At 67.5% G+C, this 54,816-nt stretch carries 55 protein-coding genes (2 of these 55 running past the window's edge); 25 read left to right on the top strand and 30 right to left on the bottom strand.

Annotation, left to right across the window (positions count from 1 at the left end):
* A protein-coding gene (locus tag AC4BAR_RS12215; protein ID WP_490628142.1) for an LPS-assembly protein LptD crosses the window boundary here: on the bottom strand, positions 1–352 show its 5' portion. Its footprint begins 2,039 nt before the window's first position; the window shows 352 of its 2,391 coding nt (coding positions 1–352); the start codon lies at positions 350–352; its stop codon lies off the left edge, out of view.
* A gap of 75 nt (positions 353–427) precedes the next feature.
* Here AC4BAR_RS12215 and AC4BAR_RS12210 point away from each other — a divergent pair, with 75 nt between their 5' ends.
* Positions 428–1,579 carry an aminoglycoside phosphotransferase family protein gene (locus tag AC4BAR_RS12210; protein ID WP_490628141.1) on the top strand — a complete coding sequence of 384 codons (1,152 nt, stop codon included), beginning with the start codon at positions 428–430 and terminating at the stop codon, positions 1,577–1,579.
* Positions 1,580–1,586: 7 nt separating this feature from the next.
* Positions 1,587–2,300 carry a 16S rRNA (uracil(1498)-N(3))-methyltransferase gene (locus AC4BAR_RS12205; protein WP_490628140.1) on the top strand — a complete coding sequence of 238 codons (714 nt, stop codon included), beginning with the start codon at positions 1,587–1,589 and terminating at the stop codon, positions 2,298–2,300.
* 21 nt (positions 2,301–2,321) lie between these two features.
* Here AC4BAR_RS12205 and AC4BAR_RS12200 read toward each other — a convergent pair whose 3' ends face one another.
* Both AC4BAR_RS12200 and AC4BAR_RS12195 read right to left on the bottom strand, forming a co-directional pair.
* Positions 2,322–3,167, bottom strand: coding sequence for an alpha/beta hydrolase (locus tag AC4BAR_RS12200; RefSeq protein WP_490628139.1), 846 nt, complete (start codon positions 3,165–3,167; stop codon positions 2,322–2,324).
* Between the two features lie 80 nt (positions 3,168–3,247).
* The gene (locus AC4BAR_RS12195) at positions 3,248–4,723 is read right to left on the bottom strand and encodes a M20 family metallopeptidase (protein WP_490628138.1); all 1,476 of its coding nucleotides are present in this window, start codon (positions 4,721–4,723) and stop codon (positions 3,248–3,250) included.
* A gap of 119 nt (positions 4,724–4,842) precedes the next feature.
* Here AC4BAR_RS12195 and AC4BAR_RS12190 point away from each other — a divergent pair, with 119 nt between their 5' ends.
* The gene (locus AC4BAR_RS12190; RefSeq protein ID WP_490628137.1) at positions 4,843–5,358 is read left to right on the top strand and encodes a DUF2269 family protein; all 516 of its coding nucleotides are present in this window, start codon (positions 4,843–4,845) and stop codon (positions 5,356–5,358) included.
* Positions 5,359–5,375: 17 nt separating this feature from the next.
* On the opposite strand, the gene AC4BAR_RS12185 is transcribed toward AC4BAR_RS12190, so the two are convergent.
* Positions 5,376–6,638: an EAL and HDOD domain-containing protein gene (locus AC4BAR_RS12185; RefSeq protein WP_490628136.1), complete on the bottom strand. Its 1,263-nt coding sequence runs from the start codon at positions 6,636–6,638 to the stop codon at positions 5,376–5,378.
* 208 nt (positions 6,639–6,846) lie between these two features.
* On the opposite strand from AC4BAR_RS12185, the gene AC4BAR_RS12180 reads away from it, so the two are divergent.
* Positions 6,847–7,794: a glycosyltransferase family 2 protein gene (locus tag AC4BAR_RS12180; protein WP_490628135.1), complete on the top strand. Its 948-nt coding sequence runs from the start codon at positions 6,847–6,849 to the stop codon at positions 7,792–7,794.
* On the top strand, positions 7,791–8,165 hold the full coding sequence (locus AC4BAR_RS12175) for a GtrA family protein (RefSeq protein ID WP_490628134.1): 375 nt from the start codon (positions 7,791–7,793) through the stop codon (positions 8,163–8,165). Before AC4BAR_RS12180 ends, AC4BAR_RS12175 begins: the two co-directional genes overlap by 4 nt.
* Here AC4BAR_RS12175 and AC4BAR_RS12170 read toward each other — a convergent pair.
* From AC4BAR_RS12170 to AC4BAR_RS12125, 10 genes are all read right to left on the bottom strand, one after another.
* Positions 8,082–9,665, bottom strand: a complete 1,584-nt coding sequence (locus AC4BAR_RS12170; protein ID WP_490628133.1) for an ArnT family glycosyltransferase — start codon at positions 9,663–9,665, stop codon at positions 8,082–8,084. The genes AC4BAR_RS12175 and AC4BAR_RS12170 overlap by 84 nt on opposite strands.
* A complete protein-coding gene (locus AC4BAR_RS12165; RefSeq protein ID WP_490628132.1) occupies positions 9,665–10,522 on the bottom strand; it encodes a ChbG/HpnK family deacetylase in 858 nt (285 codons plus the stop codon). The genes AC4BAR_RS12170 and AC4BAR_RS12165 overlap by 1 nt, the downstream gene beginning before the upstream one ends.
* A 76-nt stretch (positions 10,523–10,598) precedes the next feature.
* Positions 10,599–11,393, bottom strand: coding sequence for an alpha/beta hydrolase (locus AC4BAR_RS12160; protein WP_490628131.1), 795 nt, complete (start codon positions 11,391–11,393; stop codon positions 10,599–10,601).
* Positions 11,390–12,601, bottom strand: a complete 1,212-nt coding sequence (locus AC4BAR_RS12155) for an HPP family protein (protein WP_490628130.1) — start codon at positions 12,599–12,601, stop codon at positions 11,390–11,392. Before AC4BAR_RS12155 ends, AC4BAR_RS12160 begins: the two co-directional genes overlap by 4 nt.
* A gap of 33 nt (positions 12,602–12,634) precedes the next feature.
* Complete coding sequence (locus tag AC4BAR_RS12150) at positions 12,635–13,642, bottom strand: AraC family transcriptional regulator (RefSeq protein ID WP_490628129.1); 1,008 nt, start codon at positions 13,640–13,642, stop codon at positions 12,635–12,637.
* Between the two features lie 187 nt (positions 13,643–13,829).
* On the bottom strand, positions 13,830–15,290 hold the full coding sequence (locus tag AC4BAR_RS12145; protein WP_490628128.1) for a lipase family protein: 1,461 nt from the start codon (positions 15,288–15,290) through the stop codon (positions 13,830–13,832).
* A 231-nt stretch (positions 15,291–15,521) separates the two neighbouring features.
* Complete coding sequence (locus AC4BAR_RS12140; RefSeq protein WP_490628127.1) at positions 15,522–16,115, bottom strand: IMPACT family protein; 594 nt, start codon at positions 16,113–16,115, stop codon at positions 15,522–15,524.
* A gap of 55 nt (positions 16,116–16,170) precedes the next feature.
* On the bottom strand, positions 16,171–17,007 hold the full coding sequence (otnI, locus tag AC4BAR_RS12135; protein ID WP_490628126.1) for a 2-oxo-tetronate isomerase: 837 nt from the start codon (positions 17,005–17,007) through the stop codon (positions 16,171–16,173).
* Positions 17,008–17,065: 58 nt separating this feature from the next.
* Positions 17,066–18,445 (bottom strand): chromate efflux transporter, encoded by a 1,380-nt coding sequence (chrA, locus tag AC4BAR_RS12130; RefSeq protein WP_490628125.1) that lies wholly within the window; start codon positions 18,443–18,445, stop codon positions 17,066–17,068.
* 122 nt (positions 18,446–18,567) lie between these two features.
* A complete protein-coding gene (locus AC4BAR_RS12125; protein ID WP_490628124.1) occupies positions 18,568–19,656 on the bottom strand; it encodes a DMT family transporter in 1,089 nt (362 codons plus the stop codon).
* A 186-nt stretch (positions 19,657–19,842) separates the two neighbouring features.
* Between AC4BAR_RS12125 and AC4BAR_RS12120 the strand changes: the two genes are divergently transcribed.
* Positions 19,843–21,567 carry a sensor domain-containing diguanylate cyclase gene (locus AC4BAR_RS12120; protein WP_490628123.1) on the top strand — a complete coding sequence of 575 codons (1,725 nt, stop codon included), beginning with the start codon at positions 19,843–19,845 and terminating at the stop codon, positions 21,565–21,567.
* 22 nt (positions 21,568–21,589) lie between these two features.
* Here AC4BAR_RS12120 and metW read toward each other — a convergent pair whose 3' ends face one another.
* The 4 genes from metW to AC4BAR_RS12100 all read right to left on the bottom strand — a co-directional run bounded on the left by metW (position 21,590) and on the right by AC4BAR_RS12100 (position 24,791).
* Positions 21,590–22,174, bottom strand: a complete 585-nt coding sequence (gene metW / locus AC4BAR_RS12115) for a methionine biosynthesis protein MetW (RefSeq protein ID WP_490628122.1) — start codon at positions 22,172–22,174, stop codon at positions 21,590–21,592.
* Positions 22,171–23,307, bottom strand: coding sequence for a homoserine O-succinyltransferase MetX (gene metX / locus AC4BAR_RS12110; protein ID WP_490628121.1), 1,137 nt, complete (start codon positions 23,305–23,307; stop codon positions 22,171–22,173). The genes metW and metX overlap by 4 nt, the downstream gene beginning before the upstream one ends.
* A gap of 153 nt (positions 23,308–23,460) precedes the next feature.
* A complete protein-coding gene (locus AC4BAR_RS12105) occupies positions 23,461–24,039 on the bottom strand; it encodes a TMEM165/GDT1 family protein (RefSeq protein WP_490628120.1) in 579 nt (192 codons plus the stop codon).
* A gap of 113 nt (positions 24,040–24,152) precedes the next feature.
* Positions 24,153–24,791 (bottom strand): response regulator, encoded by a 639-nt coding sequence (locus AC4BAR_RS12100; RefSeq protein ID WP_490628119.1) that lies wholly within the window; start codon positions 24,789–24,791, stop codon positions 24,153–24,155.
* Positions 24,792–25,151: 360 nt separating this feature from the next.
* Between AC4BAR_RS12100 and AC4BAR_RS12095 the strand changes: the two genes are divergently transcribed.
* Together AC4BAR_RS12095 and AC4BAR_RS12090 are read left to right on the top strand one after the other, a co-directional pair.
* Complete coding sequence (locus AC4BAR_RS12095; protein ID WP_490628118.1) at positions 25,152–25,613, top strand: helix-turn-helix domain-containing protein; 462 nt, start codon at positions 25,152–25,154, stop codon at positions 25,611–25,613.
* A gap of 192 nt (positions 25,614–25,805) precedes the next feature.
* Positions 25,806–27,008, top strand: a complete 1,203-nt coding sequence (locus AC4BAR_RS12090) for an ammonium transporter (RefSeq protein ID WP_490628117.1) — start codon at positions 25,806–25,808, stop codon at positions 27,006–27,008.
* A 16-nt stretch (positions 27,009–27,024) separates the two neighbouring features.
* On the opposite strand, the gene argC is transcribed toward AC4BAR_RS12090, so the two are convergent.
* Entirely contained in the window at positions 27,025–27,957 is a 933-nt protein-coding gene (argC, locus tag AC4BAR_RS12085; RefSeq protein ID WP_490628116.1) for an N-acetyl-gamma-glutamyl-phosphate reductase, read from the bottom strand.
* 77 nt (positions 27,958–28,034) lie between these two features.
* Here argC and sucC point away from each other — a divergent pair, with 77 nt between their 5' ends.
* From sucC to AC4BAR_RS12030, 11 genes are all read left to right on the top strand, one after another.
* Entirely contained in the window at positions 28,035–29,318 is a 1,284-nt protein-coding gene (gene sucC / locus AC4BAR_RS12080) for an ADP-forming succinate--CoA ligase subunit beta (protein WP_490628320.1), read from the top strand.
* A 4-nt stretch (positions 29,319–29,322) separates the two neighbouring features.
* Positions 29,323–30,216: a succinate--CoA ligase subunit alpha gene (gene sucD, locus AC4BAR_RS12075; protein WP_490628115.1), complete on the top strand. Its 894-nt coding sequence runs from the start codon at positions 29,323–29,325 to the stop codon at positions 30,214–30,216.
* Positions 30,217–30,320: 104 nt separating this feature from the next.
* Complete coding sequence (locus tag AC4BAR_RS12070) at positions 30,321–31,025, top strand: TerC family protein (RefSeq protein ID WP_490628114.1); 705 nt, start codon at positions 30,321–30,323, stop codon at positions 31,023–31,025.
* Positions 31,025–31,801 (top strand): Stp1/IreP family PP2C-type Ser/Thr phosphatase, encoded by a 777-nt coding sequence (locus AC4BAR_RS12065; protein ID WP_490628113.1) that lies wholly within the window; start codon positions 31,025–31,027, stop codon positions 31,799–31,801. The genes AC4BAR_RS12070 and AC4BAR_RS12065 overlap by 1 nt, the downstream gene beginning before the upstream one ends.
* Positions 31,802–31,864: 63 nt before the next feature.
* Positions 31,865–32,431 (top strand): FHA domain-containing protein, encoded by a 567-nt coding sequence (locus AC4BAR_RS12060; RefSeq protein ID WP_490628112.1) that lies wholly within the window; start codon positions 31,865–31,867, stop codon positions 32,429–32,431.
* 16 nt (positions 32,432–32,447) lie between these two features.
* Positions 32,448–34,697: a CHASE2 domain-containing protein gene (locus tag AC4BAR_RS12055; RefSeq protein WP_490628111.1), complete on the top strand. Its 2,250-nt coding sequence runs from the start codon at positions 32,448–32,450 to the stop codon at positions 34,695–34,697.
* Positions 34,698–34,707: 10 nt separating this feature from the next.
* A complete protein-coding gene (locus AC4BAR_RS12050; RefSeq protein WP_490628110.1) occupies positions 34,708–35,499 on the top strand; it encodes a 3',5'-cyclic-nucleotide phosphodiesterase in 792 nt (263 codons plus the stop codon).
* An 8-nt stretch (positions 35,500–35,507) separates the two neighbouring features.
* A complete protein-coding gene (locus AC4BAR_RS12045; protein WP_490628109.1) occupies positions 35,508–37,910 on the top strand; it encodes a GspE/PulE family protein in 2,403 nt (800 codons plus the stop codon).
* A gap of 196 nt (positions 37,911–38,106) precedes the next feature.
* A complete protein-coding gene (locus AC4BAR_RS12040) occupies positions 38,107–38,586 on the top strand; it encodes a pilin (protein ID WP_490628108.1) in 480 nt (159 codons plus the stop codon).
* 96 nt (positions 38,587–38,682) lie between these two features.
* Entirely contained in the window at positions 38,683–40,371 is a 1,689-nt protein-coding gene (locus AC4BAR_RS12035; RefSeq protein ID WP_490628107.1) for a PglL family O-oligosaccharyltransferase, read from the top strand.
* Positions 40,372–40,406: 35 nt separating this feature from the next.
* The gene (locus tag AC4BAR_RS12030) at positions 40,407–42,047 is read left to right on the top strand and encodes a PglL family O-oligosaccharyltransferase (protein WP_490628106.1); all 1,641 of its coding nucleotides are present in this window, start codon (positions 40,407–40,409) and stop codon (positions 42,045–42,047) included.
* Between the two features lie 14 nt (positions 42,048–42,061).
* On the opposite strand, the gene moaC is transcribed toward AC4BAR_RS12030, so the two are convergent.
* The gene (gene moaC, locus AC4BAR_RS12025) at positions 42,062–42,538 is read right to left on the bottom strand and encodes a cyclic pyranopterin monophosphate synthase MoaC (RefSeq protein ID WP_490628105.1); all 477 of its coding nucleotides are present in this window, start codon (positions 42,536–42,538) and stop codon (positions 42,062–42,064) included.
* A gap of 64 nt (positions 42,539–42,602) precedes the next feature.
* Between moaC and tfpZ the strand changes: the two genes are divergently transcribed.
* Both tfpZ and AC4BAR_RS12015 read left to right on the top strand, forming a co-directional pair.
* On the top strand, positions 42,603–43,361 hold the full coding sequence (gene tfpZ, locus AC4BAR_RS12020) for a TfpX/TfpZ family type IV pilin accessory protein (protein ID WP_490628104.1): 759 nt from the start codon (positions 42,603–42,605) through the stop codon (positions 43,359–43,361).
* Entirely contained in the window at positions 43,358–44,989 is a 1,632-nt protein-coding gene (locus AC4BAR_RS12015; RefSeq protein WP_490628103.1) for a M48 family metalloprotease, read from the top strand. The genes tfpZ and AC4BAR_RS12015 overlap by 4 nt, the downstream gene beginning before the upstream one ends.
* On the opposite strand, the gene AC4BAR_RS12010 is transcribed toward AC4BAR_RS12015, so the two are convergent.
* Positions 44,960–45,310 (bottom strand): phage holin family protein, encoded by a 351-nt coding sequence (locus AC4BAR_RS12010; protein WP_490628102.1) that lies wholly within the window; start codon positions 45,308–45,310, stop codon positions 44,960–44,962. The two genes, AC4BAR_RS12015 and AC4BAR_RS12010, sit on opposite strands and share 30 nt — an antisense overlap.
* Before the next feature lie 109 nt (positions 45,311–45,419).
* On the opposite strand from AC4BAR_RS12010, the gene AC4BAR_RS12005 reads away from it, so the two are divergent.
* The gene (locus AC4BAR_RS12005) at positions 45,420–45,839 is read left to right on the top strand and encodes a DUF3717 domain-containing protein (RefSeq protein WP_490628101.1); all 420 of its coding nucleotides are present in this window, start codon (positions 45,420–45,422) and stop codon (positions 45,837–45,839) included.
* Complete coding sequence (locus tag AC4BAR_RS12000; RefSeq protein WP_490628100.1) at positions 45,836–46,135, top strand: putative signal transducing protein; 300 nt, start codon at positions 45,836–45,838, stop codon at positions 46,133–46,135. The genes AC4BAR_RS12005 and AC4BAR_RS12000 overlap by 4 nt, the downstream gene beginning before the upstream one ends.
* 16 nt (positions 46,136–46,151) lie before the next feature.
* On the opposite strand, the gene AC4BAR_RS11995 is transcribed toward AC4BAR_RS12000, so the two are convergent.
* Positions 46,152–46,712 (bottom strand): YaeQ family protein, encoded by a 561-nt coding sequence (locus tag AC4BAR_RS11995; RefSeq protein WP_490628099.1) that lies wholly within the window; start codon positions 46,710–46,712, stop codon positions 46,152–46,154.
* A 167-nt stretch (positions 46,713–46,879) separates the two neighbouring features.
* Entirely contained in the window at positions 46,880–48,259 is a 1,380-nt protein-coding gene (gene purB, locus AC4BAR_RS11990; protein ID WP_490628098.1) for an adenylosuccinate lyase, read from the bottom strand.
* Between the two features lie 112 nt (positions 48,260–48,371).
* Between purB and AC4BAR_RS11985 the strand changes: the two genes are divergently transcribed.
* A complete protein-coding gene (locus AC4BAR_RS11985; protein ID WP_490628097.1) occupies positions 48,372–48,986 on the top strand; it encodes a glutathione S-transferase family protein in 615 nt (204 codons plus the stop codon).
* 9 nt (positions 48,987–48,995) lie between these two features.
* On the opposite strand, the gene AC4BAR_RS11980 is transcribed toward AC4BAR_RS11985, so the two are convergent.
* Positions 48,996–49,757: a TerC family protein gene (locus AC4BAR_RS11980; protein ID WP_490628096.1), complete on the bottom strand. Its 762-nt coding sequence runs from the start codon at positions 49,755–49,757 to the stop codon at positions 48,996–48,998.
* A gap of 105 nt (positions 49,758–49,862) precedes the next feature.
* Positions 49,863–50,381, bottom strand: coding sequence for an Rrf2 family transcriptional regulator (locus tag AC4BAR_RS11975; protein ID WP_490628095.1), 519 nt, complete (start codon positions 50,379–50,381; stop codon positions 49,863–49,865).
* Between the two features lie 186 nt (positions 50,382–50,567).
* On the opposite strand from AC4BAR_RS11975, the gene nhaR reads away from it, so the two are divergent.
* On the top strand, positions 50,568–51,473 hold the full coding sequence (gene nhaR / locus AC4BAR_RS11970) for a transcriptional activator NhaR (RefSeq protein WP_490628094.1): 906 nt from the start codon (positions 50,568–50,570) through the stop codon (positions 51,471–51,473).
* 24 nt (positions 51,474–51,497) lie between these two features.
* Here the strand turns inward: nhaR and AC4BAR_RS11965 are convergent, their stop codons facing one another.
* From AC4BAR_RS11965 to AC4BAR_RS11945, 5 genes are all read right to left on the bottom strand, one after another.
* Entirely contained in the window at positions 51,498–51,941 is a 444-nt protein-coding gene (locus tag AC4BAR_RS11965) for a nuclear transport factor 2 family protein (RefSeq protein ID WP_490628093.1), read from the bottom strand.
* A gap of 4 nt (positions 51,942–51,945) precedes the next feature.
* A complete protein-coding gene (locus tag AC4BAR_RS11960) occupies positions 51,946–52,728 on the bottom strand; it encodes an SDR family NAD(P)-dependent oxidoreductase (protein WP_490628092.1) in 783 nt (260 codons plus the stop codon).
* Positions 52,729–52,778: 50 nt separating this feature from the next.
* Positions 52,779–53,315, bottom strand: a complete 537-nt coding sequence (locus tag AC4BAR_RS11955) for a DUF3833 domain-containing protein (protein WP_490628091.1) — start codon at positions 53,313–53,315, stop codon at positions 52,779–52,781.
* Entirely contained in the window at positions 53,312–54,592 is a 1,281-nt protein-coding gene (locus tag AC4BAR_RS11950; protein WP_490628319.1) for an MFS transporter, read from the bottom strand. The genes AC4BAR_RS11955 and AC4BAR_RS11950 overlap by 4 nt, the downstream gene beginning before the upstream one ends.
* Before the next feature lie 65 nt (positions 54,593–54,657).
* Positions 54,658–54,816: the 3' end of a chalcone isomerase family protein gene (locus AC4BAR_RS11945; RefSeq protein WP_490628090.1), read on the bottom strand. The gene runs 303 nt beyond the window's last position; 159 of the gene's 462 nt are visible here — the last part of the coding sequence; its start codon lies off the right edge, out of view; the stop codon is at positions 54,658–54,660.

Raw genomic sequence — 54,816 nt, 5'->3', positions numbered from 1 at the left:
CGCGGTTGACGTAGACCTGGCCCTGGCCCTTGGCCAGGTCGTCCGGCTGCGAGTACTCAATGCGGTCGGCGCGGATCACCGTGTCGCCGCGCCGCAGCTCGGCGTTGCCGTCGATCACCGTCTCCAGATCGGTGCGGCCCTGCACCTTGTCGCCCGACATGAAGGTGGGCTGCTGCTGGCGGATGTTGGCCGGCAACTGCTCCTGCAGCATGCCCGAACGTTTGAGGCGCAGTGGCGCGTCGTCGCTCTGGGCCATCGCCATCTGTGCCGCCACCATCACCACCGCAGCGGCCACGGGCTTGAGCACCAGGCGCGTGGCACGCGGCGGAATGACAGTGAAAGGGAGTCGCATCAGCGGTCAGCGGCAGGGGGGCACCAGGGCATCGGAGGCCAGCCGGGAGGGCCGGGTTTGTAGAATGGATTATCCATGAGTCACACCCCCTCCATCGCCTGGCCTGACGCCCAGCGCGCGACCGCTTTTTCCCAGTGGCTGACCACCGTCTGCGGCCCCCACGGCCTGGACCCGGCCAGTGTGCGCCCGGCCTCGGCCGACGCCAGCTTCCGGCGCTATTTCAGAATTGATGGTGCAGCAGGCAGCCGCATCATCATGGACGCCCCGCCGGCCCAGGAGAACAGTGCGCCCTTTGTCCAGGTGGCCGGTCTGATGGCCGCCGCCGGCCTGCGCGTGCCGGAGGTGCTGGCCTGGGACCAGGCGCATGGCTTTCTGCTGTTGACCGACCTCGGCCTGCAGACCCTGCTGGACGTGATCCAGCCCGAGCGGCCCGAGGCCAACCTGGGCCTGTACCTGGACGCGGTGGACGCCCTGGTGGCCTGGCAACTGGCCTCGAAGCCCGGCGTGCTGCCGCCCTATGACGAGGCCTTGCTGCGCCGCGAGCTGCAGCTGTTTCCCGAGTGGTATGTGGGCCGTCACCGCGGCCTCACATTGAACGACAAACAGCAGACCACGCTGACCGATGCCTTCAACCGCATCGTGGCGCACAACCTGTCTGTGTCCTCGGTGTACGTGCACCGCGACTTCATGCCGCGCAACCTGATGGCCCCCACGCTCCCCACTGCGTGTGCTTCGCTGCCCCCCGAGGGGACCGCCTTGCTTGGGGCGGCCCGGCGCGGCGGCGTGGCCCCCATGCAGGGCCATGGGGTTTCCTCATTGGGCGTGCTCGATTTCCAGGACGCGGTCTATGGCCCCATCACCTACGACATCGCCAGCCTGATGCGCGACGCCTTTCTCAGCTGGGAAGAGGAGTTTGTGCTGGAAGTCACCGTGCGCTACTGGCAAAAAGCGGTCAAGGCTGGCCTGCCGGTCGATCCCGACTTTGGCGAGTTCTACCGCGCGGTGGAATGGATGGGCCTGCAGCGCCACCTCAAGGTGGCCGGCATCTTTGCCCGCCTCACATTGCGCGACGGCAAGCCCAAGTACCTGGCCGACACGCCACGCTTCATCCACTACATCCGCTCCACCGCCAACCGCTACCGCGAGCTCGGGCCTTTCCTGCAGCTGATCGACCAGATCGAGGGCATTGTGGTGCCCACCGGCTACGCGTTCGGCCGGGTCGGCTGAGCTCCCCATGCCCCGCATCCACATTGAGTCTCCGCTGCAGGTCGGCGCGGCACTCGACCTGCCCGCGGCCGCCGCCCGCCATGTGCAGGTGCTGCGGCTGCAGCCCGGCGAGGCGGTGACTTTGTTCAATGGGGCGGGCGGCGAGTGGTTAGCCCGCATCGACCGCATGGGCCGCAGCGAGGTGGCGGTGACGGTGTTGTCGCACGATGCGGTGGAGCGCGAAGCCGCGCGCGCCGTGCACCTGGTGCTGGCCATGCCGGCCAATGACCGCATGGACTGGCTGGTGGAAAAAGCCACCGAGCTGGGGGTGGCCAGCATCCAGCCGGTGGTGTCTGAGCGCAGCGTGCTGCGGCTGAGCGGGGAGCGGGCGGAGAAGAAGCGCGCCCACTGGCAGGCGGTGGCGGTGGCGGCCTGTGAACAATGTGGCCGCAACCGGGTGCCGACGGTGCACCCGGTGCTGGCGTTGGCCGAGGCCCTGCGGGGGCTGGCGCCCGACCCCCTGGCCGCGCGCTGGCTCTTGTCGTTGCAGGCGGGCACCCGTCCCTTGCCGGTGGGTGAAGCGCCGCCAACGGTGCGTTTTCTGTCCGGTCCTGAAGGGGGCCTGAGCCCGGCCGAAGAGGCCGCGGCGCAGGTGGCAGGGTTTGTCCCGGTGACCCTGGGCAACCGGGTGCTGCGTGCCGAGACCGCGCCGCTGGCCGCGCTGGCCGCATTGAGTTTGTGAAGCCCCGCGGCCGCGCGGCCGTCAGAACCGGGCGTCCAGCCAGGTCTTGAGTTCTTCCAGCACCAGCTCGTTCTCGGAGTCGTTGAAGACCTCGTGGTAGTGGTGCTCGAAGCAGCGGGCGGTGACCACCTCGGCCGGTGCGGCGGCGGCGAAGGCGCGGCTGCCTTCCGGTTTGACCAACTGGTCCTGGCCGGCATAGAGCAGCAGCGTGGGCACGGTCCACTGAGGCGCGCAGGACAGCACGTCGGGGCCGGCGTCGGCAATGAATTTGGCCAGTGCGATGCCGATGCGGTTGTGCACCCGGCGGTCGCCTTTGTAGGCGGCCACCACCCGCTGGTCGCGCGAGATGGCGGCGGTGTTGATGCCGTTGGCGATGCGCAGGCCCGGTGCCACCAGGTGCAGGATGCCCAGCATGCGTTTTTGCATGTCGGTCAGGCCGGCGTCCAGCGCCGGCGACGACAGCACCAGCCCGTCGACCGGGCGGATTTGCTGGTTGACGAAATCGGCAGCCACCAGGCCACCCATGCTGTGGCCCAGCAGCAGCACCGGCGGCATGGGCCGGCGGCGCAGGCTGTACTGCAGCCGGGTGTTGTCGTAGACATCGGCCAGGTCGTCCAGCAGCCGGTCGGGCGAGGGCAGGCCGCCACGCCGGCCGTCAGACTCGCCATGGCCCACCTGGTCGTAGCCGCGCACCGCAAAGCCCCGCACATTGAACCAATGGGCGAGGTGGTTGTAACGGCCCATGTGCTCGCCCAGGCCATGCACCAGCAGCACCACCGCGCGCGTGCCCCCGACGGCGTGGGGCCAGTCGTAAATGGCGATGTTGTCGCCATCGACAGCGGTCAGCGGGGAAAGCACGGCAGACATGCCGCCAAGCATAGGGGGGGTGGTCATGGACGGGCAACTAGCCAAACGGCTGATTCAGTGCATGAATACACACTTTTTGACTAATTCGGCATCTGCGCAATGGTTTGTGCCACGGCGGCGGTGAGTCTTTTGGCGTAATCGAGGTGCAGAAACTCGTTGGGGCCATGGGCGTTGCTCTTGGGCCCGAGCACGCCGCAGACCATCATCTGCGCCTGCGGGAAACCCCGGCTGAGCATGTTCATCAGCGGGATGGTGCCACCCTGGCCGATGGTGCCACAGGGCGCGCCGAACTGGGCCCGCGAGGCCGCGTCCAGCGCCTGGGCGAACCAGGGCGCGGTGGCCGGTGCGTTCCAGCCGGTGGCGCCGCCCTCGCCCTCGAAGGTGACGCGGGCCTGGTAGGGCGCGTTGTCTTCCAGCAAGGCCTTGAGCTGCTGCACCGCCTGGGCGGCGTCCACCAGCGGCGGCAGGCGCAGCGACAGCTTGAAGGCGGTGTAGGGCCGCAGCACGTTGCCGGCGTCGCGCAGCGCCGGCAGGCCTTCGGCGCCGGTCACGCTCAGCGTGGGCCGCCAGGTGCGGTTGAGCAGCGCTTCCACCGGGTCGGTGGTCATGGGCAGGGTGAAAGCGGTAGACCCGCCGCAGTCGTGGTGGGCCCAGGGAAAGCGCTGGTGCAGGGCCTCGCCCAGGATGGCGGCGGTGGCCTGGGCCTGGGCCAGCCGCTCGGCGGGAATCTCGCAGTGGAAGGCGGCGGGCAGCAGGCGGCCGGTGGCGCTGTCTTCCAGCCTGTCCAGCACCTGGCGCATGATGCGAAAGCTCGACGGCACCACGCCCGAAGCATCGCCCGAATGCACGCCCTCGGTCAGCACCTCCACCTTCAGCACGCCGCTGGCCATGCCGCGCAGCGAGGTGGTGAGCCAGAGCTGGTCGTAGTTGCCGGCGCCCGAGTCCAGACAGACCACCAGGCCCACCCGGCCCAGCCGCGGACGCAGTGCGTCCACGTAAGGCAGCAGGTCGTAGGAGCCGCTTTCTTCGCAGGTCTCGATCAGGCCGACGATGCGCGGATGCGGTGTGTTTTGGGCCTTCAGCGCCTGGATGGCGGCGATGGCCGAGTAGACCGCGTAGCCGTCGTCGGCGCTGCCGCGGCCGTAGAGTTTGCCGTCGTCCAGCTTGGGCGTCCACGGCCCCAGGTCGTTGCGCCAGCCGTTGAACTCGGGCTGTTTGTCGAGGTGGCCGTAGAACAGCACGGTCTCGGTGCTGCCCTCGCGGGTGGCGGGCAGCTCGAAAAACAGCACCGGCGTGCGGCCGGGCAGGCGCACCAGCTCCAGCGTCAGGCCGGGCACTTTTTGCGCCTCCACCCAGCTGGCCGCTTGGCGCACCACGGTGTCGATGAAGCCGTGCGCCGCCCAATCGGGGTCGAAGCCCGGCGACTTGGCGGGCACGGCGATGTAGTTGGTCAGCTGGCGCACGATGTCGTTGTCGTACTGGTGGCCAATCTGGTCCAGCAGCCGCGCCGGGTCGAGTGCGTGGGCGGGCAGTTCGCGGTGCAGGGGGGCGTTCATGGCGGTCTCCGGTGGGCGTGCTGATCTGACTTTAACTTTGTCAAGCGTTTCGCGCTGTCCCCGGTTGTCAAACCCGGGGATTCGCCACACACTTTGGGCTCCTTATCAGAGCCGCTGCGATGAACACCCAGGCCGCCACTGCCGCGCCGCCCCCCACGCTGTGGCGGCCCCTGTTGAAGTTTCTGCACCAGCTGGGCGTGATCGGCTTCATGGGGGCACTGGCGGCGCAGCTGGCCATGGCGGCCGCCAGCGGCGCGCTGCAGGGCGAGGCCTTGCTCGCCGTGCGGCAGGCGGTGGCCGAGGCGGCGGGCTGGGTGCTGGTGCCGGCGCTGTTGCTGGCCATTGTCAGCGGGCTGCTGCTGATGGCGGTGCACGCGCCGTTTCTGGCGGCGCGCTGGGTCTGGGTCAAGGCCTTGCTGGGGGCGGTGGTGGGCGCGCTGGTGGTGTGGGGCACGCAGGCGGCGGTGAAACAGGCGCTGGCCGGCGCCGCTGCGGCGCCAGGCAGCCCCGAGGCGGCTTGGCTGGCGCAGGCCTTGCGCACCGAGTGGCTGGCAGGCTGGGTGGTGCTGGGCCTGTCGGTGCTGGCGGTGGCGCTGGGCGTGTGGCGACCGCGGCTGGCGCAGCGCGCCGACTGACCGGCTGCTGCGGGCACTCAGCCCATCAGCGAATCGGCCCAGGCCAGGGCCTGCAAATGGGCCCAGTTGATCTGGTGGTTGGACAGCTGCAAGGCCTCGGCGGCGGTGGCAAAGCCCTCGTCCTCGCCGCGTTCGCAGGCGATCGTCAGGTCCAGGAAGGGAGCGAACTTGCCGGTGCGGTGCAGCAGCGCCTCGGTGACCTGCTCCGGCAGCGGCAGCTGCTGCAGCGCCTGGGCCATGGGCACACCCAGCATCACGTCGAGCAGCGAGAACACGCCGACGATGAAGGCGTTGTCGCAGTCTTCCGGCGCCAGCATCTCGGCGGCCAGCAATTCGGTGAGCCGGCCGCGCACGATGGCGGTGTTGCCGATGGCCGGCGGCGCGGCGCTGTCGCGCGAGGCGGTCAGCAGCAGCGCGGCCCAGCGCAGCAGGTTTTTCTGGCCCAGGATCATGGTGGCGTGGCGGAACGAGGTCACCTCGCAGCGCAGGCCGAAACCCGAGGAGTTGATGAAGCGCAGCAGGTTGAACGACAGCGTCATGTCGCGCTTGAGCAGCTCCTCGATCTCATCGAGCTCGGCGTCCTTGCGCAGCAGGTTGATCAGCTGGATGATGGTCATCTGGGCCGGGCGGATCACCCGCGCCTGGATCACCACCGGCTGGCTCAGCCATTCGCCCTGGAACAGCTGCACACCCAGGCCCGCCAGCTGGGCATGCTGCGCCACCGTGTTGACATGGGTGGCCATCAGCTGCACATGGGGGGTCTGCCCGGCCTTGTTCACCAGCGCCGGCAACAGCGCGTCGGGAATGCTGCTCAGGTCGAGCTTGATGTAGGTGGCCAGCGCCAGCCAGCTGGCGAAGGGCGTGGTCAGCACCACCCGTGGAAACGCCAGCTTGAAACCCTTTTTCTTCAGGTGCACCAGCCGCGGCAGCCGTTCGGCAATCTGGTCCGGCGTGGCCACCGTCGGCGGCACGACCGACAGCACCACGCCGTCGGGCTGGATCAGGTCCAGCTGGTCGCTGTGCAGCGTGTCGTCGCTGCAGTGCAGGAACACCGTCTTGCGGCCCACCAGGCCCTCGCGCCCCTCGTGCGACAGGATGGTCAGCAGCGTGGCGTCGTCGCCGGGCGCGGGCCCGCCGCCCAGGGCCCGGCTGAACAACTCGTAGCCGAAGATCTCACGCCGCTTGTCCACCACGGCCTGGCGGCCCACCAGGGCGGTGTGCTGTGACGGGGCGGCGGCCAGGGGCGATTCCTGGGGCGGGGTGGCGAGGGCGGTGGACATGGCGGACGATCCTGGGGAGTACCCCGCAATTTTCCCCACTCGGCCCGCCGTCGCGGCGCGGAATTGGCTGGCAAAGGGGGGCTTGTTCGGGGCCTTGGCAGCCTCAAGGGCCTGGCTGTTTGGCGCTGACGCACTTTTCCTGCGGGCCCGGGCGTCCGGAACACCCAGGCTTTGGCATCATCGGGGGGTGAACGCTCATGCCAATCCTTTGCCATCCGTCAGCTGCGTGATGCCGGCCTACAACGAGGCCACCAACCTCCCTTTGGTGGTGCCCTCTGTGCTGAAAGCCCTGGCCGCGCTTTCGCCCTCGGTCGAACTCATCATCGTCAACGACGGCAGCCGTGACACCACCGACGCCGTGGCCCGCCAGCTCTGCGCCGCCCACCCCGGGCTGGTCTACCTGCAGCTGTCGCGCAATTTCGGCAAGGAGGCGGCGCTGACCGCCGGCATCGACGCCGCCGGCGGCGACGTGGTGGTGCTGATGGACGCCGACGGCCAGCACCCGGTGGACCTGCTGCCCGAGATGCTGGCGCGCTGGCGCGCCGGGGCCGACGTGGTCTACGCGGTACGTCGGACCCGCGACGACCAGTCGGCGCTGCAGGCCGGGCTCAGTGACCTGTTCTACCGCATCGTCAACTGGCGCAACCGGGTCAAGATCCCGGCCCATGCGGGCGACTTCCGGCTGATGGACCGCAAGGTGGTCGAGGCCTTGAAGGCCTTGCCCGAACGCAATCGCTTCATGAAGGGCCTGTACGCCTGGGTGGGTTTTGTCAGCACCGCCATTGACTACGAGCCGCTGGCCCGCCACGACGGCCAGTCCAAGTTCGGCATGCGCGGCGCGATGTCGCTGGCGCTGACCGGCATCGTGTCGTTTTCCACCGCGCCGCTGCGCCTGCTGGCCTACATCGGCCTCCTGATGGCCACCTTGTCGCTGGGCTACGGTGCCTGGGTGGTGGTCGAGTATTTTGTGTTTGGCGTCCGGGTGCCAGGTTTTGCCACGCTGGCTGCCGGCATGATGTTTCTGAGTGGTGTGCAACTGCTGTCCATCGGCGTGCTGGCCGAGTATGTCGGCCGCATCTACGACGAGGTCAAGCGCCGACCCACCTACGTGCTGCGCGAGCGCACCGGCGGCGGCCTGCCGCCACCACGGCCGTGAGCCTGCTGCGCAGCGGCCTGTGGTTCGGCGCGGTGGGTGCGGCCGCCAGCCTGACCCATGTGGCGGTGTTTGCGCTGGCCCTGCCCTGGGTCTGGCCCGAGGCCGCCAATGCGCTGGGTTTTGCGGTGGCGTTTGCGGTGAGCTATGTCGGCCACCGCAAACTCACCTTCCGTGCGGCCGACGTGGGTGTGGGCCAGAGCCTGCCCCGTTTCGCCGCCACCGCGCTGGCCGGTTTTGGCTGCAACGAGCTGGTGTTCAGCGCGTTGCTGCGGCTGGCCCATTGGCCGTCAGGGTTGGCGCTGCTGGCCGGCCTTCTGACCGCAGCGGGCCAGACCTATCTGCTGAGCCGTTTCTGGGCCTTCCGCCGCTGACGGCCGGGCGCGGTACAAGGTCCAGGCCCGGCCCGCCAGCGCCTGGGTCCAGCCGGCCTCCGCTTCAGGCGGCGTGCCGTTCGGCGCCACCAGCCAGTGGCCGGCGACCTGGCTGGCCGTGGCCAGCGCGTCGGGGGTCAACAGCACCGGTGGTTGTTGCAGGTCGGGCTCGAAATCCTCGCCCTCGAACAGCTCGCGCCGCCAGTTGTCACCGGTTTTGGCGCGCAGTGCTGGCCAGTCCTGCACCACCACCAGCGGTTGCTTCAGTTGCAGCAGGAAAGACAGGTCGTAGGGGTAGGCGCTGCCCACCGCGTACACCCGGTCACCCTGGGCCATGGCGCAGGCCAGCAGCGCGGCCACGTCGTCGGTCAGCTGGTGGCGGCTGCTGCGGTCGGCCAGTGTGTTGCCCACCACCGCCAACCCCACGGTGAGCAGCGCCAGGCCGGCAAAGACCGCACCGCTTCCGCGCCGACGCGCCATCAGGCGCTGCCAGCCCAGACTGGCCAGCAAAGCCACCGGCGGCACCACCGGCAGGATGTAACCCACCAGCTTGGAGTGGGGCACCGAGAAAAACAGGCCAATGGCGCCGATCCAGCACCAGCACAGCGACACCAGCCGGGGGTCGGTCCCGGGGTCTTGAGGGGCGCTGCCACGGAGGGTGGCCGCTGGCGCCCACAGCACCCAGGGGAACAGCAGGCCGCCCAGCGCCACCAGGTAAAAGTACCAGGGCTGCACGTTGTTGAAGGTTTTGCCTGTGTAGCGACTGAACTGCTGGGTGCCGAACAGGTAGTCGAACAACCCGGGGTAGCGCAGCTGGGCCAGCACAAACCAGGGCAGCGCGATCAGCGCAAACACCGCCAGGCCACTGAGCCAGGGCAGCTGCAGCACCTTGCGGAACTGCCGGGTCCACAGCAGCCAGACAAACAGCACCAGGCCGGGCAGCACCACACCGATCAGGCCCTTGGTCAACAGGCCCAGGGCGCAGGCGGCAAAGCCCCAGCGGGCCATTGAGGCGTCGGGCCGGTCACCGTGCAGAAAGGCCAGCGCAAAACACCAGATGGCCACGCCAATCCAGCAGGCCACCAGCATGTCGTGATTGACGTACTGGCCGCCCAGAAGAAAACCCAGGCTGCAGGCCAGCATCAATGCCGCCCGCTGGGCCACGACCTCGCTGGCCAGGCGCCGCGCGGCGCCGTACAACGCCAGCAGCATCCCCAGCGCCGCGGCCGCCGGCACCAGCCGGGCTGCCCAGGCGCTGACACCGAACACCGCCATGCTGGCCGACTGCAGCCAGTGCAGCAGCGGCGGCTTGTGGAAGAAGGGCAGGCCATTCAGGCGCGGCACCAGCCAGTCGCCCGACTGCAGCATCCAGCGGCTGATTTCAGCGTAGCGGCCCTCGTCGGGCACCGACAGCGCGCGCAGTGAGGACAGTGCGAGCAGCAGCACGGTGAGCGCCGCCAGAAGCGCCCAAAAGCGGCGCGGGTTCAGCGGGAGGTTCATCAGGCCCCAGCGGCCTTGCAGGGCGGCGCAAAACAGCTGCGACCTGGCGCCAGGGCCACGCCGGTGGCGGCCAGCTGGCCAGCGAAGTCGTCGCTGCACAAAAATTCGAATTCGTGGCCGCGAGCGATGGCGATCTCGTCCGCGTCTTCGCCCGCTGCCACGGGGCCGCTGGCCGGGTGGCACATCAGCACGGTGGCGGCTGGTGCCTGGGCCAACCAGCCCTGCATGCGCCGCGCGTAGGCCGCGCGGTCGCCGTCGAAGTTGTAGACCCCGCTGAGCCATTGGGCATGGGGCAGGCCAGCTGCTTCGGCCCTGCGCGCCAGCGCGCCGGCGCCCAATGCCGCAATCCCCCGGCTTTTGAGCGACCGCTGCGTGGGTGGGGTGCACGAGACGCGCAGCCAGGGTGGACGGCCAGGGTAGCGCCGGGCCAGGGTCTCGATCAGCGCTTCGCGCAGGCCGGCGAACTGCTGCACATGCTGGTGGCCGTCAACAAAGTCGGGGGGGGCCTGCCAGTGGGCCTCAAAGGCATCGAGCTGGCGGACCACGATCTCGCGGGCCTTGGCCTGCGGCACGCCGCCCAGCAGGGCCTGGCGCATCAAAGCGCCCAGTGGCTTTCCGTGGCCAGCGGAGATGGCAAACGGGCTGGTCATGTCCAGATGCAGGCCCACTTCTGCACCATGGCGGCCTTCGCGCAGTCGCCGGGCGTCGTCGGCCCAGCGTGGCGACAACACCATGGCGCTGGTGGCGCTGAGCCGGCCCCGTGCCAGCAAAGCCAGGATGCCCTGCGTGACCCCGGCGCGCAGCGCATAGTCGTCGGCGCAGAGCACCAACGGCTTGGTGGGCGAAGGAGCGGGCATGGTGTGGACGGTCTGGATCGGCACAAAAAGTGCCGAATGCTAAAACCGCCAAATGAAGCGGGAATGAAGACCCCGCCTAGGGTGCCAGCACCCAGGCCGCGATCTGCGCCACCACCTCGGCCTCCAGGCCGTTGAAGCCATGGTGGGCCCAGGCCTCGCAGGGGTCGCCCCGGCTGGTGCCACCACGAAAAGCCAGCAGCTGAGGTCGCGGCGTCTGGCCCAGCTGGGCCATCAGCGCCGGGGTGTCGCTGAAGGCGCAGTGGCCGCAGCCGTCCTGTTCGTGGTGCACCACCAGCACCGGGATGCGCAGCCGCGCCAGCGGCAACGCTGGCACCGGCCGGCTTTGGCGGTCGCTCAGCAGGGTGGCGGTGAGCACCAGGCCATCGGGGCCGTCCGGGCCGGTCAGCTCGGTGGCCACATAGGCGGCCGACTGGGTGCCGCGGCTGGTGCCTACCAGCCACACCGGCAGCGGCGCCTGCTGGCGGGCCCAGGCGATCACCGCCTTCAGGTCGGCCACATGGGCGGGTGTCTGGCGAAAGCCGTTGAGGTAGGGGGGGCTTTGCCGGTCGCCGGGGGCGTCCACCACCACCGTGGTCAGGCCCTGGTCGGCGAACAGCTGGCGCGAACGCACCAGGAAGTTGCCCGCCCCCCAGCCGAAGCGGCCATCGGCGGACGTCTGCAGGCCGCCATGGCCACCGGCCAGCAACACCACCGTGGCCAGCGGCCGGGCCGGCGTCATCACCACCAGCCGGGTGCTGACGCCGGGCCGGGTGGGCAGGTCCACCACCTGCATGGCGGTGTCGGCCTGTGCCAGCCAGGCCGTGGCCCACAGCCCGACGGCCCCCAGGGTGCGCCACAGGCGGCGGCTCATGGTGTGGTTTCCGCTGGCGCGGTGGTGGGCGGGGTGGGGGCCCAGCGGCCGTCGGTCAGCACCTCGGTGAGGGCTTCGATCAGATCCGCCTGGGCCACCATGCCCTGGTAGACACCGCGGGCGTCGACCACCGGCAGGTGGCGGTGGCCGCTGCGGGCGAACAGGTCCACCAGGTCCAGTGCGTGGGCATCGGCCAAGGCGCAGACCGGCTTGGCCTGCATCACCTGGCCCACCACCTCGGGCCGCTCGCTGTGGCTGCGGCCGGAGGCCCGCAGGTGCTGGCGCAGCCGGTCGGCCAGGCCTTCGTGCACGTCGAGATTGGCCAGCCGCAGGAAGTCGGCGCGGGTCACGATGCCCTCGACCCGCTGGAAGCGGTTGACCACCGCCAGCGCCTTCACGCCGCCCGGCCGCAGCAGCGCCCAGGCCTCGGCCAGCGGGGTGCTGAAGGCCACCGTGGGCTGGTCGCGGCGGGCCACCGCGGCCACGCTGCGCTGGCCCAGGCGGCGCCGGTGGGCCTGCAGCTCGGCCTCGCGCAGCAGGCCTTCCAGTTCGTCGCGTGCGATGTCGATCAGGCCGTTGTGGCGTCGCAGCACCGCGTCCAGGTCACCGCTGGTGAAGCCGGGGCGATCGGCCTCGGCCGGCGTGGGTGCAGGCGCGCGTTGTCGGTGCGGGTAAGCCCGGCGGGTGGCGGTGTTGTAGAGCACGCCAAAGGCCACCAGCAGCAGGGCATTGACCAGCATCGGCGCCAGCACAAAGCTGTAGCCCAGCTTGGCCACGGCCGGCCCGGCCAGCACCGGGTAGAGGGCGCTGGCGCCGCCCGGCGGGTGCAGGCAGCGCAGTGCAAACATCACCGCGATGGCGCCGGCCACCGCGCAGGCACAGGCGCTGGCCATGTGGGGGATGTTCTGGGCGCAGGCCACACCCACCAATGCCGACAAGGTGTTGCCACCCACCACCGCCCAGGGCTGGGCCAGCGGGCTGGTCGGCACCCCGAACACCAGCACCGCCGACGCGCCCATGGGTGCCACCAGCCAGGGCGACAGGCCGGGCATCAGCGCATGGCTGAGCCCGGCGGTGATGGCAATGCCCAGCAAGGCGCCCACCACCACCCGCAGCTGCTCGTGCAGGTTGGCGGTGGTGGCAGCGGGGCGCCACGGGGCCCAGGCCTTGGCCAGTCCCGTGCGCCAGGCAGAGGGCCTGGAAGTCATAAGGGCATTATCCCGGGGCGGCCGGGTCGGGGTTCAGCCGCGCAGGCGGCGCAGGCTTTGCGAGGGCAACTCGCCGAAACGCTGGGCGTAGGCCTTGGCAAAAATGCCCTGGTTCACATAACCCCAGCCGCTGACGATGGACGACACGGTGGCGCCTTGGGGTGCGGCCATCAGTTCGGCGCGAATGCCTTGCAGCCGCAGCTCACGCAGGTGGCCGATGGGGGATTGATCGCGGAAGGCGCGGAAAGCCTGGGTCAGGGCTCGCACGCTGACCCCCACCGCCGTAGCCACCTCGGTCAACGTGGGCGCGTCGCGGGCATGCTGGCGCAGGTATTCCTCGGCCTGCTTCACAAAGCGCGGCGCCAGCGTGCCGGAGCGGCGGAAGGCGGCATCGCCGTACTGCTGGCTCCACTGGGTCAGCAAACTCATGCCCAGCATCTCTTCCAGGTGTTTGCCCATCGGGCCGCGCTCGATCTGCTCGGGCATCTCGGCCACGCAGCGGGCGCAGTACTCCAGCAAGGCCAGCCAGCTGGAGCCGGGGCCACCGAACTTGAATTTCTGCTGCCACATGGCCTCGGGCGCTGGCAGGCCGTGCCAGCGTTCGTACAGGTCGGCCAGCAGCTGGTGGGAGAAACTCAGGTTGAGCTGGATGTGGTCTTTGTCGGCCGCCAGCGAGTAGCCGGTGCGGCTGTTGTCGACCAGAAAGCTCTCGCCTGCGCCGGTGTTGGCCAGGTCGCAGTGGCGGACGTTGCCGCGCAGCGTGGTGAGGGCGATGCCGCGGCCTGGATCGGGCGCGAAGTCGTCGAGGTAGACCGGCACCCCGTAACGGAAGCGGCTGAGCGTGAAACCACCGATGTCGCAGGTGTAGTGGAAGGAGTCGGGCCGGCGCACCCTGCCCTGGGGCGTGACGCGAAACGGCATGTAAACCGCGTCCGTGCTGGCCATCACCTCGTCCCAGTCGTGGGACTTCAGGATCAGGTGGCGGTCGGTGGGCGCGCCGGTGCCGTCCAGCAGCAGCGCGTGGCGCAACGATGACAGCATCAAGCTCTCCTCCACCGGATCAAAAATCCCGTTCAGCTTAGCCGCCGGGGGCCACCCGACCCCAGCGGAAAAACCCTCTGGCCAGGGCGGGCTGCGCCTCGGGCCAGAGGGGGTTCTGCGGGCCCGCGGTTGCGGGGGATGGGATGAACACTGAACCGGGGATGCCGGGCCGCAGAAACCAAACCGTTCAATTCAAGTTGGCGTTGCAGTTGCTGAGCGGGGCCTTGCCGGCAAAACGGTCGGCAAGGAACTGCACGCCACCGGGCGCGCCCAGGAAGATGCCCCCCACATGCTCGTAGGGCCCGGAGCGGAACTCGACCGACACCCCCTTGGCACACCAGGCGTCGCGCAACCGGGTGCCGAACTGGTAGGGCACCACGTTGTCGAGGTTGCCGTGGTACAGGTAGACCGGCACCTTGGGTGCCTTGGTGCCCAGCAGCGAACGCGACAGGCGCTCGCGCACCGCCGGCAGCTGGGCAAAGTCGGGCGAGGTCACGTCGGCCGAGCGCAGGCCGGGGTAGGTCAGCAGCTCCTGGTAAATGCACTGGGTGCGGGCCGCCTCGAACAGCTTTTCAGAGCCCGGCTTCACGTGGGCCTTGAGGTTGAGTTCGGGGTAGGCGTTGTCGATGCCCAGCATGATGGCCAACAGCACGCCGCCGTTGATGGCGCCGCCCTGGTTGAAGAAATCGGTCAGGGCCACCATGTCCGTCACCACGCCGCCGGCCACCACGCCTTTCATGTTCAGCTCGGGCGCGTAGGTGGGCTGCAGCTCGGCCACCCAGGCCGCGGCCTGGCCGCCCTGCGAGTAGCCGGTGAGGCCGACCATGCTGTCCTTGCTGGCGCCAGTGCCCGGCAGGTTCAGCGCGGCGCGGATCATGTCCAGGCCGGCATGGGCTTCGGGCCTGCCGACCAGGTAGCTCTCGGGCACCTTGGTGCCACCGCCGACATAGTCGGTGACGGCCACCACATAGCCACGCAGCAGCAGCTGGTGGTATTCGGCCACCGAGTAGTCCACCATGAAGGGCGTGAGCGTCGTGGCGTTGAAGCCCTGGGAGGGTGCGCAGTGGTCGCCCATGCCCCGGGTGCCCGGCGTGATGCCAACCACCGGGCGCGAGCCGTATTTGGGGCCACCTACCGGGAAGCCCAGGTTGGCACCGGCCAGCTCACCGACCACGGGCAGCGTGGGCAAAGGGCCTTGCACACTGCCCACCGGCGCGTTGACCGTGCCGCTCAGGTCCAGCTTGGGCACCAGCACGGTGCCGGTCACGGCCACCGGTTTGTCGTTGACGTCGCGCGACACGTACATCACCTGCGTCACCGTGGCCTCGGGGAAATGCGGGGCCAACACGACGCGGCTCTTGATGATGGCGCCGGGCTTGGACGAAGGCAGCGTGGCGGGCACCTCGTAGAACGGGTCGTTGCGGCCACCATACAAAATCTTCTGGGCGCTGGTCAGCACATCGCCATTGACCAGGCTGTTGATCTGGGTCAGGCCACCCAGGCCGCTGACGCTGAGCGGGCCGCCCACCGACGAGCTGCCTGACAGCGACAGCTGGGCGTTCGCGGGTGCGGTGACGAGGGCGACCGAGGCGGTGATCAGCAGGCCGGCCAACGGGCCCAGGCTGTTGAGAATGCGGGGTTTTTTCATGCGGTTGTCTCCTGGCGATTGTTGGAATGCGTTTGCCGCCAAGCCCCATCGGGGCGCTGTGGGGGCAGACGGATTCATCGTAGGAAGGGGATGCCGCACGCGCCGCCTCTGGCGGGCAGGGGGCTGTCTCCCGCTGGCATTTATTGCAGGCTTTTGACTGACAACCGCGCGCCGGGGTGGTCTGAAAAGAGGCAGAAAGTGCCCATGGCGCAGACCAGCCGTTGCAGCGGCTCAGCCGTCGGTGTCCAGCCACACCAGCCGGCCTTGACCGGCCTCGTTGAGCCGGGCCATCAGCGCGACGGCCTCGCCGTCGGGCAGGCGAAAGCGCAAGGTGGCCAGGCTGTCGTGGCGAGCCTCCAGCAGCTCGGCACCGGCCGCCTCCAGGGCCCGGCGTGCCATGCCTTCCAGTGCGTAGGGCATGCTGCAGGCCAGCACCACCTGGCGCTGGATGGGCCGCTTGTCGGCCTGCAGCAGGGCCTGTGCCACGGCGTCGGTGTAGGCCCGCACCAAGCCACCGGCGCCGAGCTGAATGCCACCGTAGTAGCGCACCACGGTGGCCAGCACGCCGTCCAGGTCCTGGTGGCGCAGCACCTCCAGCATGGGCCGGCCGGCGGTGCCGCCGGGCTCGCCGTCGTCTACGGCAGCCGACTGGCCACCGGCCATCAGCGCCCAGCAGACATGGGTGGCCTGCGGGTGTTGGCGCCGCAGCGCCGCCACCACCGCCAAGGCCGCGGCGCGGTCGGCCACGGCCTGCACGCAACCAATGAAGCGGCTTTTCTTCAGCAGCAACTCGCTGTGCACCGGGGCGGCCAGGCTGTAGGGCATGGGGAGTCAGGGCCTCAGGCCGGGCTGGCCTGCGCACCGTCGGTGGGTGGCGGGCTCAGCGGTGGTCGGCGCGCCAGCGGTTCAGCCAGCCCAGGCCGTCGCGGGTGGCGTTGGGCACATTGCCGCGCGCCGGTCGGTACTCGCAGCCCACCCAGCCGGGGTAGGCCAGCTCGTCCAGCAGGTCGAACAGGTAGGGGTAGTTCAGCTCGCCGCCATCGGGCTCCTGGCGCTCGGGCACGCTGGCCACCTGGATGTGGGCCACCTGGCCGGTGGGCAGGTATTTGCGCAGCTTCATGGCCACGTCGCCCTCGACGATCTGGCAGTGGTAGAGGTCCATCTGCGCCTTCAGGTTGGGCGCGCCCACCGCGGCAATCAGCTCGTGGGCATGGTCCTGCCGGTTCAGGAAGTAGCGCGGCAAGTCGCGCTGGTTGATGCCTTCCAGCAGCAGCGTGATGCCGAATTCGGCGGCCTGGGCCGCCGCCCATTGCAGGTTGGCCACCACCAGCGGTTTCAGTGCTTCCCGCTCCTGGCCTGGCGGCAGCACGCCCGACAGCACATGCACCTGGGCACACCCCATTTGCTGGGCGTAGTGCAGCGCATAGGCGATGCCGGTGCGGAACTCGGCCTCACGTCCCGGCAGGGCGGCGGTGCCACGCTCACCGGCCGCCCAGGCGCCCTGCATGGCGGCATGGTCGGCGCCGCCGGCGGGGGCGTTGATCAGCACCTGTTGCAGGTCGAAATGGCGCAGCCTGGCCTGCAGCTCGGCGGCTGGCCATTCGTAGGGGAACATGCATTCCACGGCGCGGAAGCCGTCCAGCGCGGCGGCCTCGAAGCGGTCCAGAAAGGGCCGCTCGGTGTACATCAGGCTCAGGTTGGCGGCGAAGCGGGGCATGGCGTGGGTCGGGCAACAACGAGGTCACCTAGCTTATCAGCGCCGGCCTGCTGCGGCCTCAAGCCCAACCCACCAGGCGCAGCAGCAGGCCGGCGCCGGCACAGGCGGCAATCACCGGGATCACGCCCTGTTTGTAGCGCAGCAGCGCCAGCGCGGCCAGCCCGGTGAGGACCAGCGCCGGGCCGTCGATGGACGAGCCGAACCAGCCCGTGCCGGGCGCCCGCAGCGCGATGTGGGCCAGGAAAAACAGGCCCAGACTGGCGATCACGCCCACCACCGCGGCGGTGATGGCGGTCAGCGGCGCGGTCAGGTGCAGTTTGCCGTGGGTGGATTCCACCAGCGGCCCGCCGGCCAGGATGAACAGAAACGACGGCAAAAAGGTGAACCAGGTCACCACCGTGGCGGCCAGCGCGCCGCCCAGGAACAGCGTGCCCGAGCCCAGCACCGCCTTGGTCCAGCCGCCGACAAAGCCGACAAAGGCCACCACCATGATCAGCGGGCCGGGCGTGGTTTCGCCCAGGGCCAGGCCGTCGATCATCTGCGGCCCGGTGAGCCAGCCGAACTGCTCCACCGCACCCTGGTAGACATAGGGCAGCACCGCGTAGGCGCCACCAAAGGTCAGCAGCGCGGCCTTGGTGAAAAACCAGCCCATCTGGGTCAGCGTGCCTTGCCAGCCCTGGGTGGCGCACAGCCAGGCCATGGGCAGCAGCCACAGCAGCGCGCCCACCACCAGCACCCGGGCCAGCCGCGATTTCTTGAAGCGTGCATGGGCCGGGGTGGGCGTGTGGTCGTCGATCAGCGCCGGGCCCTGGCCGGCCTTGGCCGCACCGTGGCCGCTCCCGCCGGCAAACTGCGCCGGGGCAAAACGCGAGCCCAGCCAGCCGATCACGGCCGCGCTCAGCACGATGGCCGGGAAGGGCAGGTCCAGCCCATAGATGGCAATGAAGCTGCCCAGCGCGATGGCCCACAGCAGCGGCGCGCGGCGCGGGGTTTTCAAGGTTCTACTGCCGATGCGGTGCACCGCCTGCAGCACGATGGCCGCCACCGCCGGCTTGATGCCGTACAGCAGGCCGGCCACCCAGGGCAGGTTGCCGAAGGCCATGTAGATGCCGCTCAAGGCGATCAGGATGAACAGCGAGGGCAGCACGAACAGCGCACCGGCCACCACCCCGCCCCAGGTGCGGTGCATCAGCCAACCGATGTAGGTGGCAAGCTGCTGGGCCTCGGGGCCGGGCAGCAGCATGCAGTAGTTGAGCGCGTGCAGGAAGCGGGCCTCGGAAATCCAGCGTTTCTGGTCGACCAGCTCGCGGTGCATGATGGCGATTTGCCCGGCCGGGCCGCCAAAGCTGATGAAGCCCAGTTTCAGCCAGAAGCGCAAGGCCTCATTGAAGCCCACGGCGGCGGGTGGGGAAAGGTCGTTGGGGCGTGCGGTGTCCACGGCAGGGTCTCCGGTCGGTTGCCAGCGCTTGGACGGGACACCGTCTTTCTGTGCAGTGCGGGAGGCTGAAACCCCGCGCCGAAATGCTACCAGTTTCGGACCCTTGTCCGACCACAGCGGGCTCAGTGCTCGTGGGTGTGGTGCATGTCTGGGTAATGGGCATGGCTGTGGCGTTGCGGGCTGTGGGCATGGGGGTGGCTGTGGGGTTCCCGGCCATCCCAGGCAAAGTCATGGCTGTGCTGGTGGTGGGCGTCGTGACGGTGGGCGTGGCTGTGGGCCATGGCCGCGTGGCCGTGCTCGTGGTGGTGGTGTTCGGTCAGGTGCAGCCACACGCCAATGGCCATCAGCGCACCGGCCAGCAGCAACGGGGCGGTGAGCGGTTCACCCAGCGCCACCGCCAGCAGCGCGCCGAAGAAGGGGGCGGCCGAAAAATACGCGCCGGTGCGTGCCGTGCCCAGGCCCCGCAGCGCGAACACAAACAGACTCAGGCTCACGCCATAGGACAGCAGGCCCAGCAGCAGGGCCAGTGGCAGCCAGGGCGCCCACTGGGCCAGCGGCGGCCAGGGGGCCACCCAGCCCATGGCGTTGGCGAGGACCGCCAGACCCAGGTTGGTGCTGCCGGCCACCAGGCCCTTGACCATGGCGATCCAGCTGGCGTCGTGCAACGACACCTTGCGGGTCAGGTTGTTGTCCAGGCCCCAGGCCAGGCAAGCCCCCAGCACCAGCAGCGCCGGCCATGACCAGGCCAGGCCGGCGACGCCGCCCGGGCCGGGCCAGCCCAGCACGGTCGCGCCGGCGGCGATCAAGCCCATGCCGGCCGCGATGCGGCGGTCGACGTTTTCACCGAACACACACCAGGCCAGCAGCGCGGTGAACACCCCCTCGGCGGTGAGCAGCAGCGAGGCCGAGGCCGCCGGCAGATGGGCCAGGCCCGCCATCAGCAGCACCGGGCCAATCACCCCGCCGGCCAGCACCGCGCCGGCCAGCCAGCCCCGCTCGGCCCGGGGCAGTTGCACGGCGGGCGCCCGGCTCAGCCGGCGGTACAGCGCCAGGCCCAGGCCAGAGCCCAGGTACAGCAGGCCGGCCATCAGCCAGGGGTTGAGGTTGGTCAGCAGGCCTTTGGCCAGCGGTGCGCCAGCACCAAACAGCACGGCGGCACCCAGCGCGGCGGCCATGCCGGGGTGGGTCCAGGGAGAGCGATCAAGTGGCATGCCTCACAGCTTACGCCGACAGCGGCGTCCGGTGGTGCCCGGCCAGCTGGGGCCGGGTGTGACACAAGCCGCGGGACACTCGCGTTTGCCCCGATGGGCCCGGCCCGAACACGCGGCACACTGGCGGGGTTTTCCCCCATTCAGGGACCAGTGCCTGTGCCCTGGTCTTTGTTATCCCGCCACCGAATGAACACCTCTCTCGACATTTCCGACGCTGCACCCCCCTCGGCCCTCGCTGGCGGTCGCCGCAGCTTTCGTCTGCAGGTGACGCTGGTGTTCGGCGCCTTGGTCAGCCTGACCGCGGTGCTGCTGTCCTTTGCCGGCGGCGAGGTGTTGAAGAACCGGGTGCGTGAGCGCACCGAACAGTCGCTCAACGTGGTCACCCTCAATGTGGCCCGCACCCTGGCCAGCGAGTTGTTCAATGGCAGCAACGAGGTGCAGAAGATGGCCGGGCTGGATGTGCTGTGGAGCCAGGGCCTGGCCACGCCCGATGTGGCCCACATGCTGGCCCTGAACCAGGCCAACAGCCCCTACATTTCCTGGGCCGGTGTGGCCGACCTGCGGGGCGTGGTGCGCGCGTCCACCGGCGATGTGTTGCTGGGCCAGAACGTCGGCCAGCGGCCCTGGTATGCGGCCGGGCTCAAGTCCCACATGGTGGGTGATGTGCACCCCGCCAAGCTGCTGGCGAAGTACCTGCCGGCCTCGGCCAGTGGCGAGCCGGTGCGCTTCGTGGATTTCGCGGCCCCGCTGAAGGTCAAGGGCGAGACGGTGGGGGTGCTGGGCATCCACGGCAGCGTGGACTGGCTGCACAAGCTGATCGACAAGCTGCTGCCATCGGACGCCATGGCGCGGCAGATGGAGGTGTTTGTGTTCGACAAGGAGGGCGAACTGGTGTTGGGCCCCGATGGGCGTTTGGCCCCTTACGCGGCCATCGGCCAGAAGATGCCCATGCCGTTGCCCGCCGAGCAGTTGGCCTTGACCAAGGCGCCGGTGGTGGCCGTGATGCGCTGGGCCGACGGCCAGGACTACCTGACCTCGGTGTTCCGGGTGCAGGCGCTGAACCCGGTCAGTGACCTGGGCTGGCAGGTGGCCACGCGGGAACCCGAGGCGCTGGCCTTTGCCGCGGTGCGCACCGCCACCTGGCAGGCCCTGGGCATTGGCCTGGCCACCGCCTTTTTGGCTTCGCTGCTGGCCTGGTGGGTGGCCGGCCGTGTCAGTCGGCACCTGTCGTCGATCGCCCAGGCAGCACGCGACGTGGAGGCCGGGGTCAGCGGCGCGCAGATTCCTTTGCTCAACAGCAGCACCGAACTGCAAAGCCTGTCGACCTCGCTGAACCGCATGACCCAGCGGCTGATCGACGCCAAGTTCGAGATGGAGACCGAGGTGCAGCAGCGCACCTCGGAGCTGCAGGTGGCCAACGCGGCGCTGGACCGGCTGTCGCAGACCGACCCGCTGACCGGCCTGCTGAACCGCCGCGGCTTCGACATCCTGGCCAAACCGGCCCTGGCCCTGGCCCGCCGGGCTGGCCGGCCGCTGACCGTGATGATGCTGGACATCGACCATTTCAAGGTGGTCAACGACGAGCACGGCCACGACGCCGGGGACTATGTGCTGGTGTCGCTGGCCCGGCTGATGAAGGAGCGTCTGCGCGAGGCCGATGTGCTGGCGCGGGTGGGCGGCGAGGAGTTCGTGGCCTTGCTGCCCGACACCGACCTGGAGGGTGGGGTGTCGGTGGCCGACATGCTGCGCGAGGCGGTGGCGGCGCTGCAGCTGCCCTGCGGGCCGGTGACGGTCAGCGCCGGGGTGGCGATGGTGGGGGCGTCCACCAGCGACATGAGCGAGTTGCTGCACCAGGCCGACATGGCGCTGTACCGCGCCAAGGGCAGCGGCCGCAACCGCGTCTGCACCTGAGGCCCTGAGGCGCTGGCCGGCCTCAGGCCTTTTGAACCTTGAACACCGCGGTGCCGGCCAGCGCGTTGGGCCAGAGCCGCACCTCGCGGCCGTCCTGCAGGCCATGGGCGTCCAGAATGCGCAGGCCGTTTTTCTGGGCCAGGGCCTCGAAATCACGGAAGGTGCCGACCCGGATGTTGGGCGTGTCGTACCACTGGTAGGGCAGGCGCTTGGTCACCGGCATGCGGCCGCGCAGCACCGCCAGGCGGTTGGGCCAGTGGCCGAAATTGGGGAAGGCGACGATGCCGATGCGGCCCACGCGGGCGGTTTCCACCAGCATGGTTTCGGCGTTGCGCAGGTGTTGCAAGGTGTCGATCTGCAGCACCACGTCGAAGGAATGGTCGTCGAACATCGACAGCCCGGCCTCCAGGTTGAGCTGCAGCACATTGACGCGGCGGTTCACACAACCCAGCACATTGCCGTCGGCCAACTCCACCCCGTAGCCGGTGCAGCCGCGGGTGGTTTGCAAATGGGCCAGCAGTTCGCCGTTGCCGCAGCCCAGGTCCAGCACCCGCGAACCCGCCGGCACCAGCCGGGCGATGGCTTCCATCATGGCGCGGTCGGTCATGCGGTCTCCCCGGTGGCCAGGCCGGCACCGACCTCGCGCTCAAAGTAGCTGCGCACCAGCGACAAATAGCGCGGATCGTCCAGCAAAAAGGCGTCGTGGCCGTGCGGCGCGTCGATCTCGGCGTAGCTGACGTCGTGCCGGTTGTCGAGCAGCGCCTTGACGATTTCCCGGCTGCGGGCCGGCGAAAAGCGCCAGTCGGTGCTGAAGCTCACCAGCAGGAACTTGGCCTGCGCCACCGCCAGCGCCCGGCTCAGGTCGCCGCCATGGGCGCGGGCCGGGTCGAAATAGTCCAGCGCCCGGGTGATCAGCAAATAGGTGTTGGCGTCGAAGTACTCGCTGAATTTGTCGCCCTGGTAGCGCAGGTAGCTTTCGATCTGGAATTCGACGTCCTGGGTGGTGTACTTCACCAGGCCGTCACGCAATTGCCTGCCGAACTTCTCGTTCATCACATCGTCGCTGAGGTAGGTGATGTGGCCGATCATGCGGGCGATGCGCAGGCCGCGTTTGGGCACGGCGCCGTGGCGGTAGAAATGGCCGCCATGGAAGTCGGGGTCGGTCACGATGGCGCGGCGGGCCACCTCGTTGAAGGCGATGTTCTCGGCGTTCAGGTTGGGCGCGCTGGCCACCACCACCGCGTGGCGCACCCGTTCAGGGTATTGCAGTGTCCAGGACAGCGCCTGCATGCCACCCAGGCTGCCGCCCATCACCGCGGCCAGGGTCTGGATGCCCAGCCGGTCCAGCAGCCGGGCCTGGGCATTGACCCAGTCTTCCACCGTGACCACGGGGAAGTCGGCGCCATAAACCTCCCCGGTGTCCGGGTGGGTGTGCATCGGGCCGGTGGAGCCGAAGCAGGAGCCCAGGTTGTTGACGCCGATGACAAAGAAGCGGTTGGTGTCGACCGACTTGCCCGGCCCCACCATGTTGCTCCACCAGCCCTCGCTTTTGGGCTGGTTGGCGTACTCGCCGGCCACATGGTGCGAGGCGTTGAGCGCGTGGCAAACCAGCACCGCGTTGGAGCGGTCGGCATTGAGCTGGCCATAAGTCTCGTAGGCCAGTTCGTAGCTGCGCACCGAGGCCCCGCTCTGCAGCGGCAGCGGCTCGGCAAAATGCATCGATTGAGGTGTGGCAAACATGAAAAAACCCGGCATCGCTGAAGGCGGGGCCGGGTGGGTGGGGTGGCGACCGTCTTTAGCTGAATTTCTAAAGCGCCCGCAAGCTGGAGCAAATCGGCGCGTGGGGGAAGTATATAGGCTGCCATCCGGGCGGGGAATGGCCGGCGGGCCTGGTCAGAGGCCGAACCGGGCGCCAGCGCCCAGCAAGGTGGCCAGGCCCATCAGCGCAAAGATGGCGGCGGCGATGCCGTGCACCAGCCGCATCGGGATCTTGGCAGCGAACCGGTCGCCAACAAACACCGCCGGCACGTCGGCGATCAGCATGCCCAGCGTGGTGCCGGCCACCACCAACCAGGGGTTGGGGTAATGGGCGGCCATGGCCACGGTGGCGAGTTGGGTTTTGTCGCCCATCTCGGCCAGAAAAAAGGTGACCAGCGTGGCGCCAAACACGCCCAGCTTGTGGGCCACCTGGGTTTCTTCTTCCTCGATCTTGTCGGGAATCAGCGTCCACACCGCCATGCCGAGGAAAGACGCGCCCAGCACCCAGCGCAGCAGCTCTGGACTGACCGCTGCCGTGATCCAGGCCCCCAGAGCGCCGGCCAGGCCGTGGTTGGCCAGCGTGGCGACCAGGATGCCGGCAATGATGGGCCAGGGCTTTTTGAAGCGGGCGGCGAGTATGAAGGCCAGCAGCTGGGTTTTGTCGCCGATTTCGGCGAGGGCCACCACGCTGGTCGAGACCAGAAGTGTTTCCATGAGGGGGTGAGAAAGCTGCGCAGGGTCGGCGCTGACCGCGGTCGCCGTGGGAAACCGGCGAGCCGATTATCGGGCGGCGCGGCTGAAGGGCGGCTGAAGCCGCCTGCCCTAGCTCAGACCTTGAAACCCAGCCGGGCGGTCTTGAACACCGCCTCGGTGCGGCTGTCCACGTCCAGCATGCGGTAGGCGGTGGACAAATGGGACTTGACGGTGCATTCGGCGATGTTGAGTTCGCGGGCAATCACCTTGTTGGGCTTGCCCTGCACCACCTTCATCAACACCTCGCGCTGGCGCCGGGTCAGCATGGCCAGGCCGCCCGAGGCAGCGGCGTTGCTGGCGGCCTCCGACTCCACTTCGTCCCGGCCGCCCGGCAGCATATGGGCGGGCAGGTAGATGCCGCCGGCCAGGATCAGCTGGATGGCGGCCAGCAGCACCTGCGGCGTGGACGACTTGGGCACATAGCCCATGGCGCCGGCGTCAATGGCCGCCTGGATGGTGGTCGGGCTCTCGTCGCCCGAGACGATGACCACCGGCACCCCTTCGCGGTGAGTGCGCAGCGTCATCAGGCCTTCCAGCCCCTGGGTGTTGGGCAGGTGCAGGTCCAGCAGCACCAGGTCGACATGGTCGGGATGCCGGATGGCCTCTTCCACCGAGCCCACGGCCGCCACTCGCACCGTGGCATCCAGCTCCATCAACAGGAACTGCAGGCTCTGCGAGAACAGCGGGTGGTCGTCAATCAACAGAATCTGCATCGTTTCTCCGTGCCCCCCATGCACCATGGGCGGCGATGCTTCGATTGTGCGGACCCCGCAGGGCGCTTGGCAAGGGAAATCGGGGGACAAAAAGAGTGCTTAAGTATGCAATCAACAGCGATAAACTGGCAAATGACACCTTTAGGTTACATATTTTCCTTGTCAGCTTCGGGATGACCCGAGGTGTTGTCTTTTGCTGCCGACGCGTCGCCAGGCTTGCCACTGGAAGCCAGCGGCCCTAGGGTGTAGGCTGCGTCAGGCAAGGTTCACGATGGGCCGCGTAAAAGCGTCCAGTCGGTCGGTCTCAAGACCCGCGGTTCAAAGCGGTGACAATGCGGTTTCGTTGAGGGAGTTTGTGTCATGGCCAACATTGCATCGGTGCTGAAAGAAGAAATCACGCGAATCGTCCGCAAGGAGGTGCGACGTGAAACCGAGGCCTTGCAGGCGCGAGGGGTGTCGCAGCGCAAGGAGTTGGCGGGGCTCAAACGCCAGCTGGCCGCCTTGGAAAAGCAGCTGCGCGCGCCAGCCGGCAAGGCGCCTCGGCCTGGTGCCGCCCCGCCGGCCGACGATGCCCAGCCCTCACGCCGCTTCAGTGCGGCGCGCCTGGTGGCCCAGCGCAAGCGGCTGGGCCTGTCGGCCGAGGCCTTTGGCTTGCTGCTGGGCGTGTCCAACCAGTCGGTTTACAAATGGGAGGCCGGCAAGGCCAGACCCAGGGCGGCCCAGCTGGAGTCCATCGCGGCGGTGCGGGGCCTGAGCAAGCGGCAAGCGGCCGACAAGCTGGCGGCCCTGCAAGGCGGGCCAGCCCCGGCTCCTGAGGCCTGAGCCCGCGCCGCATGGCGCCTTGGGCGCCCAAGATGGTGCTCATCTCTGACCAAAAACGGGCGTCTTGCTGGAAAAGTGCACCGAAATCGTCGATCCGCACGAATTTGGCGCGCTTTTTGCTTAACTTCGGTGCAGTGCGGTTGATTTGGGTAATTTCGCACCAAACACGCGCATTATTCGGAGTAAAGCCTCATGGATGCACTGAAACAGGGCTCAGACGCCTTGTTCATCTTGTTGGGCGGCATCATGGTCTTGGCCATGCATGCCGGGTTTGCCTTTTTGGAGCTGGGCACGGTTCGCAAGAAAAACCAGGTCAATGCGCTGGTCAAGATCCTGGTGGACTTTTCGGTCTCCACCGTGGTCTATTTTGTGGTGGGCTACAGCGTGGCCTATGGCACCAGCTTCTTTGTGGGCGCCGAGGTGCTGGCGGCCAAGAACGGCTACGAGCTGGTCAAGTTCTTCTTTCTGCTGACCTTTGCGGCGGCCATTCCCGCCATCATCTCGGGCGGCATTGCCGAACGGGCCCGTTTCGGGCCGCAGCTGATCGCCACCGCGGTGGTCGTGGGGCTGGCGTATCCGTTTTTTGAAGGCATCGTCTGGAACCAGCATTTCGGCGTGCAGGCCTGGATCAAGGCGCTGACCGGCGAGGAATTCCATGATTTTGCCGGCTCCATCGTGGTGCATGCGGTGGGCGGTTGGATCGCCTTGCCGGCGGTGCTGCTGCTGGGCGCACGCAGCAACCGCTACCGCAAGGACGGCGCCATCTCGGCCCACCCGCCGTCCAACATCCCCTTTTTGGCGCTGGGCGCGTGGATTTTGACGGTGGGCTGGTTTGGCTTCAACGTGATGAGCGCCCAGACCATCGACAAGATTTCCGGCCTGGTGGCGGTGAACTCGCTGATGGCCATGGTAGGCGGCACGCTGGTGGCGCTGGCGCTGGGCAAGAACGACCCGGGCTTTGTGCACAACGGCCCGCTGGCCGGCTTGGTGGCGGTGTGTGCCGGCTCCGACCTGATGCACCCGCTGGGCGCGCTGGTGGTGGGTGCGGTGGCCGGCGCCATCTTCGTGGTGATGTTCACGCTGACGCAGAACCGCTGGAAGATCGACGATGTGCTGGGTGTGTGGCCGCTGCACGGCCTGTGTGGCGCCTGGGGCGGCCTGGCCGCCGGCATCTTCGGTGCCAAGGCCCTGGGCGGCCTGGGCGGCGTGGCCTTCAGCGCCCAGCTGATCGGCAGCCTGATGGGCGTGGGCTGGGCGCTGCTCAGCGGGGCGGTGATTTATGGCCTCCTGAAGTTCAGCATGGGCCTGCGGCTGACCCAGGAAGAAGAGTACGAGGGCGCCGACCTGTCCATCCACCGCATCGGCGCCACCGCCGACCGCGACGCCAACTGGTGATGGGCCCGGCGGCGCCTCAGGCGCCGTCCATGCCCAGCATCAGCATCAGGTTTTGCACCGCAGCGCCGCTGGCGCCCTTGCCCAGGTTGTCGAGCCGGGCAAACAACACCGCATGGCGGTGCTCGGCGTTGCCGAACACCCGCAATTCCATCTTGTTGGTGTCGTTCAGCGCGGTGGCGTCCAGCTTGCCGTTCTCGGCGGCCGGCTCCACCGTCACCCAGCGGCTGCCGGCGTAATGCGCGGCCAACGCCTGCTGCAGGGCGGCGGCTGTGGGCTGGCCGGGCAATTGGTCCAGGTGCAGCGGCAGTTGCACCAGCATGCCCTGGCGGAAATTGCCCACCGAGGGCACAAACAGCGGCCGGCGGCTCAGGCCGGTGTAGCGCATGATTTCCGGCAGGTGCTTGTGCTGCAGCGTCAGCGCGTAGGCTTCGAACAACGGCGCCTCGCCGCGTTCATAGGCCTCGATCATGGCCCGGCCGCCGCCTGAATAGCCGCTGACCGAGGGCAGGGCGAGCGGGAAATCGGCCGGAATCAGGCCCGCGTCCACCAAGGGACGCAGCAACGCAATGGCCCCGGTGGCGTAGCAGCCCGGGTTGGCCACCCGGCTGGCACTGGCCACAGCTGCCTTTTGGCCAGCCGCGAGTTCGGGAAAACCGTAAACCCAACCCGGCGCGGTGCGGTGGGCGGTGGAGGCGTCGATGATTTTGGGGCCGGGCCGGCCGGTCTGGCGGGCCACGTCGTCGATCAAGGCGACCGACGCCACCGCCGCATCGTCGTGCAGACACAACACCACCAGGTCCACACCGGCCACCAGTTCGCGCTTGGCGGCCGGGTCTTTGCGGCGCTCGGGCGCAATGCTCACCAGCTCGATGCCGGGCAGCGTCTGCAGGCGTTCGCGTATCTGTAAGCCGGTGGTGCCGGCCTCGCCGTCAATGAAAATTTTGGCCATGGGGAGTCCGCGGAGCGCCGTCAGTTTGGGTTCAGTGGGGTTTATATAATTATGTATTACACAAATGCGGTCGCCGTATTTGTGCAGCGCATCATGATACAGTTTGCGCGGCTTCATGCCCGTGTCCTGTCTGTCCGGCCGGTTCCAACCGACGCCGCGCGACCACGCAACCATTCGACGCCACCGAAAGAGGCCCCATGAAAATTCACGAATACCAAGGCAAGGACATCTTGCGTCAGTTTGGCGTGCCAGTGCCACGCGGCATTGCCGCGTTCACGGTGCAGGAGGCGGTGGAGGCCGCGCAGAAACTGGGCGGCCCGGTTTGGGTGGTCAAGGCCCAGATCCACGCCGGCGGCCGCGGCAAGGGCGGTGGCGTCAAGGTGGCCAAGAGCATTGACGACGTCAAGCGCCTGGCCGGTGACATCCTGGGCATGCAGCTCAAGACCCACCAGACCGGCCCCGAAGGCCAGAAGGTGCGTCGCCTCTACATCGAAGACGGCGCCGACATCAACAAAGAGTATTACGTCTCCATCGTGACCGACCGCGCCACGCAGAAGCTGGCCTTCATTGCGTCCAGCGAAGGCGGCATGGACATCGAGGAAGTGGCGCATTCCACCCCCGAGAAGATCATCACCGAGTTCATCGACCCGCTGACCGGTCTGGGTGCCGAGCAGGCCAAGAAGATTTCGGACGCCATCGGCATGCCGGCCGACTCCACCGCGCAAGCCGTGGACATCTTCCAGAAGCTCTACAAGTGCTACATGGACACCGACGCGTCGCTGGTGGAAATCAACCCGCTGAACCGCAACAGCAAGGGCGAAGTGATGGCGCTGGACGCCAAGTTCAACTTCGATTCCAACGCGCTGTTCCGCCACCCCGAGATCGTGGCCTTCCGCGACCTGGACGAAGAAGACCCGGCCGAAGTCGAAGCCAGCAAGTTTGATTTGGCCTACATCAGCCTGGACGGCAACATCGGCTGCCTGGTCAACGGTGCCGGTCTGGCCATGGCCACCATGGACACCATCAAGCTGTTCGGCGCCGAGCCGGCCAACTTCCTCGACGTGGGCGGCGGCGCCACCCCGGAGAAGGTCACCGAAGCCTTCAAGATCATGCTGAAGAACCCCAAGGTCAAGGCCATCCTGGTCAACATCTTCGGCGGCATCATGAAGTGCGACACCATCGCCACCGGCGTCATCACCGCCTGCAAGGCCACCAACCTGAACGTGCCGCTGGTCGTGCGCATGAAGGGCACCAACGAAGACCTCGGCAAGAAGATGCTGGCCGACTCCGGTCTGCCCATCATTGCCGTGGACACCATGGCAGAAGCCGCCCAAGCGGCCGTCAAAGCGGTGAAAGGTTAATCACATGTCGATCTACATCAACAAAAACACCAAGGTCATCACCCAGGGCATCACCGGCAAGACCGGTCAGTTCCACACCGAAAAGTGCCAGGAATACGCCAACGGCAAGAACTGCTTTGTCGCCGGTGTGAACCCGAAGAAGGCCGGTGAGTCCATCTTCAACATCCCGATCTACGCCTCGGTGAAGGAAGCCGCGTCCGAAACCGGCGCCACCGTGTCGGTGATCTACGTGCCGCCCGCAGGCGCTGCCGCCGCGATCTGGGAAGCCGTTGAGGCCGACCTCGATCTGGCGATCTGCATCACCGAAGGCATCCCGGTACGCGACATGCTGGAAGTGCGCAACCGCATGAAGGCCAAGGAAGCCGCCGGCGGCAAGAAGACCCTGCTGCTGGGCCCCAACTGCCCTGGCCTGATCACGCCCGACGAGATCAAGATCGGCATCATGCCCGGCCACATCCACCGCAAGGGCCGCATCGGCGTGGTCTCGCGCTCCGGCACGCTGACCTACGAAGCGGTGGCCCAGCTCACCGAAATCGGCCTGGGCCAGTCCAGCGCCGTCGGCATCGGTGGTGACCCGATCAATGGCCTGAAGCACATCGACGTGATGAAGGCCTTCAACGACGACCCCGACACCGATGCCGTCATCATGATCGGTGAAATCGGTGGCCCGGACGAAGCCGAAGCCGCCCGCTGGTGCAAGGCCAACATGAAGAAGCCCATCGTCGGCTTCATCGCCGGTGTGACCGCCCCCCCGGGCAAGCGCATGGGCCATGCCGGTGCGCTGATCTCTGGCGGCGCCGACACGGCCGATGCCAAGCTCGCCATCATGGAAGAGTGTGGTTTCACCGTGACCCGCAACCCGTCGGAAATGGCCAAGCTGCTCAAGGCATTGCTCTGATTGGCAAGCGGGGCGGTGGCCTTCGGGCGCCGCTGCGCGGGTCACCGACCAAAGGCCGATTGTCTTGACCGACAATCGGCCTTTGTCGTTTTGACAGGACACCGATGGAAGAATTTCTGAGCGCGGGATTCTGGGTTGCCGTGGGCCAGATCATCCTGATCGACATCGTGCTCGGCGGCGACAACGCCGTGGTCATCGCGCTGGCCTGCCGCAACCTGCCGCCGGCCCAACGCACCCGGGGCATTGTGCTGGGCACGGCCGGCGCCATCGTGCTGCGGGTGGTGCTGATCGCCTTTGCGCTGGCGCTGCTGGCCATTCCCTACCTGAAGCTGGCCGGCGCGGTGCTGCTGGTGTGGATAGGTGTCAAGCTGTTCCAGCACGAGGACGAGGGCGACCATGCCGTGGGCTCCAGCGACAAGCTGTGGAGCGCGGTGCGCACCGTCATCGTGGCCGACCTGGTGATGAGCGTCGACAACGTCATCGCGATTGCTGGCGCGGCCCATGGCGCGGGCCAGCACCAACTGCTGCTGGTGATCTTCGGCCTGCTGGTCAGCATTCCCATCATCGTCGGCGGCAGCCAGCTGGTGCTGACGCTGATGAACCGTTTCCCGGTGGTCATCACGCTGGGCGCCATGCTGCTGGGCTGGATTGCCGGCCAGATGGCGGTGACCGATCCGGCCGTCCGACCGCTGCTGCCGGCCGACAAGGCCTGGGAGTACGCCGCGGCCGCGGTGGGGGCTGTGCTGGTGCTGGCCCTGGGCTGGTGGGTGCAGCGCCGGAGCGAGGCGGCGGCGGCCGGAACCCCCTGATGCCCGGCCTGTTTTTTGCCCTGTCCGACCGCGGGCAACTGCGGGAGAACAACGAGGACGCGGTGCTGGTTGATGCCGACACCGGGCTGGCGGTGCTGGCCGATGGCATGGGTGGCTACAGCGCCGGTGAGGTGGCCAGCGGCATGGCGATCTCGCTGATTGGCGCCGAAATGGCGCGCTGGGCGATGCGACCCGACGGTGGGCCCGCTGCTGGCGGCGACGCCGTCCTGCTGCCGGTGGCGCGCACGGTGGCCCAGGCGGTGGACAACGCCAACCTGACCATCTGGTCGGCCGCCCAGGTCCATGCCGAGTACCACCAGATGGGCACCACCGTGGTGGTGGCCCAGTTCCTGCCGGACTGCCTGGTGCTGGCCCATGTGGGCGATTCCCGGGCCTACCGCTTGCGCGACGGCGAGTTCCGCCAACTGACCCGCGACCACTCGCTGCTGCAGGAGCAACTCGATGCCGGCCTGATCAGCGCCGAAGAGGCAGCGCTGTCGCCGCAGCGCAACCTGCTGACCCGGGCCCTGGGCGTGATGGCCACGGTGGAGGTGGAGGTCCATGTGCACCCGGTGACGCCTGACGACCTGTTTCTGCTGTGTTCAGATGGCCTGACCGACATGCTGGCCGACGCCGAACTGGCCGAGTTGCTGGCCGCTCCCGGTGGGCTTGAGCAAAAAGCCACAGCCCTGGTGGCGGCGGCCAACGCACGCGGCGGGCGCGACAATATTTCGGTGATACTGGCAGCACCGTCACCGGCCACCCCCCGGGTTTGACGCCCACCGGCCGGGTTTGACCCTGGCGATTTGCCACCGATTTTTCGCCCACGGGAGCTTTGCATGACCAGATTGATCGTCTCGCTCGATGGAGCGGTCATCAAGGACATGCCGGTCTCCAAGGACCGCATCACCGTGGGCCGGCGTCCCTACAACGACATCGTGATCGACCACCTGGCCGTGAGTGGCGAGCACGCCGCCTTTCTGCGCGAAGACGACGGTCTGTACATCGAAGACCTGCACAGCACCAACGGCACCCGCGTCAACGGCGAGGCCATCATCCGGCAGCGGCTGCAGTCCCACGACACGGTGGAAATTGGCAAGTTCCGCGTCCGGCTGGCCGACGACGTCGACCATTCCCCGGTGGATTTGGCCCCGGCCTCCCTGAAGATCCTCAGCGGCCCCGCCAAGGGGCGGGAGCTGGCACTCACCAAGGACAGCACCACCATCGGCAAGGCCGGCGAGTCGGTGGCCACGCTCACGCGCGGGGCGGCGGGCCACACGCTGGCGCATTTGTCCGGGCCGGAGCGCTTCCGCGTCAATGGCCGGGAGCTGGGCGCGACGCCGGTGACGTTGCAGCACGGGGACCTGCTGGAACTGGGCAGCACCCAGATGCAGTTCGTGCGCTGAGCCGGCACCGCAGGCCATGCAGGGCGTGAGACGACACTGGCCCCGGGTGGCCGTGACCCTGATCCCGCTGCTGCTGGCGCTGTTCCACGCCATGGGCCTGCAGCGCCTGGACGTGCTGGACCGGCTGGATGCCATCATTTACGACGCCCGGCTGCGTGCCACCGCCCCCCACACCCTGGACGAGCGCATCGTCATCGTCGACATCGACGAGAAAAGCCTGGCTGAGGTGGGTCGCTGGCCCTGGGGCCGCAACTGGCTGGCCTCGCTGGTCAAGGAGCTGATGAACCGTCAGCAGGCGGCGGTGGTGGGTTTCGACGTGGTGTTTGCCGAGGCCGATGAAAGTTCCGGCCTCAAACAGCTGCGCCAGCTGGCCCAGGGTGATTTGCGCGAGGAGCCCAAATTCATCGAGCAGGTGGGCCGCATGGCGCCCATCCTGGACTACGACGCCGCCTTCGCCAACGCGCTGCGTGACAAGCCGGTGGTGCTGGGCTATTACCTCAGCCGCGAGCGCGAGGCCCGCACCAGCGGCGCCCTGCCGGCCCCGGTGTTTGATGCGTCGCTGCTGCAGGGCCGGCCCGCGGGCGGCTTCACCCAGTGGACCGGCTATGGCGCCAACCTGGAGCTGCTGGCCGAGGCGGCGCCGCGGGCCGGCTTCTTCAATTCCATCACCGACCCTGACGGCGTGGTGCGCTCGGTGCCGCTGGTGGCGGAGCTGGGCGGTCGGCACTACGAGGCGCTGTCGCTGGCGGTCTACCGGGCGCTGGTGGGCCACCCGGCGGTGCGGCCCGGTTTTGCCGGCGACGCCCAGCCCGGCTCGGGCGCGCCCATGGACCGCATCGTGCTGCAACTGGGCGAGCGCCGGCTGGACATCCCGGTCGACGACCGGGCCGCGCTGCGCGTGCCCTTCCGCGGCCCCGGCGGGGTGAGCGGCGGCTCGTTCCGCTATGTGTCGGCGGCCGACCTGCTGGCCGGGCGGGTGCCGGCCAAGGCCTTGTTGGGCAAGATCGTGCTGGTGGGCACCACCGCCCCCGGCCTGCTGGACCTGCGGGTCACGCCGGTGGGTGAAACCTACCCCGGGGTGGAAACCCATGCCAATGTGATTTCGGGCCTGCTGGACCACCGCCTGCTGGTCCGTCCCGACTACGCGGTGGGCTACGAGGTGCTGGTGCTGGTGCTGGCCGGGTTGACGCTGGTGGTGGCGTTGCCGCTGCTCACCGCGGCCAGTGCGGTGGTGCTCAGCCTGGGGGTGCTGGCCTCGGTGGTGGGGCTGAACGTGGCGCTCTACCTGGGCGGCGGGCTGGTGTTGCCGCTGGCCGCGGCGGTGGCCATGGTGCTGATGGCCTTTGCGCTGAACATGAGCTACGGCTATTTTGTGGAAAGCCGCTCCAAGCGCGAGCTGGCCCAGCTGTTCGGCACCTATGTGCCGCCCGAGCTGGTCAACGAGATGCTGCAGCACCCCGACAACTACAGCATGCAGGCCACTAGCAAGGAAATGACGGTGATGTTCTGCGACATGCGCGGCTTCACCCAGATGTCGGAAGAAATGGAGCCCACCGCGCTGCAGGCCTTGCTCAACGGCGTGTTCAGTCAGCTCACCGACGTGATCCGGGCCCACCGCGGCACCATCGACAAATACATGGGCGACTGCGTCATGGCCTTCTGGGGCGCGCCGGTGGACACGCCCGACCATGCCCGGCTGGCGGTGCGCGCCGCACTGCAGATGGACCAGGCCATCCGCCAGATCAACGACGGCCTGCGCCGCCGCGGCCTGCCCGGCGTGGGGGTGGGCATCGGCATCAACACCGGCGTGATGTGTGTCGGCGACATGGGCTCCTACGTGCGGCGCAGTTACACCGTGATCGGCGACGCCGTCAACCTGGCGGCGCGGCTGGAGGGGCTGTCCAAGTCCTACGGGGTGGACATCGTGGCCAGCGACGCCACCCGCCGCGCCGCGCCCGACTTCGCCTGGCTGGAGCTGGACCGGGTGCGTGTCCATGGCCGGGCCCATGCGGTCACGGTCTACAGCCCGCTGGCCGACCCGCTGGCCGGCGACGCGGTGCCCACGGCTGAGTTGGCGGCCTGGGCCCGCCTGCTGGCCGCTTACCGGGCCCAGGACTGGCCCGCCTGTGACGCCGTGTTGCACGAATTGCGGCAATTCGGCACAAAAATAAACCTGCTGCAGGTCTACACTGGCCGCGTCGCTGCCCGCCGTCTGCAACCCGCAGAGCTGGGCTGGGATGCCACCACCAACCTGGACGTCAAGTAGGGCCTGAGGGATGAAGCTGCGCGTGCTCGGGTGCTCCGGTGCCATTGCCAAAGACTGCCGGACCACCGCGTTCCTGCTCGACAGCGACCTGCTGGTGGACGCCGGCACCGGCGTGGGTGACCTCACGCTGGAGGAGATGCGCGCCATCGACCATGTGTTTCTCACCCACGCCCACCTTGACCATGTGGCCGCGCTGCCGTTGATGGTGGACGCGGTGGCCGCCCAGCGCGACAAGCCCCTGCAGGTGTACGCCCTGCCTGGCACCATCGCCGCGCTCAAGGCCCATTTGTTCAACAACGTCATCTGGCCCGATTTTTCCGTCCTGCCCAGCACCGAGGCGCCCTTCATCACGCTGCTGCCCATCGAGGTGGGGCAGGTGCTGCAGATCGGGCGCAAGGCCATCGAGGTCTTGCCGGCGGTGCACACCGTGCCGGCGGTGGCCTATGCGGTGAGCGGCGGCGGGCCGCATTGGGTGTTTTCCGGCGACACCGGGCGCAACCCGGCCTTCTGGGACCGCGTCAACCAGCTGGAGGTGGGCATGCTGGTGGTGGAAACCGCGTTCAGCAGCCGTGAGGCCGAGCTGGCCGAGCGCAGCCAGCACCTGTCGCCGCAGTCGCTGGCCGAAGAGCTGGACCGCATCGACGCCGGCCGGCGTTACCCCATTTACATTACCCACACCAAGCCGGCCGAAACCGAGCTGATCATGCGGGAGATTGCCCAATTCGACCCGGTGGCGCGCCCGAGTGGTGCGGTCGCCCACGACATCCGCTGGCTGCGTGCCGGCCAGGAGTTTGCCCTGTGAACGCTGTGATGAAACCGACCTCTGAACTGATGGCCACCCAGGCCTTCCAGGCCGCGCAGATGCTGCCCCCCGAAAAACGCGATGCGGCCTTTGAGGCCATGTTCTACCGCCAGCTGCAGCATGTCACCGCCGCCATCCACGAAACCGAAAACCTCGACCAGCTGATGCTGGAGGCCAGCGCCGACATCTGCCGCGTGCTCAACGCCGACCGGCTCACGCTGTACGCGGTGGCCGATGAAAAGGACTACATCGTCTCCAAGGTCAAGACCGGCCTCAACACCAGCCAGGAACTGCGCCTGCCCATCGACACGCAAAGCATCGCCGGCTACGTGGCGCTGCACCAGCAGCCGCTGAACATCGCCGACGTGTACGACGAGGTCGCGCTGAAGGCCATCCACCGCGACCTGACCTTTCTGCGCGAGGTCGATCGCCGTTCCGGCTACCGCACCAAACAGATGCTGGTCTTCCCCATTCTGGACGGCCGCACGCTGTTCGGCGTGCTGCAGGTCATCAACACCCGCAACGACCTGCCTTTCGGCCCGCTGGAACTCGAAGGCGTGGCCGAGCTGTGCAAAACCCTGGCCATTGCCATCCGCCAGCGCGCCGAGCGGGCCGCCGAGGCCAAGCGCCGCCGCCCCACCAAGTACGACGGCCTGGTGAATGACGGGGTGCTGCTGGCCGAGGAGCTGGAGCGTTGCACCCAGGGCGCGCGCGAACGCGGCCTCACCGTGGAACACATGCTGACGGCGCAGTACCAGGTGCGGCCGGCGCAGATCGGCCCCTCGCTGGCGCGCTTTTTTGGGGTGCCCTACGAGCCCTTCATGGCCGGACGGCTCAGCATTCCCCCCATCCATGGCGCGATCAAGCGCGAGTTTGCGCAGCGCCAGGGCTGGGTGCCGCTGGAAGAAACACCCAATGGCCTGGTGGTGATGTGCCTGGACCCCGAGGCCACCCGGGCCTCGCGCATGCTGCCGCAGGTCTATCCGCGCATCGGCCGTTTTCTGTACCGCGTCACCACCCAGGCCGAGTTTGACGAAACCCTGAGCCAGCTGCTGGGCGACGGCGGGGCCGACGGCAGCATCGACAAGATGCTGGCCGACATGGACATGCCGCTCGACGAAGACGCGGCCGAAGACTATTCGGCCTCTGCCGCGTCCGACAACGAACTGGTGAAGTTCGTCAACAAGGTCATCGTGGACGCGGTGCGCCAGAAGGCCTCCGACATCCACATCGAGCCACTGCCCGGCAAGGCCAAAACCGGCATCCGCTTTCGTATCGACGGCACGCTGCTGCCCTACATCGAGGTGCCGGCGCAGTTCCGCTCGGCCATGATCACCCGGCTCAAGATCATGTGCGACCTCGACATTTCCGAGCGCCGCAAGCCGCAAGACGGCAAGATCAAGTTCAAGAAGTTCGGCCCGCTCGACATCGAGCTGCGGGTGGCCACCATTCCCTCCACCGGCGGCGTGGAAGACGTGGTGATGCGCGTGCTGACCAGCGGCGAGCCCATCCCCATGGACCAGCTGGGCCTGTCGCCGCACAACATGGCGCGGGTGCGCCGCACCATCGAAAAGCCCTATGGCTTGTTTTACGTGTGCGGCCCCACCGGCTCCGGCAAAACCACCACGCTGCACAGCGTGCTGAGCCACCTCAACCGGCCCGATACCAAGATCTGGACGGTCGAAGACCCGGTGGAAATCACCCAGAAGGGCCTGCGCCAGGTGCAGGTGAACCGCAAGGCCGGCATCGACTTCGCGATGGTGATGCGCGCCTTTCTGCGCGCCGACCCCGACATCATCATGGTGGGCGAGTCGCGTGACCGCGAAACCGTGGCCATGGGCGTGGAGGCCTCGCTCACCGGCCACCTGGTGTTTTCCACGCTGCACACCAACTCGGCGCCCGAGTCCATCACCCGCTTGCTCGACATGGGCATGGACCCCTTCAACTTTGCCGACGCGCTCTTGGGTGTGCTGGCCCAGCGCCTGGCCAAAAAGTTGTGCGCCTGCAAACAGGCCTACACCCCCGACGCGGCCGAACTGGACCGCTTCGTGCACGAGTACGCCGAAGAGCTGCGCCCCACCCCCGCCTGGACAGTGGACCCGGAAGGCGAAGAGCGCAAGCTGCGCGCCTCGTGGGATGCTGCCTACAGCCAGGGCAAACCCTTGCAGTTTTACCGCGCGGTGGGCTGCGACCAATGCAGCCAGACCGGTTACAAGGGCCGAGTGGGCCTGCACGAACTGTTGATCAACGACGACACCATCAAGCAACTGGTGCAGGAACGCGCCCGCGTGACGCTGATCTTCGCCGCCGCGGTGGAGTCGGGCATGCGCACGCTGAAGATGGACGGCATGGAGAAGGTGATGCTGGGGCTGACCGATTTGAAACAGGTGCGGTCGGTGTGCATCAAGTGAGGCCGGGCATGTCGGGTGACAAATGGGGCTCACCCTTGTCCACCCGCTGCAGCAGCTGACAAAATTGTCAAACTTTGACGCGGCTTTGTAAGCCAAGTGGGTGGGTTTTTGGGGGTAATCCCGCTGCCCGCCCGTGGCATGGAACCTGCATAGTCACCGGGTCCATTCACCGGATCAACCAAAAGGAGTTATCTCAATGCAACTGAAGCGTTCCATCCAAAAGGGTTTCACCCTGATCGAACTGATGATCGTCGTGGCGATTATCGGCATTCTGGCTGCCGTGGCCCTGCCCGCGTACCAAGACTACACCGTCCGTGCCAAGGTGTCGGAACTGGTGCTGGCTGCGTCGTCGGCCAAGACCAACATTGCCGAAGCTGCTCAGGTGCTCGGCGCTATGCCAAATCCTACAAGCGTCTCCTTCAGCGTGGATACTCAGCTTGGGAAATACACCTCAGGCGTAACATATGACTATAAAGACGCTTCAACTGCTTATGTGACCGTGACAGCAAGCACGGTTGAGCCGAAAATTTCCGGCGCTGCTCTCCAGCTCGCAGGTTCTTTGCAAACAAATGGTCAGGTGGTTTGGGTTTGCGGCCCTGTCACTGCCAGCAACCCCACTACATTCCAGACGGCGATTGTTTCCAAGTATCTGCCGGCAAGCTGCAAGGGCGTCTGATTCTGTCGGAATCTTGACAGCACTGCTGCAAAAGCCCCTTCGGGGGCTTTTTTATTTTCTCGAATCACTTACCCGCAAACCGCGCTTGCGATTTTCATGTCCATTCTTTGGTTGACTTTCTGGATCATTGCCCTCGCGGTGACTTGGTTGGTGCCCAACCATTTTCCGCCCTGGAGCACCTTTCACACCGATGCCTGGGTGGCTGTGGTGTCGTTGCTGGGTGCGTCGGCGGTGGTGTTCAGGGGGCGGCAGCAGCCATTGATCTGGCCCTTGTTTGCCTGGGCGGCGCTGTCACTGGCCGTTGTGCCATGGCTTCAGTGGGCTACAGGCTTGCTTTTTTTTGCTGGGCAGGCCTGGATGTCATCGGCCTACCTGCTGGGACTGACCTTGGCGGTTGTGGTGGGTTTCCGCTGGGAGCGCGACATTCCCGGCCAAGCAGGCTCGGCCGTTTTGGCTGCGGCGGCCATTGCAGGGGTGGCCTCTGTGGGTTTGCAGCTTCTCACTTGGCTGGGGTTGCACAGCACCGATGTCACCAGCATTTGGTCCATGGGCTTGGTGGGTGACCGCCCTTATGCCAATGTCGGCCAGCCCAATTTGCTCGCGTCACTCCTGTTGTGGGGTGTGTTGGCAGCGTTAATGGGTTACCAATATGGGGCTTTGCGCGGGTTGGTTGCTGTGCTGCTGGCAGCGTTTCTATTGGTTGGCTTGGCGCTGACCCAGTCCCGCTCTGGCCAGCTTTCCTTAACTCTTATCTTGGTCGCCCTGTGGCTGTGGCGGGGCCAATGGCGCTCCCGCGCGTTGCCTTGGGTGGCTATTGGATTGTACGTAGCCTTCTGGATGTTGCTGGTCTTTTTGCCCGAGGTGACACGTTTTCTTCTGGTAGCTGAGCCCGACAGCTACCTTCGGGGTGTCAGCACCGGGGAGGCTAGGCTCGCTGCATGGCGGGTGCTGGTGACCGCAACGCTGGAGCGACCCCTGTGGGGTTATGGCTTGACCGAGGTTGCTCATGCGCAGCTTCAGATGGCAGAGAGGTTCCCTGCGCTGGGAACCGTGTTTGGTCACTCCCATAACCTGTTTCTCGATTTTTTCTTGTGGCTGGGCCTGCCTCTGGGCCTGGCGTTGACGGTCTTCGTGTGCTGGTGGGTGCTTGCTACGGCCCGGGCACTGCGGACTAATCCGCAGCGCATCACTTTCTTGGCGGTGGGGGTATTGGGCGTGCATGCAATGCTGGAACTGCCCTTACACCACGCTTTCTTTCTTATTCCCACTGGGCTGCTGGTGGGCGTATTGAGCGCCTGCCACGACAACAAACGGCAACTGCAGTCCCCATGGTGGAGCTTGGTGGTCCTGTGGTTGGTGGCTGCAGCGGCAGTGACCGTCACTGTCAGGGACTATTTCCGAGTGGAGTCCTCCTTTTATGCGCTGCGCTTTGAAAAAGCCCGCATCAAATTGCCCGAAAACGGCATTGGAAAGCCGCCCGATGTGTGGGCGTTGACGCACATGAAAGCGTTGATTTGGGCAGAGCGCTACGAACCCAAGCCCGGTGCAACGGCGGAAGAACTTCAGGCGCTGGATGCATTGGCCCGGCGGTTTCCCAGCCCGGGACCGATTTACCGGGTTGCCAAGACATACTCCTTGAATGAACGCCCTGTTGAGGCCACTGAGTGGCTGGGCAAACTTTGCAAATTTGCCGATGAGCGTGGCTGTGTGCTGTTGAAGGCACTTTGGAAACAGGAGTCCGAAAACAACCCCGGCATGGCCGCTGTAGTGTGGCCCAAGGACTAGGGTGCCGTCGCGCTATGCGTGATCCGAAGGTGTCCATGCCAGCCGCGCGCGGCTTGGCCATGGGATGGCTGGTGGCCTTGCCTTGGCTGGCGCCCTGGGCTCCCGGCCCCAGCGCGGCGGTTGTCCCATTGCTGCTGAGCATCGCCTGCGCCGCGATGCTGTGTGCCTGCTGCGCTTGGGAGGTTGCTGAAGCGCCTCTCCAACCCGTCGCCCTGATTGCCGCCGTCGGGCTGGCTTGGGCCCTGATGGGGCTGAACGCCGCCATCGGGTTGCCTGCCCACGAGGGCGCGGGTTTACTGGCGGCGCTGGCGGTGGGCGGGGTGTGTGCTTGGGGTGTCGCCCATTCCTCGGCCACGCTGCCCCGGGTGGTGGCCTGGGGCTGGCTGGCGGCCGCGCTGCTCAGCACGGCCATGGGCCTGCTGCAGTATTTCCACTTCGAGGCCCCGCTGTTCCCCTGGGTCAATCTGTCCATCGCAGGGGAGGCTTTCGCCAACCTGCGCCAGCGCAACCAGTTTGCCACCCTCACCACGCTGGGGCTGGTGGCGCTGCTGTTTCTGAGTGCGCCTGGCGGGCGATGGCGTGTCGCTCTGCCGGTGGCGGTGCTGCTGGCGCTGGGCACGGCCGCGTCAGCCTCGCGCACTGGCTTGTTGCAACTGTTATGTCTCGTGCTGCTGGCCTTGTGGTGGCAACGCTCCTGGCGCGCCCCGGCGGTGCGGCTGATGCTGCTGGCGCTGGTGGTGTACGTGCTGGCAGCGCTGGCCTTGCCCGAGCTGCTGGCGGCCATCGGGCGCGGCCACGCGCCCAGCGTGTTCACCCGCCTCTCGCAAGACCTGGGTTGCAGCAGCCGGGGGGTGTTGTGGGCCAATGTGCTGCACCTGATCGCCCAGCACCCGCTGGCCGGCTGGGGTTGGGGTGAGCTGGACCACGCCCACTACATGACGCTGTACGACGGGCCGCGTTTTTGCGACATCCTCGACAACGCACACAACCTGCCGCTGCACCTGGCGGTGGAACTGGGCCTGCCGGTCACCGCCCTGCTGCTGGCCGCTCTGGCTTGGGCGGTGTGGCGGGCGCGGCCCTGGCGCGAGGACGATCCGCAGCGCCAGCTGGCCTGGGCGGTGTTGCTGGTGATTGGCCTGCACAGCCTGCTGGAATACCCGCTGTGGTACGGGCCCTTCCAGATGGCGGCCGGGCTGGCGGTGGGGATGCTGTGGCCGCGCGCGCAAGCGCCGGCCAGTCCGGTGCTGGCTGTGCCGCGCACCGCGCCGCTGTGGGTGGCCTTGGCCCTGCTGGCCTGCACGGCCTATGCCGCCTGGGACTACCACCGCATCGGCCAGATCTACAAACCGCTGGAACAGCGCGACCCGGCCTACCGCGACGACGCCATGGCCCATGCCCGGGCCTCCTGGCTGTTTCGCAACCCGGTGGCTTTTGCCGACCTCAGCACCACGCCGTTGACCCGGGCCAACGCGGCCGAGCAGCATCGCCTGGCCGGCGAGATGCTGCACTATTCACCCGAGCCCCGGGTGATCGAAAAACGCATTGAAAGTGCGGTGATGCTGGGCCTGGACGACGACGCCATCGCACACATGGCGCGTTATCGGGCGGCTTTCCCCAAGGCCTATGCGGCCTGGTTGCCCAGCCGCAAGAGGCCTACCGAGCCGGAACCTGAATGACGGGGGTGAACCGCTCAGCGGTTCACAAAACTGCCCGACTTGCCGCCGTGCTTTTCTTCGAGCCGGATGTCGGTGAGCGTCATGCCGCGGTCCACCGCCTTGCACATGTCGTAAATCGTCAGCAGCGCCACACTGCAGGCGCTCAGGGCTTCCATCTCCACCCCGGTGGGGCCCACGGTTTCCACGGTGGCGGTGCAGTGCACGGCCGACTGTTCATGGTTCAACTGGAAGTCAATCGCCACCCGGGTGATTGCCAGCGGGTGGCACAGCGGAATCAGGTCGCTGGTTTTTTTGGCGGCCTGGATGCCGGCGATGCGGGCAATGCCCAGCACATCGCCCTTCTTGGCGGTGCCGCCTTCGATCAGCGCCAGCGTGGCGGGCAGCATCACGATGCGGCCAGTCACCACCGCGATGCGGTGGGTGGCGGCTTTGCCGCCCACGTCCACCATGTGGGCCAGGCCCTGGCTGTCAAAATGGGTGAGAGTGCTCATGGTTGAAAAATCCGGGGCAAAAGCCATTTACATGACAGTGACAATTTCCAACGATCATAGAGCCATGTTCTCCTGGAAAGACAGGCTGCGCGCCGCGGCCATCCACCTCCTCCTCAGTCTCGGCGTCGCCGCGCTGGCCGCTGGCCTGGTGTTCGGCCTGTGGTACCCGCCGCCCTACACCGAACTGGCCGATGGGCGCGAGCTGTTCCTGCTGGTGGTGGCGGTGGACGTGGTGATGGGCCCGCTGATCACCTTTGCCATCTTCAACCGCGCCAAGCCCTGGCCCAAACTGCGGCTGGACCTGGCGGTGGTGGGTCTGCTGCAGCTGGCCGCGCTCAGCTATGGACTGTGGACGGTGGCGGTGGCCCGACCGGTGCACCTGGTGTTTGAATACGACCGCTTCCGGGTGGTGCATGCGATTGAACTGTCCGATCAGGCGCTGGCCAAGGCCCCCCAGGGCATCGTTGCCTTGCCGCTGACCGGGCCCACGCTGCTGTCGCTGCGACCTTTCAAGGACGCGATCGAAAAGTCCAATGCCACGCTGGCGGCATTGGCCGGTGACGGCTTGAGCGCCCAGCCCGCGTTGTGGCAGTCCTACGAGGCGGCCCGCGCCGAGGTGCTGAAAGAGGCCAAGCCGGTGGCGGCGCTGCGCCAGCGCCTGCCGGCCCAGGCCGCGGTGATCGACGCCGCGGTGGCCGCCACCGGCAAGCCGGTGGACCGGCTGGTGTACCTGCCCCTGGTGGGCCGCAAGCTGTTCTGGACCGCCTTGCTCGACGCCAGCACCGCGCAGGTGCTGGGCTACGCGGCGGTGGACTCGTTTTGACCACACTCACACCACCCCGTCGCCTGCTGCCCGGTCTTTTGGCTGCGCTGCTGGCCGTCGGGGTTATCGCACCCACGCCGCTGGCCTGGGCGCAGTTGCCCAGCCTGGGCGACGGGGCCGAGATGACCACCAGCACCGAGCGCCGGCTGGGTGACCGCATCGCCCGCGAGATCTACCGCGACCCCGACTACCTGGACGACCCACTGCTGGTGGAGTACGTGCGCGAAATCTGGCTGGCGCTGATGGCCTCGGCCCGCGGCCGCGGCGAGCTGGTGCCCGAACTGGACGAGCGCTTTGCCTGGGAAATTGTGCTCAACCGCGAGCGCAGCATCAACGCCTTTGCGCTGCCCGGCGGCTACATGGGCGTCAACCTGGGGCTGATGGGCCTGGTGGCCAGCCGCGACGAACTGGCGGCGGTGATGGGCCATGAGCTCAGCCACATCACCCAGCGCCACATCTCCCGGCTGATCGCCAAGGACAAGCAGCAGATGCCGCTGGTGCTGGCTGCCATCTTGCTGGGGGTGCTGGCCGGGCGCAAGAACCCCGACGCTGGCAACGCTGCCATTGCCGGAGGGCAGGCACTGGCCATCCAGAACCAGCTGAATTTCTCGCGCGACATGGAGCGCGAGGCCGACCGCATCGGCTACGGCGTGATGACCGGTGCCGGCTTCGAGCCGCAGGGCTTTGCCAGCATGTTCGAAAAGCTGCAGCAGGCCAACCGCCTCAACGACAACGGCGCCTTTCCCTATTTGCGCAGCCACCCGCTGACCACCGAGCGCATCGCCGAGGCCCAGTCCCGGATGCAGCTGCAAACCCCCACGCCGCGCCGCACCACCGCCGATTTGCCGCATGGCATGTTGTCGGCCCGGGCCCGGGTGCTGGCCGACCCCTCGGTGGACGCCTTGCGTGCTTGGGTGGCCGAGGCCAATGCCCTGCCGGCTGCCGCGCCTGCCGTGGCGGCCAGCAATGGCAAAACCGCCAACGGCGCCGCGGCCCTGCAGCTGGTGGCGCGCAAGGTGGGGGTGTTGTACGCCGGCGCCTACAGTGCAGCCAAGCAGCGTGACCCGGCCCAGGCCCGGGCCTTGCTGGCACGGTTGAACGCCGCGGTGGCTGGCGATGCCGAGGCCCAGCGCTTGGCCAACCTGCTGGCGGCGGAAATCGCACTGCTGGAGCGCCGGCCTGCCCAGGCGCTGCCGCTGCTCAACCCTGACGCCAGCGCGGCGAAGGTGGATGCTTCGGCCTTGCAGGCAGGCCGGCCCGAGCTGTTCTTGTGGGCCCAGACCCGGCTGATGTTGGGCACCACCGGCCTGGCCGAGGTCGGCCAGCGTTTGCAAAGCTGGGTGGCGCTGTACCCGCGCGATGCCCAGGCCTGGCAGTTGCTGTCCTCGGTGGAGTCGGCCCAGGGCCGGCCGGTGCAGGCCGCCCGCGCCAGCGGCGAGGCCAGGGCCGCCCAGTACGACTGGCAGGCCGCCCTCGACCGCTTCCGCGCCGCCCAGGACATGCTGCGCAAGGCCGGCAACAAGCCCGGCGGCAACGACTACATCGAGGCGTCCATCATCGACCTGCGGACCCGCGAGCTGCAGGAGAAGGTGCGCGAATCAGCGCGGGAACAGGCGCTCGAGCGCTGAGTCCAGCACCACGCTGATCAGCGAATACAGCAGCGAGCCGATCAGCGCCGCCACAAAGCCGGTGACCTGAAAGCCCGCCAGCAGGGACGACGCGACCCAGAACATCAGCGCGTTGATGACAAACAGAAACAGCCCCAGCGTGACCAGCGTGACCGGGATCGTCAGCACCACCAGCACCGGCCGCAGCACGGTGTTCAGCAACCCGATGACGAAGGCCGCCACCAGCGCCGAGGTGAAGCTGCTCACCTGCACGCCGCTGTAAAGGTGGGCCACCGCCAGCAACGCCACCGCGCTGAGCAGCCATTTGGCAATCAGTTTCATCGCAAACCTTCCGTGTGGAACACCGAGGCAGGATAGCACTGCAGGCCTGCGGCCATGGTGCTGCGGGGCCATGGCGTGCGCTGTATCATCGGCCTCCCTCACGCACACCATGGCCGGCATCCACATCACCGACATCGAGGCCGCCATCAACCACTGGCGCCACCTCAAACCCTCGCCCGACGGCGTGACGCTGGCGCCCGAGCTGCGTGCGCTGGCCGAGGTGTACGCGCTGCTGGTGTATTTCCACGAAGAGCAGGCCGACGAGCACACGCTGCCCGCCGCCGCCAAGGCCGCCTGGCTGGCCTGGTACGCCACCACACCCGACACGCCCTGCATCGCCATCTGCTCCACCAGCCAGGGCGACGAAACCTGCAAGGGCTGTGGCCGCAGCTTCGGCGAGGTGCAGCTGTGGCCGGAGATGACGCCGGCCGAGAAACGCGCCACCTGGCGCCGCATCACCATGGTCGGCGACGCCTGGCGCTTCAACCGCTACGCGGAACGGGCCGGGCCGACACCCCCCAGCCCATGAAGCGGCTCGCGCAGGCACCCAACATGGCGCTGGCCACGGTGTGGGTGGACTGTTTGCGCGAGGCCGGCATCGATGCCTCGGTGCAGCGCCAATACCTCAGCAGCGTGGCCGGCGAATTGCCGCCCGACCAGTGCCTGCCTGAAATCTGGCTGCGCCATGACGAACAGTTCTCCCGCGCCCGCACCCTGCTGGACGACCTGCAGCAGGTGCCGCAGCGCTTGTGGCGCTGTGCCTGTGGTGAAACGGTGGAAGGCGGCTTCGAGCAGTGCTGGGCCTGCGGGGCGCTGATGCCCTGATTTCAACGATACCGGTTCAGAGCCAGCGCACCGGCTCAATGTCCACCGTGCGTTTGTCGTCGCCCAGGCTCAGCACACCTTCTTGCACCGTGGCCTGCAGCGACATGCTGCGCTGGGCCAGCGCCACCAGGGCCTGCGAGGCCTCGGTGGGGACCCGCCAGACCTGCAGGTTTTGCGGCCGGGTGAGCTTGGTCTGTATGCCGCGCCACCACACCTCGGCAGCATGGTGAAAGCAGTACACCACCACCTGATCGGCCTTGCCGCAGGCCTTGATGACGGGCTTGTCCTCGGGCTGGCCCACCTCCACCCACAGCTTGGTCTGGCCGGTGAAGTCGCGCAGGGACAGGTCGGGGTCGTCCGGGTTGGACAGGCCGGCGCCAAAGGCCAGCGTGCCGTCGCCGTTGCAGACGCTTTGCAACTGGTGGGCGTGCAAGGCCAGCGCCACCAGCCGGATCATCATGCGCTCGTCGGTCTCGCTGGGGTGGCGGGCCAGGGTCAGCGAATGGTCGGCGTAGTAGGCGTGGTCAATGTCGGCGATCTGCAGCGCCGCCTTGAAGATGGTGGATTTGAGGGCCATGGATCAGGGTGCCGCAGCGACGGGTCGCCCCGAGCAAGGCATGGCCCCCTCGGGGCAGAGGGCTGCGGCTCCAAACCTGCCTGCGCAGGTTTGGACAGCTCGATGAGTCGCGGCCTCTGGAAGCGACACGTCCAGCGAACCACACGCAGTGGGGAGCGTGGGGGTCATCACACCCGGCGAGCCAACTCGGCGGCCTTGCCGACGTAGCTGGCAGGCGTCATCGCCAGCAATCGGGCTTTCTCGGTTTCCGGGATCTCCAGCGAACGGATCAGCGCGTGCAGGTCGTCGGCGCAGACGGTCTTGCCGCGGGTGACTTCCTTGAGCTTTTCATAAGCGCCCTGCACACCGAAGCGGCGCATCACGGTCTGGATGGGTTCGGCCAGCACCTCCCACGACGCGTCGAGGTCGGCCGCCAGGGCTTCCTGGTTCAGCTCCAGCTTGTTCAGGCCCACCAGCAGGGCGTTGAAGGCCAGGGTGCTGTAACCCACCGCCACGCCGATGTTGCGCAGCACGGTGGAGTCGGTCAGGTCGCGCTGCCAGCGCGAAATCGGCAGCTTCTCGGCCAGATGGCGCAGCAGCGCGTTGGCCAGACCCAGGTTGCCTTCGGCGTTCTCGAAGTCGATGGGGTTGACCTTGTGGGGCATGGTGGAGCTGCCGATTTCGCCCTCTTTCAGGCGCTGCTTGAAGTAGCCCAGGCTCACATAGCCCCAGATGTCGCGCGACAAATCGATCAGGATGGTGTTGGCGCGGGCCAGCGCGTCAAACAGCTCGGCCATGTAGTCGTGCGGCTCGATCTGGATGCTGTAGGGCTGGAAGTTCAGGCCCAGGCCCAGCGGCTCGGGTGTTTCCACCACTTTGCGGGCAAAGGCTTCCCAGTCAAAGTCAGGCCAGGCGCTCAGGTGGGCGTTGTAGTTGCCCACCGCGCCGTTCATCTTGGCCAGCATGGCCACGCCAGCGATCTGGGTGCGCACGGTCATCAGGCGCACCACCACGTTGGCCATTTCCTTGCCCACGGTGGTGGGGCTGGCGGTCTGGCCATGGGTGCGGCTGAGCATGGCCACGTCGGCATAGCCATGGGCCATTTCGCGCAGCTTGGCAATCACCGCGTCCAGCGCCGGCAGGATGACCTGGCTGCGTGCGGCCTTGAGCTGCAGCGCGTGGCTGGTGTTGTTGATGTCTTCGCTGGTGCAGGCAAAGTGCACGAACTCGGCGGCGGCCAGCAGTTCGGGCCGGGCCTCGAACTTGGACTTGATCCAGTACTCGACCGCCTTGACGTCGTGGTTGGTGGTCTTCTCGATCTCCTTGATGGCCTTGGCATCGGCTTCGGAGAAGTTCTTCACCAGACCCAGCAAGTAAGTGCGTGCTCCGGGGGTGAGTGGCTTGAATTCGGCAAATCCAGCGTCGCTGAGCGTGATGAACCAGGCGATTTCCACCTGAACGCGGCGGTGCATGAAGCCCAGTTCGCTGAGCAGGGGGCGCAAGGCGCTGAGCTTGGCGGCGTAGCGGCCGTCCAGCGGCGACAGCGCGGAAATGGTGGAGAAGGTCATCCTTCAATTGTAGGTTGCGCGCCACGGCGGGCCGCTCGGCCCCGGGCGGCGGTGGGGGGCGTCGATAGAATCCCAGCGTCGTTTGACGTGAGAACAGAAGCGGAGCGCCCCCATGAAATTGATCGGTTCCCTGGCCAGCCCCTACGTGCGCAAGGTGCGTGTGGTGATGGCCGAGAAAAAGCTCGACTACCAGTTCATCACCGAAGATGTGTGGGCCGCCACCACGAGCATCGGCCAGTCCAACCCGCTGGGCAAGGTGCCTTGTCTGGTGATGGAAGGTGGCGAGGCGGTGTTCGACTCGCGGGTGATCGCCGAGTACCTGGACACCTTGTCGCCGGTGGGCAAGCTGATCCCGCCCAGCGGCCGCGAGCGCGCCGAGGTCAAGACCTGGGAAGCACTGGCCGACGGCGCGGTGGACGCCGGCATCCTGGCGCGGCTGGAGGCCACCTGGCCCGGCCGGGCTGACGGTGAACGCAGCCAGGCCTGGACAGACCGGCAGCTGGCCAAGGTCGACGCCAGCCTGAAGGCCATGAGCCAGGGCCTGGGCGACAAGCCGTTTTGCAGCGGCATCCACCTGAGCCTGTCCGACATCGCCGTGGTGTGTGCGCTCGACTGGCTGGCCTTCCGCTTTCCGCAGATCACCTGGCGCCACACCTACCCCAACCTGGCCCGCCACGCCGACAAGCTGGCGCTGCGGCCCAGCTTCGCCGACACCAAGCCGGTCTGAGCCCCCGGCTCAGCGGGTCGGGGTTGCCTCGTCGGCCACCTCGTCGGGCAGCACCTGGGCCAGGCCGGCCTTCTTGCGGGAGCGGATGTTGAGCATCTCCACCCCCAGCGAGAAGGCCATCGCGAAGTACACAAAGCCCTTGGGCACGTGGTAGCCGAAGCCTTCGGCCACCAGCACCACGCCCACCACCAGCAAAAAGGCCATGGCCAGCATCTTGATGGTCGGGTGGTCGGACACAAAGCGGCCGATGCGGGCGGCGAACAGCATCATCAGCGCCACCGACACCACCACTGCGGCGATCATCACCTGGATCTGATCCACCATGCCCACCGCGGTGATGATGGAGTCCAGAGAGAACACGATGTCGATCAGCATGATCTGCACGATGGCTGCGGCAAAGGTGGTGGTCACCACGTTCTGGGTACCGGCCTCGTGGCCTTGCACCGCCTCGTGGATTTCGCCGGCGCTTTTCCACAGCAGGAACAACCCACCCAGGATCAGCACCAGGTCGCGCCCGGAGATGTCCTGCGTCCACACGGTGAACAGCGGCGCGGTCAGGCCGACGATGGCCGACAACACCAGCAGCAGGCCGATGCGCATGAACATGGCCATGAACAGGCCCAGCCGGCGTGCCAGCGCCTGCTGGTGCTTGGGCAATTTGTCCACCAGGATGGAGATGAAAATGATGTTGTCGATGCCCAGCACCAGCTCCAGCGCGGTGAGTGTGGCAAAGGCAATCCACACCTGGGGGTCGGTCAGCAGTTCAATCATGGCAGGCTCGGGTCAACACAAGGCAAAGCCCGCCGGACGGTCCAGCGGGAATGAAAAGCCAGCAGCCCTGGCGGGCAGGGAACGCCGCCTTTGGCGGCGTCGCGCTCAGCGTGCGGCGGGCAGCACCCGGCCCAGGGCGAACACCGAATTTGGCGCGTTCACCAGGGCCTGCTGGGTGGCGGGACGGGAAAAAATGGCGCGCCGGGAGTTGGCGGCCGCTTCCACCACCACACCCTTGGCCAGTTGCTCCTGCACCAGCTCGCGCAGCGTCACCGAGCGCATGTAGTCCACCATGTTGGTGCTCAGGCGGGCCCACAGGTCACGGGTCAGGCCCTGGCCGCGCTCGGGTGTGCCGGGTTCGTCGTCGGCCTGGTCCACCGCCAGGATGATGTCGGCCACGGTGATGTCCTCGGCCTTGCGGCCCAGCGAGTAGCCGCCGCCGGGGCCGCGGGTGCTTTCCACCAGCTCGGCGCGGCGCAGGCGGCTGAACAGCTGTTCCAGGTAGGACAGCGAAATCTGCTGGCGCGCCCCGATGGCGGCCAGCGTGACCGCACCGTGCTGCTCGCGCAGCGCCAGGTCCAGCATCGCGGTCACGGCAAAACGGCCTTTGGTGGTCAAACGCATGGCAATCTCCTTGCTTCAAAGTGTGGCGCTGCCGGTTGGCAACGTCGGTCGTCTTGCGCACTGACGGCGTTTCAGAACCGCTCGTCATGCCCAGACACAGACGAACTTTAGGGTTTTAAACACTTCGCGTATATTCGTATTTATGAAGAAATCACTTCGTAAAAAACGAATCATCAGGGGTGACTGTTGAACTTCAAACACCTGCGCTACTTCTGGGTGGTGGCCCATGCGGGCGGCATCATGCGGGCCAGCGAACAGCTGCACACCACGCCGCAAACCCTGTCGGGTCAGATCAAGTTGCTGGAAGACTGGCTGGGCCACCCGCTGTTCCGCAAGAGCGGCCGCCAGCTCGAACTGACCGACGAGGGCCGGGTGGCGTTGGCCTATGCGGACGACATCTTCACGCTGGGCGCCGAGCTGGAAACCGCGGTGCGGCAGACCCGTGGCAGCGCCCGCACGCTGGAGTTCCGGGTCGGGGTGGCCGATTCGGTGGCCAAGTCGGTGGCCTACAACCTGCTGGAACCGGCGCTGGCCCTGCCCGAGCAGGTGCGGATGATCTGCCACGAGGGCAAGTTCGGCGACCTGATGGCGCAACTGGCACTGCACCGGCTGGACCTGGTGATCGCCGACGAGCCGGTGTCACGCAAGATCAGCGTCAAGGCCTTCAACCACCCGCTGGGCACCAGCGCCATGAGTTTCCTGGCCGCGCCCTCGCTGCTGCCGCAACTGCAGGGACGGTTCCCACGCTGCCTGGACGGTGTGCCCATGCTGGTGCAGGGCTCGTCCTCGTCGGTGCGGCAGCGGCTGGACCAGTGGCTGACCAAACACCAGCTGCGGCCGCGCATCGTCGGCGAGTTCGACGACAGTGCGTTGATGAACGCCTTTGGCCGCGAGGGCCGCGGTGTGTTCATGGCGCCCACGGTGCTGGAGGCCGAAACCTGCGCGCAGTTCGGGGTGCAGGTGGTGAGCCGCACCGACGAGCTGGTGGAGGAGTTTTTCGCCATCTCGGTCGACCGGCGCATCAGCCACCCCTGTGTGGTGGCCATCACCAAGGCGGCCAAGGCCAGGCTGTTCAGCGGCACGCCGGCCTGACGCCGGTTCTCGGAGGACCGGGCGTCAGCTGCCGGCGTGGCGGGTGAGCCAGCGCACCACCCCGCCCAGCAGCGGCACCTTCTGGTACAGCTCTTCGGCGGTGTCCCAGTAGTCGCGGTGGAAACTGACCCGGCCGTCGGGCGCGAAACGCAGGTGGGAGCTGCCCCGTACGGTCTGGGTCTGGCCTTTCTTGAAGGCCTTGAAGGCGAACACAAAATCCCAGGTCAGGAAACACTGGTCGCCATCCACCACCCGGCCGGTGATGACAAAGCGCGGGCCGTCCAGCGCCACGTACATGTGGGCAAAGACGCGCTGGATCTCGGCCAGGCCGGTGACCTCGTTGAACGGGTCCTTGAAATAGGCGTCTGCGGTGTAGTAACGGTCGAAGGCCGCCACGCTGTCGGGCTGCAAGGCCTCAAAGAAAACGCAGAGCCGTTCGACGGCCTCGGCGGTGGTCAGGGGGGTCATGTGCTCACAGCCCGGTGAATTTGCGCGTCAGCGGGAAATACAGGCAGTAGGGCAGCAGCCGCATGAACTTGAGCCAACCGGTGAAGCGCTTGGGAAAGTGGATGTCAAACGCGCCCGCCGCCCAGCCAGCCAGGATTTCGCCGGCCGCCTGCTCTGGCGTCAACAGCGCTGGCATCTTGAAATCGTTGTGGGCGGTCAGCGGGGTTTCCACAAAACCGGGGTTGATGACACTGACACCCAGGCCCAGGTCGTGCAAATCCATGTACAGCGTCTCGGCCAGGTTGATCAGCGCGGCCTTGGTGGGCCCATAGGCCAGGCTCTTGGGCAGGCCGCGGAAGCCGGCCACGCTGCTGATCATGCTCAGGTGGCCGCCCTGGCCCTGGCGCGCGGCCCCCACCATGGCCGGCAGCACCGCGGCCAGCACGTTGAGCACACCGATGTAGTTGACCTGCTGGTGGCGCAGCATCTCGTCCAGCGAGAAGTCGGTGGCCCGCAGCTCCTTGTAATGGCCGGCGCAGTACATCACCAGCGCCATCGGCGCGCTGGCCAGAATCTGTGCCGCGGCGGCCTTCACCGCCGGCGCGTCGGCCACGTCCAGCGGCAGCGCCAGCGCGCCGGGGTGGGTGGCCACAAAGGCGTTGAGCGCCTCGGCATTGCGGGCCGATACCACCACCCGCGCCCCCTGGGCATGCAGGGCCGAAGCGGTGGCGCGGCCGATGCCGGTCGAGGCACCGACCAGCCACACGGTGCGGCCGCGCCAGTCGGTCAGGGGAGGATTGAAGGCCATGAAAGGTCCGGGTTGCTCATGTCAGAGGGGGTGAATGGGGGACGGCTGTGTCAGCGCTTGGTGAAGGCCAGCGTGACCTCGCCCAGCGTCACACCGTACTTGCGCATCACCGCCTTGTTCAGCATGACCCTGTCGTTCATCAAGTACATCCAGTCGTCGAACTGCACCTCGATGACCCGGCCGTCCACCGGCAGCGCCAGCGTGTAGTGCCAGTTCAGCGCGTTGCCGGCCTCGATGCCGATGGCTTCGCCCACCACATCGTCGGCGCGGCCGATGTAGCGGCCCTCACCGGTGCGGGTCAGGCGCCAGACGCGGCGTTGTTTGGTCCCGTCGGCGTAAGTGAAGTCCTCGTCCAGTGTGCCCTCGTCGCCTTTCCAGGCGCAGGTCATGACCACGGTGAAGCGTTTCACCACCTTGCCCGAACGGTCTGTGAACAGGCCATGGGCGTCCAGCGTGCCGTTGAAGTAACGGCGCAGGTCCAGCGTGGGTTTTTCCTGGGCGTAGTCGCCAGGTTGCGGGCTGGCGCAACCGGCCAGCGCCAGGCTGCCGCCGGCCAGGGCCAGCGTGAGGAGTTGGCGTTTGTTCATGGGGCTTCCTTCAGCGTCAATGCAGTGCGGGGCGCGCGGATCACCAGGGTGTAAAGCGCGGCCACCGCCAGCAGTTTCAAAGCGCAGGGCAACACACAGTAGGCCGTGACCAGTGCCTGGAGCGCCGCCGGGTCGGTGGCGCCGGGTTGGTAGCCAAACAGGCCCAGCAGCGGCAAGGCCAGGCCAGCGGCCAGGGCCAGGTTGAGCTTGGTGGCAAAGTTCCACCAGCCGAAATAAACGCCAGTGATCGAAGCCACCGGCTCGCCGTGGGGTCGCCGGGCCGGCGCCTGGGCAATCACGCCGGCCAGCAGCGCGCCGGGCAAGGCCAAATCGGTGCCCAGCGCCACGCCCGACAGGGCGCAGACCAGCAGAAACGGTCCGCTGTCGCCGGCACCCAATTGGGTGGCCCAGGCGAAGACGGCAATCGCCAGCAGCATGCCACCCAGCCAGGCCCAGGCCAGGCCGGTGCGGGCCACCAGTTTCAGCCACAGCGGGATGGACAGCGCGGCAAACAGAAAATAGCTGCCCAGAAAGGCCGGCTCCATGGCCTTCGGGGCCTGCAGCCGGTCCTGGATGAAAAACAGAACCAGCGTGGCCGGCACCGCGCTGGCGATGCCGTTGAGCATGAACACCGCCAGCAACCGCTTGAAAGCCGGGTCGCGAAAGGGCAGCCAGGTGCTGGCCGGCAGGGCCGCGTCGGCGGCCGCTGTGCGGGGGCGCTCGGCGGGCCGGCCCGACCGGGCCCAGGCCCACCAGCCTACGCCCAGCGCCAGCCAGAACAGCGCCACCGTGGCCGGCAGGCCCAGGGCCACCGGTGCCACCGAGGCCAGGATCACGCCCACCAGCCCCAGACCCTCGCGCCAGGCCACCACGGTGCTGCGCTGCTGGTCGTTGCCGCCATGCAGGTTGCCCAGCATCGCGCCCCAAGACTGGTGGGCCACGCTGACCGCGCTGTAGGCGGCGTAGGTCAGCACCAGCAGCACACTGGCCCAGACCAGCAGCGCGGTGGGCTCGCGGGTGGGCGGGAAAAACAGCAGCGCAAAACCGGCCGCCAGCAGCAGCGCGGCCACGCCGGCAAAACCCAGCACCGCCGGCAGCGCGCGGGCAAACAGCCGATCGCACCAGCGGCCGATGAAGGGGTCGATCAGCGCGTCAAACAAGCGCGCGCCCAGCAGCACCGCGCCCAGCGTAGCCAGCGGCACGCCGAACTCGCGGGCGTAGTGGTTGGGCAGGATGACGTAGAGCGGCAGCGCCACAAAGGCCAGTGGCAGGCCCATCAGACCGTAGCCCAGGCCATCGCGCCAGCCGCGTTGCCAGGCCCGGTGGGCTGGCGGCGCGGCACTCACGGGCCCACCCCGGCCAGCAGGGCCGAGCGCAGCGCCGGCTCCGAGGTGGTGGGCGCCAGCCAGATGCCGAAGAAGCGGCGCGCGAACTCGGTGTCCTTCACCTCGGCCAGCGGCTGGCCGTTGTGGAGGAATCGCACGCCCACACCGGGCAGGTG

It is taken from the genome of Rhodoferax sp. SPJ4, assembly GCF_058216275.1.
Note: the sequence above shows the minus strand (reverse complement) of the source record. Positions and strands in the feature narration are given on the sequence as shown.

Coding starts and splice junctions, on each gene's coding strand:
- AC4BAR_RS12210 (WP_490628141.1), top strand. CDS start 428: ATGAGTCACACCCCCTCCATCGCCTGGCCTGACGCCCAGCGCGCGACC.
- AC4BAR_RS12205 (WP_490628140.1), top strand. CDS start 1,587: ATGCCCCGCATCCACATTGAGTCTCCGCTGCAGGTCGGCGCGGCACTC.
- AC4BAR_RS12200 (WP_490628139.1), bottom strand. CDS start 3,167: ATGTCTGCCGTGCTTTCCCCGCTGACCGCTGTCGATGGCGACAACATC.
- AC4BAR_RS12195 (WP_490628138.1), bottom strand. CDS start 4,723: ATGAACGCCCCCCTGCACCGCGAACTGCCCGCCCACGCACTCGACCCG.
- AC4BAR_RS12190 (WP_490628137.1), top strand. CDS start 4,843: ATGAACACCCAGGCCGCCACTGCCGCGCCGCCCCCCACGCTGTGGCGG.
- AC4BAR_RS12185 (WP_490628136.1), bottom strand. CDS start 6,638: ATGTCCACCGCCCTCGCCACCCCGCCCCAGGAATCGCCCCTGGCCGCC.
- AC4BAR_RS12170 (WP_490628133.1), bottom strand. CDS start 9,665: ATGAACCTCCCGCTGAACCCGCGCCGCTTTTGGGCGCTTCTGGCGGCG.
- AC4BAR_RS12165 (WP_490628132.1), bottom strand. CDS start 10,522: ATGCCCGCTCCTTCGCCCACCAAGCCGTTGGTGCTCTGCGCCGACGAC.
- AC4BAR_RS12160 (WP_490628131.1), bottom strand. CDS start 11,393: ATGAGCCGCCGCCTGTGGCGCACCCTGGGGGCCGTCGGGCTGTGGGCC.
- AC4BAR_RS12155 (WP_490628130.1), bottom strand. CDS start 12,601: ATGACTTCCAGGCCCTCTGCCTGGCGCACGGGACTGGCCAAGGCCTGG.
- AC4BAR_RS12150 (WP_490628129.1), bottom strand. CDS start 13,642: ATGCTGTCATCGTTGCGCCACGCGCTGCTGCTGGACGGCACCGGCGCG.
- AC4BAR_RS12145 (WP_490628128.1), bottom strand. CDS start 15,290: ATGAAAAAACCCCGCATTCTCAACAGCCTGGGCCCGTTGGCCGGCCTG.
- AC4BAR_RS12140 (WP_490628127.1), bottom strand. CDS start 16,115: ATGCCCTACAGCCTGGCCGCCCCGGTGCACAGCGAGTTGCTGCTGAAG.
- otnI (WP_490628126.1), bottom strand. CDS start 17,007: ATGCCCCGCTTCGCCGCCAACCTGAGCCTGATGTACACCGAGCGGCCC.
- AC4BAR_RS12125 (WP_490628124.1), bottom strand. CDS start 19,656: ATGCCACTTGATCGCTCTCCCTGGACCCACCCCGGCATGGCCGCCGCG.
- AC4BAR_RS12120 (WP_490628123.1), top strand. CDS start 19,843: ATGAACACCTCTCTCGACATTTCCGACGCTGCACCCCCCTCGGCCCTC.
- metW (WP_490628122.1), bottom strand. CDS start 22,174: ATGACCGACCGCGCCATGATGGAAGCCATCGCCCGGCTGGTGCCGGCG.
- metX (WP_490628121.1), bottom strand. CDS start 23,307: ATGTTTGCCACACCTCAATCGATGCATTTTGCCGAGCCGCTGCCGCTG.
- AC4BAR_RS12105 (WP_490628120.1), bottom strand. CDS start 24,039: ATGGAAACACTTCTGGTCTCGACCAGCGTGGTGGCCCTCGCCGAAATC.
- AC4BAR_RS12100 (WP_490628119.1), bottom strand. CDS start 24,791: ATGCAGATTCTGTTGATTGACGACCACCCGCTGTTCTCGCAGAGCCTG.
- AC4BAR_RS12095 (WP_490628118.1), top strand. CDS start 25,152: ATGGCCAACATTGCATCGGTGCTGAAAGAAGAAATCACGCGAATCGTC.
- AC4BAR_RS12090 (WP_490628117.1), top strand. CDS start 25,806: ATGGATGCACTGAAACAGGGCTCAGACGCCTTGTTCATCTTGTTGGGC.
- argC (WP_490628116.1), bottom strand. CDS start 27,957: ATGGCCAAAATTTTCATTGACGGCGAGGCCGGCACCACCGGCTTACAG.
- sucD (WP_490628115.1), top strand. CDS start 29,323: ATGTCGATCTACATCAACAAAAACACCAAGGTCATCACCCAGGGCATC.
- AC4BAR_RS12070 (WP_490628114.1), top strand. CDS start 30,321: ATGGAAGAATTTCTGAGCGCGGGATTCTGGGTTGCCGTGGGCCAGATC.
- AC4BAR_RS12065 (WP_490628113.1), top strand. CDS start 31,025: ATGCCCGGCCTGTTTTTTGCCCTGTCCGACCGCGGGCAACTGCGGGAG.
- AC4BAR_RS12060 (WP_490628112.1), top strand. CDS start 31,865: ATGACCAGATTGATCGTCTCGCTCGATGGAGCGGTCATCAAGGACATG.
- AC4BAR_RS12055 (WP_490628111.1), top strand. CDS start 32,448: ATGCAGGGCGTGAGACGACACTGGCCCCGGGTGGCCGTGACCCTGATC.
- AC4BAR_RS12050 (WP_490628110.1), top strand. CDS start 34,708: ATGAAGCTGCGCGTGCTCGGGTGCTCCGGTGCCATTGCCAAAGACTGC.
- AC4BAR_RS12045 (WP_490628109.1), top strand. CDS start 35,508: ATGAAACCGACCTCTGAACTGATGGCCACCCAGGCCTTCCAGGCCGCG.
- AC4BAR_RS12040 (WP_490628108.1), top strand. CDS start 38,107: ATGCAACTGAAGCGTTCCATCCAAAAGGGTTTCACCCTGATCGAACTG.
- AC4BAR_RS12035 (WP_490628107.1), top strand. CDS start 38,683: ATGTCCATTCTTTGGTTGACTTTCTGGATCATTGCCCTCGCGGTGACT.
- AC4BAR_RS12030 (WP_490628106.1), top strand. CDS start 40,407: ATGCCAGCCGCGCGCGGCTTGGCCATGGGATGGCTGGTGGCCTTGCCT.
- moaC (WP_490628105.1), bottom strand. CDS start 42,538: ATGAGCACTCTCACCCATTTTGACAGCCAGGGCCTGGCCCACATGGTG.
- tfpZ (WP_490628104.1), top strand. CDS start 42,603: ATGTTCTCCTGGAAAGACAGGCTGCGCGCCGCGGCCATCCACCTCCTC.
- AC4BAR_RS12010 (WP_490628102.1), bottom strand. CDS start 45,310: ATGAAACTGATTGCCAAATGGCTGCTCAGCGCGGTGGCGTTGCTGGCG.
- AC4BAR_RS12005 (WP_490628101.1), top strand. CDS start 45,420: ATGGCCGGCATCCACATCACCGACATCGAGGCCGCCATCAACCACTGG.
- AC4BAR_RS12000 (WP_490628100.1), top strand. CDS start 45,836: ATGAAGCGGCTCGCGCAGGCACCCAACATGGCGCTGGCCACGGTGTGG.
- AC4BAR_RS11995 (WP_490628099.1), bottom strand. CDS start 46,712: ATGGCCCTCAAATCCACCATCTTCAAGGCGGCGCTGCAGATCGCCGAC.
- purB (WP_490628098.1), bottom strand. CDS start 48,259: ATGACCTTCTCCACCATTTCCGCGCTGTCGCCGCTGGACGGCCGCTAC.
- AC4BAR_RS11985 (WP_490628097.1), top strand. CDS start 48,372: ATGAAATTGATCGGTTCCCTGGCCAGCCCCTACGTGCGCAAGGTGCGT.
- AC4BAR_RS11980 (WP_490628096.1), bottom strand. CDS start 49,757: ATGATTGAACTGCTGACCGACCCCCAGGTGTGGATTGCCTTTGCCACA.
- AC4BAR_RS11975 (WP_490628095.1), bottom strand. CDS start 50,381: ATGCGTTTGACCACCAAAGGCCGTTTTGCCGTGACCGCGATGCTGGAC.
- AC4BAR_RS11965 (WP_490628093.1), bottom strand. CDS start 51,941: ATGACCCCCCTGACCACCGCCGAGGCCGTCGAACGGCTCTGCGTTTTC.
- AC4BAR_RS11960 (WP_490628092.1), bottom strand. CDS start 52,728: ATGGCCTTCAATCCTCCCCTGACCGACTGGCGCGGCCGCACCGTGTGG.
- AC4BAR_RS11955 (WP_490628091.1), bottom strand. CDS start 53,315: ATGAACAAACGCCAACTCCTCACGCTGGCCCTGGCCGGCGGCAGCCTG.
- AC4BAR_RS11950 (WP_490628319.1), bottom strand. CDS start 54,592: ATGGGCCTGCCACTGGCCTTTGTGGCGCTGCCGCTCTACGTCATCCTG.